At 70.3% G+C, this 54,972-nt stretch carries 57 protein-coding genes and 4 pseudogenes (2 of these 61 only partly in view); 28 read left to right on the plus strand and 33 right to left on the minus strand.

The window, feature by feature from the left end; all coding sequences use genetic code 11:
• The 3 genes from OG858_RS03160 to OG858_RS03170 form a co-directional block, all read left to right on the plus strand.
• Positions 1-318, plus strand: partial view of a helix-turn-helix domain-containing protein gene (locus OG858_RS03160; RefSeq protein WP_086746488.1) — the 3' end only. Its footprint begins 519 nt before the window's first position; only the last 318 of its 837 coding nucleotides appear in the window; its start codon lies off the left edge, out of view; the stop codon is at positions 316-318.
• Positions 319-402: 84 nt separating this feature from the next.
• The gene (locus OG858_RS03165; protein ID WP_327743053.1) at positions 403-870 is read left to right on the plus strand and encodes a cupin domain-containing protein; all 468 of its coding nucleotides are present in this window, start codon (positions 403-405) and stop codon (positions 868-870) included.
• Positions 867-1,586, plus strand: a complete 720-nt coding sequence (locus OG858_RS03170) for an SGNH/GDSL hydrolase family protein (protein ID WP_086746487.1) — start codon at positions 867-869, stop codon at positions 1,584-1,586. Before OG858_RS03165 ends, OG858_RS03170 begins: the two co-directional genes overlap by 4 nt.
• 304 nt (positions 1,587-1,890) lie before the next feature.
• Here OG858_RS03170 and OG858_RS03175 read toward each other — a convergent pair whose 3' ends face one another.
• Complete coding sequence (locus tag OG858_RS03175; RefSeq protein ID WP_327743054.1) at positions 1,891-2,400, minus strand: hypothetical protein; 510 nt, start codon at positions 2,398-2,400, stop codon at positions 1,891-1,893.
• Between the two features lie 43 nt (positions 2,401-2,443).
• Positions 2,444-2,620, minus strand: coding sequence for a hypothetical protein (locus OG858_RS03180; protein WP_319316366.1), 177 nt, complete (start codon positions 2,618-2,620; stop codon positions 2,444-2,446).
• Positions 2,621-2,638: 18 nt separating this feature from the next.
• Here OG858_RS03180 and OG858_RS03185 point away from each other — a divergent pair, with 18 nt between their 5' ends.
• Complete coding sequence (locus OG858_RS03185; protein ID WP_179200775.1) at positions 2,639-2,986, plus strand: aquaporin; 348 nt, start codon at positions 2,639-2,641, stop codon at positions 2,984-2,986.
• A gap of 341 nt (positions 2,987-3,327) precedes the next feature.
• On the opposite strand, the gene OG858_RS03190 is transcribed toward OG858_RS03185, so the two are convergent.
• Complete coding sequence (locus OG858_RS03190; RefSeq protein ID WP_086746484.1) at positions 3,328-3,756, minus strand: winged helix-turn-helix transcriptional regulator; 429 nt, start codon at positions 3,754-3,756, stop codon at positions 3,328-3,330.
• Between the two features lie 108 nt (positions 3,757-3,864).
• Between OG858_RS03190 and OG858_RS03195 the strand changes: the two genes are divergently transcribed.
• The 5 genes and pseudogenes from OG858_RS03195 (at position 3,865) to OG858_RS03215 (ending at position 7,822) form a co-directional block, all read left to right on the plus strand.
• Positions 3,865-4,596 (plus strand): DsbA family oxidoreductase, encoded by a 732-nt coding sequence (locus OG858_RS03195; RefSeq protein WP_086746483.1) that lies wholly within the window; start codon positions 3,865-3,867, stop codon positions 4,594-4,596.
• Positions 4,597-4,661: 65 nt separating this feature from the next.
• Positions 4,662-5,306, plus strand: a complete 645-nt coding sequence (locus OG858_RS03200) for an FMN-dependent NADH-azoreductase (protein ID WP_319265393.1) — start codon at positions 4,662-4,664, stop codon at positions 5,304-5,306.
• A gap of 97 nt (positions 5,307-5,403) precedes the next feature.
• Entirely contained in the window at positions 5,404-5,961 is a 558-nt protein-coding gene (locus OG858_RS03205; protein WP_319265395.1) for a nitroreductase/quinone reductase family protein, read from the plus strand.
• Between the two features lie 37 nt (positions 5,962-5,998).
• On the plus strand, positions 5,999-6,637 hold the full coding sequence (locus OG858_RS03210; RefSeq protein WP_328545157.1) for an NAD(P)-dependent oxidoreductase: 639 nt from the start codon (positions 5,999-6,001) through the stop codon (positions 6,635-6,637).
• A 314-nt stretch (positions 6,638-6,951) separates the two neighbouring features.
• Positions 6,952-7,822 (plus strand): annotated as a pseudogene (locus OG858_RS03215) (IS5 family transposase).
• 8 nt (positions 7,823-7,830) lie between these two features.
• Here OG858_RS03215 and OG858_RS03220 read toward each other — a convergent pair.
• Positions 7,831-8,364 carry a hypothetical protein gene (locus OG858_RS03220; protein WP_143677083.1) on the minus strand — a complete coding sequence of 178 codons (534 nt, stop codon included), beginning with the start codon at positions 8,362-8,364 and terminating at the stop codon, positions 7,831-7,833.
• Positions 8,365-8,507: 143 nt separating this feature from the next.
• Here OG858_RS03220 and OG858_RS03225 point away from each other — a divergent pair.
• A pseudogene (locus OG858_RS03225) lies at positions 8,508-8,852 on the plus strand (response regulator transcription factor); the annotation flags it as partial.
• Here OG858_RS03225 and OG858_RS03230 read toward each other — a convergent pair.
• The gene (locus OG858_RS03230; protein ID WP_086746478.1) at positions 8,822-9,502 is read right to left on the minus strand and encodes a DedA family protein; all 681 of its coding nucleotides are present in this window, start codon (positions 9,500-9,502) and stop codon (positions 8,822-8,824) included. The pseudogene OG858_RS03225 and the gene OG858_RS03230 sit on opposite strands and share 31 nt — an antisense overlap.
• A complete protein-coding gene (locus tag OG858_RS03235; protein WP_086746477.1) occupies positions 9,499-10,224 on the minus strand; it encodes a class I SAM-dependent methyltransferase in 726 nt (241 codons plus the stop codon). The genes OG858_RS03230 and OG858_RS03235 overlap by 4 nt, the downstream gene beginning before the upstream one ends.
• A 123-nt stretch (positions 10,225-10,347) precedes the next feature.
• Here OG858_RS03235 and OG858_RS03240 point away from each other — a divergent pair, with 123 nt between their 5' ends.
• Together OG858_RS03240 and OG858_RS03245 are read left to right on the plus strand one after the other, a co-directional pair.
• Entirely contained in the window at positions 10,348-11,502 is a 1,155-nt protein-coding gene (locus OG858_RS03240; protein WP_330346584.1) for a sensor histidine kinase, read from the plus strand.
• Positions 11,499-12,152: a response regulator gene (locus OG858_RS03245; protein WP_086746476.1), complete on the plus strand. Its 654-nt coding sequence runs from the start codon at positions 11,499-11,501 to the stop codon at positions 12,150-12,152. The genes OG858_RS03240 and OG858_RS03245 overlap by 4 nt, the downstream gene beginning before the upstream one ends.
• Before the next feature lie 104 nt (positions 12,153-12,256).
• Here OG858_RS03245 and OG858_RS03250 read toward each other — a convergent pair.
• Positions 12,257-12,439: pseudogene (locus OG858_RS03250) on the minus strand (helix-turn-helix domain-containing protein); the annotation flags it as partial.
• Positions 12,440-12,538: 99 nt separating this feature from the next.
• Here OG858_RS03250 and OG858_RS03255 point away from each other — a divergent pair.
• Complete coding sequence (locus OG858_RS03255) at positions 12,539-12,667, plus strand: hypothetical protein (RefSeq protein WP_328545375.1); 129 nt, start codon at positions 12,539-12,541, stop codon at positions 12,665-12,667.
• Positions 12,668-12,862: 195 nt separating this feature from the next.
• On the opposite strand, the gene OG858_RS03260 is transcribed toward OG858_RS03255, so the two are convergent.
• Positions 12,863-13,363: a PaaI family thioesterase gene (locus OG858_RS03260; RefSeq protein WP_086746475.1), complete on the minus strand. Its 501-nt coding sequence runs from the start codon at positions 13,361-13,363 to the stop codon at positions 12,863-12,865.
• Positions 13,364-13,458: 95 nt separating this feature from the next.
• On the opposite strand from OG858_RS03260, the gene OG858_RS03265 reads away from it, so the two are divergent.
• Positions 13,459-13,926: a winged helix-turn-helix transcriptional regulator gene (locus tag OG858_RS03265; protein WP_328545155.1), complete on the plus strand. Its 468-nt coding sequence runs from the start codon at positions 13,459-13,461 to the stop codon at positions 13,924-13,926.
• Positions 13,927-14,056: 130 nt separating this feature from the next.
• Positions 14,057-14,407 (plus strand): annotated as a pseudogene (locus tag OG858_RS03270) (TetR/AcrR family transcriptional regulator); the annotation flags it as partial.
• 121 nt (positions 14,408-14,528) lie between these two features.
• On the opposite strand, the gene OG858_RS03275 reads toward OG858_RS03270, so the two are convergent.
• Together OG858_RS03275 and OG858_RS03280 are read right to left on the minus strand one after the other, a co-directional pair.
• Positions 14,529-15,623, minus strand: a complete 1,095-nt coding sequence (locus OG858_RS03275) for a tartrate dehydrogenase (RefSeq protein WP_319266206.1) — start codon at positions 15,621-15,623, stop codon at positions 14,529-14,531.
• A gap of 398 nt (positions 15,624-16,021) precedes the next feature.
• Complete coding sequence (locus tag OG858_RS03280; RefSeq protein ID WP_319266208.1) at positions 16,022-16,768, minus strand: phosphotransferase family protein; 747 nt, start codon at positions 16,766-16,768, stop codon at positions 16,022-16,024.
• Between the two features lie 409 nt (positions 16,769-17,177).
• Between OG858_RS03280 and OG858_RS03285 the strand changes: the two genes are divergently transcribed.
• Positions 17,178-17,327 carry a substrate-binding domain-containing protein gene (locus OG858_RS03285; protein ID WP_327723255.1) on the plus strand — a complete coding sequence of 50 codons (150 nt, stop codon included), beginning with the start codon at positions 17,178-17,180 and terminating at the stop codon, positions 17,325-17,327.
• Positions 17,328-17,559: 232 nt separating this feature from the next.
• On the opposite strand, the gene OG858_RS03290 is transcribed toward OG858_RS03285, so the two are convergent.
• Positions 17,560-18,495: a LysR family transcriptional regulator gene (locus OG858_RS03290; RefSeq protein WP_086750398.1), complete on the minus strand. Its 936-nt coding sequence runs from the start codon at positions 18,493-18,495 to the stop codon at positions 17,560-17,562.
• Positions 18,496-18,628: 133 nt separating this feature from the next.
• On the opposite strand from OG858_RS03290, the gene OG858_RS03295 reads away from it, so the two are divergent.
• The 7 genes from OG858_RS03295 (at position 18,629) to OG858_RS03325 (ending at position 26,634) form a co-directional block, all read left to right on the plus strand.
• A complete protein-coding gene (locus OG858_RS03295; protein WP_408059373.1) occupies positions 18,629-19,633 on the plus strand; it encodes a fumarylacetoacetate hydrolase family protein in 1,005 nt (334 codons plus the stop codon).
• Complete coding sequence (locus tag OG858_RS03300; RefSeq protein ID WP_328545154.1) at positions 19,630-20,601, plus strand: cyclase family protein; 972 nt, start codon at positions 19,630-19,632, stop codon at positions 20,599-20,601. Before OG858_RS03295 ends, OG858_RS03300 begins: the two co-directional genes overlap by 4 nt.
• 113 nt (positions 20,602-20,714) lie before the next feature.
• Positions 20,715-21,854, plus strand: a complete 1,140-nt coding sequence (locus OG858_RS03305) for an FAD-dependent oxidoreductase (RefSeq protein WP_086750401.1) — start codon at positions 20,715-20,717, stop codon at positions 21,852-21,854.
• Positions 21,855-21,877: 23 nt separating this feature from the next.
• Positions 21,878-22,888: an amidohydrolase family protein gene (locus OG858_RS03310; RefSeq protein ID WP_086750410.1), complete on the plus strand. Its 1,011-nt coding sequence runs from the start codon at positions 21,878-21,880 to the stop codon at positions 22,886-22,888.
• A gap of 31 nt (positions 22,889-22,919) precedes the next feature.
• Positions 22,920-23,858 carry a VOC family protein gene (locus tag OG858_RS03315; RefSeq protein WP_086750402.1) on the plus strand — a complete coding sequence of 313 codons (939 nt, stop codon included), beginning with the start codon at positions 22,920-22,922 and terminating at the stop codon, positions 23,856-23,858.
• A 93-nt stretch (positions 23,859-23,951) separates the two neighbouring features.
• Positions 23,952-24,917 carry a fumarylacetoacetate hydrolase family protein gene (locus OG858_RS03320; RefSeq protein WP_086750403.1) on the plus strand — a complete coding sequence of 322 codons (966 nt, stop codon included), beginning with the start codon at positions 23,952-23,954 and terminating at the stop codon, positions 24,915-24,917.
• Positions 24,918-25,368: 451 nt separating this feature from the next.
• On the plus strand, positions 25,369-26,634 hold the full coding sequence (locus OG858_RS03325) for an FAD-dependent oxidoreductase (protein ID WP_319316385.1): 1,266 nt from the start codon (positions 25,369-25,371) through the stop codon (positions 26,632-26,634).
• A gap of 123 nt (positions 26,635-26,757) precedes the next feature.
• Here the strand turns inward: OG858_RS03325 and OG858_RS03330 are convergent, their stop codons facing one another.
• The 3 genes from OG858_RS03330 to OG858_RS03340 all read right to left on the minus strand — a co-directional run bounded on the left by OG858_RS03330 (position 26,758) and on the right by OG858_RS03340 (position 28,670).
• Positions 26,758-26,985 (minus strand): helix-turn-helix domain-containing protein, encoded by a 228-nt coding sequence (locus tag OG858_RS03330; RefSeq protein ID WP_327723256.1) that lies wholly within the window; start codon positions 26,983-26,985, stop codon positions 26,758-26,760.
• Between the two features lie 24 nt (positions 26,986-27,009).
• A complete protein-coding gene (locus OG858_RS03335) occupies positions 27,010-28,188 on the minus strand; it encodes an acyl-CoA dehydrogenase family protein (RefSeq protein ID WP_086749300.1) in 1,179 nt (392 codons plus the stop codon).
• Positions 28,189-28,292: 104 nt separating this feature from the next.
• The gene (locus tag OG858_RS03340; protein ID WP_086749302.1) at positions 28,293-28,670 is read right to left on the minus strand and encodes a ferredoxin; all 378 of its coding nucleotides are present in this window, start codon (positions 28,668-28,670) and stop codon (positions 28,293-28,295) included.
• 184 nt (positions 28,671-28,854) lie between these two features.
• On the opposite strand from OG858_RS03340, the gene OG858_RS03345 reads away from it, so the two are divergent.
• A complete protein-coding gene (locus OG858_RS03345; RefSeq protein ID WP_086749301.1) occupies positions 28,855-29,217 on the plus strand; it encodes a DUF6479 family protein in 363 nt (120 codons plus the stop codon).
• Positions 29,218-29,310: 93 nt separating this feature from the next.
• On the opposite strand, the gene OG858_RS03350 is transcribed toward OG858_RS03345, so the two are convergent.
• The 8 genes from OG858_RS03350 to OG858_RS03385 all read right to left on the minus strand — a co-directional run bounded on the left by OG858_RS03350 (position 29,311) and on the right by OG858_RS03385 (position 39,211).
• Positions 29,311-30,501 (minus strand): 4-hydroxybenzoate 3-monooxygenase, encoded by a 1,191-nt coding sequence (locus OG858_RS03350; protein WP_328545153.1) that lies wholly within the window; start codon positions 30,499-30,501, stop codon positions 29,311-29,313.
• 189 nt (positions 30,502-30,690) lie between these two features.
• Positions 30,691-31,881 (minus strand): type III PLP-dependent enzyme, encoded by a 1,191-nt coding sequence (locus OG858_RS03355; protein ID WP_406201564.1) that lies wholly within the window; start codon positions 31,879-31,881, stop codon positions 30,691-30,693.
• A 68-nt stretch (positions 31,882-31,949) separates the two neighbouring features.
• On the minus strand, positions 31,950-33,680 hold the full coding sequence (locus OG858_RS03360; protein WP_328545152.1) for an IucA/IucC family protein: 1,731 nt from the start codon (positions 33,678-33,680) through the stop codon (positions 31,950-31,952).
• Entirely contained in the window at positions 33,681-34,874 is a 1,194-nt protein-coding gene (locus tag OG858_RS03365) for an MFS transporter (RefSeq protein ID WP_328545151.1), read from the minus strand. It lies immediately after the preceding gene.
• On the minus strand, positions 34,871-36,637 hold the full coding sequence (locus tag OG858_RS03370) for an IucA/IucC family protein (RefSeq protein WP_319266334.1): 1,767 nt from the start codon (positions 36,635-36,637) through the stop codon (positions 34,871-34,873). Before OG858_RS03370 ends, OG858_RS03365 begins: the two co-directional genes overlap by 4 nt.
• Before the next feature lie 35 nt (positions 36,638-36,672).
• On the minus strand, positions 36,673-37,863 hold the full coding sequence (locus OG858_RS03375; RefSeq protein WP_327743063.1) for an ATP-grasp domain-containing protein: 1,191 nt from the start codon (positions 37,861-37,863) through the stop codon (positions 36,673-36,675).
• A 20-nt stretch (positions 37,864-37,883) separates the two neighbouring features.
• Entirely contained in the window at positions 37,884-38,222 is a 339-nt protein-coding gene (locus OG858_RS03380; protein WP_319068257.1) for an iron chelate uptake ABC transporter family permease subunit, read from the minus strand.
• On the minus strand, positions 38,219-39,211 hold the full coding sequence (locus OG858_RS03385) for a FecCD family ABC transporter permease (RefSeq protein WP_327745736.1): 993 nt from the start codon (positions 39,209-39,211) through the stop codon (positions 38,219-38,221). Before OG858_RS03385 ends, OG858_RS03380 begins: the two co-directional genes overlap by 4 nt.
• A gap of 246 nt (positions 39,212-39,457) precedes the next feature.
• On the opposite strand from OG858_RS03385, the gene OG858_RS03390 reads away from it, so the two are divergent.
• Both OG858_RS03390 and OG858_RS03395 read left to right on the plus strand, forming a co-directional pair.
• The gene (locus tag OG858_RS03390; protein ID WP_086751037.1) at positions 39,458-40,345 is read left to right on the plus strand and encodes a (2Fe-2S)-binding protein; all 888 of its coding nucleotides are present in this window, start codon (positions 39,458-39,460) and stop codon (positions 40,343-40,345) included.
• 472 nt (positions 40,346-40,817) lie between these two features.
• The gene (locus tag OG858_RS03395; protein ID WP_086751038.1) at positions 40,818-42,923 is read left to right on the plus strand and encodes a family 43 glycosylhydrolase; all 2,106 of its coding nucleotides are present in this window, start codon (positions 40,818-40,820) and stop codon (positions 42,921-42,923) included.
• On the opposite strand, the gene OG858_RS03400 is transcribed toward OG858_RS03395, so the two are convergent.
• The 3 genes from OG858_RS03400 to OG858_RS03410 are packed head-to-tail and all read right to left on the minus strand — an operon-like array spanning position 42,910 to position 44,537.
• Positions 42,910-43,845 carry an endonuclease/exonuclease/phosphatase family protein gene (locus tag OG858_RS03400; protein ID WP_086751039.1) on the minus strand — a complete coding sequence of 312 codons (936 nt, stop codon included), beginning with the start codon at positions 43,843-43,845 and terminating at the stop codon, positions 42,910-42,912. The genes OG858_RS03395 and OG858_RS03400 overlap by 14 nt on opposite strands.
• Complete coding sequence (locus OG858_RS03405) at positions 43,842-44,159, minus strand: hypothetical protein (protein WP_327743064.1); 318 nt, start codon at positions 44,157-44,159, stop codon at positions 43,842-43,844. The genes OG858_RS03400 and OG858_RS03405 overlap by 4 nt, the downstream gene beginning before the upstream one ends.
• 18 nt (positions 44,160-44,177) lie before the next feature.
• Positions 44,178-44,537, minus strand: a complete 360-nt coding sequence (locus OG858_RS03410; RefSeq protein WP_037691983.1) for an ArsR/SmtB family transcription factor — start codon at positions 44,535-44,537, stop codon at positions 44,178-44,180.
• A 213-nt stretch (positions 44,538-44,750) separates the two neighbouring features.
• Between OG858_RS03410 and OG858_RS03415 the strand changes: the two genes are divergently transcribed.
• The gene (locus tag OG858_RS03415; RefSeq protein WP_327745737.1) at positions 44,751-46,124 is read left to right on the plus strand and encodes an MFS transporter; all 1,374 of its coding nucleotides are present in this window, start codon (positions 44,751-44,753) and stop codon (positions 46,122-46,124) included.
• A 200-nt stretch (positions 46,125-46,324) separates the two neighbouring features.
• Here OG858_RS03415 and urtE read toward each other — a convergent pair whose 3' ends face one another.
• The 5 genes from urtE to urtA all read right to left on the minus strand — a co-directional run bounded on the left by urtE (position 46,325) and on the right by urtA (position 51,346).
• A complete protein-coding gene (gene urtE, locus OG858_RS03420; RefSeq protein WP_319068252.1) occupies positions 46,325-47,017 on the minus strand; it encodes an urea ABC transporter ATP-binding subunit UrtE in 693 nt (230 codons plus the stop codon).
• 5 nt (positions 47,018-47,022) lie between these two features.
• Entirely contained in the window at positions 47,023-47,838 is an 816-nt protein-coding gene (urtD, locus tag OG858_RS03425) for an urea ABC transporter ATP-binding protein UrtD (RefSeq protein WP_086749868.1), read from the minus strand.
• Positions 47,835-48,989 (minus strand): urea ABC transporter permease subunit UrtC, encoded by a 1,155-nt coding sequence (gene urtC / locus OG858_RS03430; RefSeq protein WP_328545150.1) that lies wholly within the window; start codon positions 48,987-48,989, stop codon positions 47,835-47,837. The genes urtD and urtC overlap by 4 nt, the downstream gene beginning before the upstream one ends.
• Positions 48,986-49,870, minus strand: a complete 885-nt coding sequence (gene urtB / locus OG858_RS03435; RefSeq protein WP_319315651.1) for an urea ABC transporter permease subunit UrtB — start codon at positions 49,868-49,870, stop codon at positions 48,986-48,988. Before urtB ends, urtC begins: the two co-directional genes overlap by 4 nt.
• 222 nt (positions 49,871-50,092) lie before the next feature.
• Positions 50,093-51,346, minus strand: a complete 1,254-nt coding sequence (gene urtA / locus OG858_RS03440) for an urea ABC transporter substrate-binding protein (protein WP_086751412.1) — start codon at positions 51,344-51,346, stop codon at positions 50,093-50,095.
• 237 nt (positions 51,347-51,583) lie between these two features.
• Here urtA and OG858_RS03445 point away from each other — a divergent pair, with 237 nt between their 5' ends.
• A complete protein-coding gene (locus OG858_RS03445; protein WP_086751414.1) occupies positions 51,584-52,075 on the plus strand; it encodes a MarR family winged helix-turn-helix transcriptional regulator in 492 nt (163 codons plus the stop codon).
• On the opposite strand, the gene OG858_RS03450 is transcribed toward OG858_RS03445, so the two are convergent.
• The 3 genes from OG858_RS03450 to OG858_RS03460 all read right to left on the minus strand — a co-directional run.
• A complete protein-coding gene (locus OG858_RS03450; protein WP_086751416.1) occupies positions 52,032-53,150 on the minus strand; it encodes a substrate-binding domain-containing protein in 1,119 nt (372 codons plus the stop codon). The genes OG858_RS03445 and OG858_RS03450 overlap by 44 nt on opposite strands.
• A 157-nt stretch (positions 53,151-53,307) precedes the next feature.
• Entirely contained in the window at positions 53,308-54,384 is a 1,077-nt protein-coding gene (nicT, locus tag OG858_RS03455; RefSeq protein ID WP_086751430.1) for a Nickel transporter NicT, read from the minus strand.
• 250 nt (positions 54,385-54,634) lie between these two features.
• A protein-coding gene (locus tag OG858_RS03460) for a DUF1775 domain-containing protein (protein WP_086751418.1) crosses the window boundary here: on the minus strand, positions 54,635-54,972 show its end. 403 nt of this gene lie beyond the right edge of the window; the window shows 338 of its 741 coding nt (coding positions 404-741); its start codon lies off the right edge, out of view — the gene reads right to left on this strand; the stop codon is at positions 54,635-54,637.

The following is a 54,972-nucleotide window of genomic DNA, read 5'->3' on the forward strand; positions in this document are numbered from 1 at the left end:
GAGGCCTGGCGCCGCCTCTTGGCCGCGCGGGGCCGCGTCCAGGTTGGGGCGGTCGCCGCAGAACTGGGCTGGAGCCGTCGGTACCTCACCGAGCGGTTTCGCGGTGAGGTGGGCCTGTCACCGAAGACCTTCGCCCGGGTTCTGCGCTTCGAGCACGCGCATGAACTGGCCACCACGCACGGCCCGCTTCCGTGGGCCGATGTGGCGACCATGTCCGGCTACGCCGACCAGGCCCATCTCGTCCGGGACTGGAGCGAGTTCACGGGCCGATCGCCGACAGCCTGGCGTCGCGGCGAAGTCCTGCTCGGGACCGGGTAGTCGCCGACCGCGCCGCCCATCGCGTCGGCTTCTGTTCCCTTTCCTTCAAGACCACCCGATTGCCGTCCTGTGACGATCGTCGGCATGAGACTCGTCAACCACGAACCCAACGCCATCGACCTGCGGACCACCCCCGTGCACCTCGGGCTGGGATCGAGAGCGAAACCCGTCGAGGGCTTCGCCTGGGACCCGGAGGTGCTCCATGCCTACAGCGCCGCGGTCGCGGCGGACGGCGCCGAGGGCCGGATGGTGACGATCTTCGACGGCGACGGCCCCGGCGACCATTGGGAGCGCCACCCCGCCGGCGACGAACTGGTCGTCTGCCTCAGCGGGTCGGTGACGGTCACCCGCGATGTGGACGGAGTGCCCGACCGGGTTGTGCTCGGGCCGGGCGAGGCCACCGTCAACCCGGCCGGGACATGGCACGCGGTCGACATGGCGGGGCCGGCGTCCATCCTGACCATCACCGCTGGCCTCGGCACCGACCACCGTCCCCGGACCGAAGCCCGCCCGACCGAGCACACCGGCACGTCCGGCCCGCGAACACCGTGACGACCCGTGTCGCGTGCCTCGGCGACAGCCTCACCCGCGCGCAGCTCAGCGTCGACTACCTGGACCTTCTCGAACGACGCCGCCCTCCCGGCGACGTACGGCTCGCCCGCTTCGGCGTCAACGGCGACTTCGCCCACAACCTCTCACGGCGTCTCGATGCTGTCGTCGCGGACCCACCCGACGTGATCACCGTACTGATCGGGACCAACGACGCCCGAGCGAGCCTCGCCGGCTACCCCATCGAGCGGGCCATGAAGCGCAAACAACTCCCCGAGCGCCCGTCGGCCGGCTGGTTCCAGCAGTGCCTGGGAGCCGTCGTCGAACGGCTGCGAACGGAGACCGACGCGACGATCGCTCTGCTGTCCCTCCCGGTCCTCGGCCAACAACTCGACGGAGCTGCGGCACGGGCATCACAGGCGTACAGCCGCATGATCGCCGAGGTCGCCACCACCAACAAGGCGACCTACCTCCCGCTCCACGAACGCCAGACCGAGGAACTACGCCAGGCGGACCCGCCGCCGATCCCCTACCGGGACCCGACGCCCGCGGCGAGCGTCAGCGTCCTCGTCCGGCACGCCGTGCTGCGCCGCAGCCTCGACACGATCTCGCGGCGCCGAGGTCTCGTGCTCACGACCGACCACATCCACCAGAACAGCCGCGGCGCCGCCCTTGTCGCCGAGGTCATCGACACCTGGCTCCCGACCCGGAGCGCGTAGCCGGTTCCGGCGGCGGCCCCTTTCCTGCGTATTCGGTTCCCACCCCTACCGGGGCAGGCAACGACAACCGGACCATCTCTCTCGGCTACCACGACAAAACCACCACCCGCCGGCTCAACGAGACCGGCGGGACCTGGAGCCGAAACGCCGTTGGGGATCACACACGGTCACCGGCAGATTGGGTTCCACGGGGAACTGGCAACAGTTGATTACGAGAGTCCGCCAGTATCACACCCGGGGATCCCCGTGGGTTCAAGGAAACCGAAGCTCCTTCAGCCTGAACCCACGGGTCCACCGGTCTGCTTCAGGTCGGTAGATCCGTGGGTTCGGTTGGAACACGAGGGTGCTGTGCAAGCCGAAGAGCTTCGGCCGTGACTTCGGCGTCCACCTGTGCCTGTGTTCTGTCGCCGCATTCAAGGATGTCGTAGTCGTCGTCCAGGTTGGCGAGTCGCTCTGCCAGAGGCAGCTCGTGCCCGAAGCGCTGGTGGATCCTGAAAGCCAGCTCGCGTGGCGTCAGTTCGCCGGCCAGCATCCGGGCGGCAAGTGCGCGCGCGGCGGCTTCCTGTCCGGCAACGCTGCCCGCTGAGTGGAAGGTGAGGCCCAGTTCATCGAGTGCCGGGGGAAGGAGGTCGGGGACGTCGTAGTCCGCCTCCGCGCGTGTGCACGCGGCCAAGATCCGCAGGGCAGGACTGTCGAGGCCGGCGACGAGTGCATCACAGGCAGCAGTGACGACGTCGGTTGCGCGGATCTCGCCCATGCTCCAGAGAACGGCGCGGTCCTGAAGCTCGCGGGCTGCTGGTTCGGTCGACGACATCCGTCCATGATCTCGTCAGTCGGTTGAGCAGGTCGAGTGGGTTTCACTGCGATGCCTGCTCGGCGGGTTCTCCCAGAAGCGCGCGTGCTGAGTCCGCGTAGCGGATGGCGGTCTTCTCGTCGATGCCGAAGACCAGTGCGAGGTGGAGCGGGTCGGCGCCGTGGGTGAGGGGCTCTTCGAGTTGCCGGGCGAGTCGTCCGGCAGGTCTCCCATGCTTCACATCAGGGAGCGGCGATCGGTGAAGGCACATGTGGAGCTCACGGATCGGGGGAGGCGACGGACCACCGTCGCCGACGTGGCGCACCGGTGGGGCTTCTCCGGCCAGGCCGTCCTCGCCGAGTTCGGTTGCCCGGTCGCCGTCACCCTGCTGATCGGGTTCCTCCTCGCCTACCCCGCACGGGCCCGCCGGCTCCCCCTCACCCTCGCCCCGGCCACGGCACTGATCGTCGGCGTTCTCGGTCCGCACAGCGGCGGCGCGACCAACCCTGCCCGCCAGCTCGGTCCCGCACTCCTGTCCGGGGAATCCGGCTACCTGGCTGTCTACCTGATCGCCCCCACGTACGAGGTGGTCGTCACCCGTCCCTGATGACCGCATGAAAGCGGGAGCCCGGGCACACGGAGGTGGCTTCGTGTGCCCGGGCTCCCGGCGTCGCAGGCATCTCCAGGGTTGAGGAGATCGCGCAAAACCGTACCGGCCACCAGCCGCTGCCAGGCTCGCACCTGTGTCCGCGGAGATGGCCCTGCTCGTGGTCGCGCAACGTCGGCCTGCTCGGTGTCCGAGTACTGCGGCGCTCTGCAGAGGCCCGGTCCGCCCAGATCTGGGCAACAGCCTCAGGGGGCGCCTGGCACGGAGCTGCACACCACGACCGCGCCGACAGTCCTCTTCCGAGCCTCCGGGGCCCGCTTGATCATCGGCGGTCTGCCCAATCAGCGCGCGTCAGCCGTAGCAAAGCGCTCCCGGTGTTGGCGGATCTCGTCATGGTGATCGGCGGCCCAGCCGATCAGGGAACCCACGATGCCGATCAAGCTGGCACCGAGGGGAGTGAGGGCGTACTCCACGCGCGGTGGTACCTCGGCGTAAGCGGTCCTGGTGACCAGGCCGTCCTGGTGGAGCTGGGCCAGGGTGCGGGAGAGCATGCGCTGGGAGATGCCGGGGATGCCGCTCTGCAGGTCCTTGTAACGCATCACGCCACCGCCCCGCAGGCTGATGATCACCATCAGCGTCCACTTGTCCCCGATCCTCTCGAGGACCTGGCGGATGAAGTCGGCGTGTTCGACCGGGACGGCGCTGCAGGGGACCGGGAGCGCCAGGGTGTCCGGAGCGGCGGCGTTCTTCTGAGCTGCTACGGCCTCCATTACGGACACCTTCCTTCGGTTGCGGACACGAGTGTTCCTTTTGTACAGCCTTCCATACTGGCGCATGATGGCGCTACATACCAAGCGTAAGTATTGGAGGTGAGCGCCATGAAGGTGGAAATCTGGGCCGAGGTCACGTGCCCGTGGTGCGGTCTGGGCAGTCACCGTCTGGACAAGGCCGTCGAGCAGTTCGAACACCGTGACGAGGTCGAGCTGATCCACCGCTCGTTCCCTCTCTCCGACGATCTGCCGGGCGAGGGAGTGATGAGCGTGCGCCAGGCCCTCAAGCGGGTCCACGGCGTGGCGGACGACCGTTTGGAAGTGGGCCCCCGCAGGATCGAGGCGCTGGCCGCGAAGGAGGGGCTGGTTCCGTACCACGTACTCGAGAACGTGGTCGGCAATACCTGGCGGGCGCATGAGTTCCTCGCCCATGCCTCCGCTCAGGGCAAGAACCGTGCGGCGTGGGACCGGGTCTTCCGCGCCTACTACGGCGAGCAGCGGTCGGTCTTCACCGTCGATGCCCTCGTCGACCTGGCCCCCGGTCTCGGGCTGGACCCGGTCGAGACCCGGCGGGTGCTGAATGACGGCCGCTTCGGGCAGCAGGTGCAGGACGAGGCACACCAGGCACGGCGCCTCGGTGCCACCGGGGCGCCTTTCCTCGTCATCGACGGCCGGTACGCCGTCCCTGGCGCCCAGGGCACCGACAGGCTCCTGCGCGCGCTGCGGCAAGCGTGGGACGAGGCCCACCCACCGATTGTCCCGATCCCGGTGGCGGACGCCGAGGGGGTGTGCGGGCCGGACGGGTGTGCGGTGCCCGCCGCCCATCCGGCCCGCACCTGATCCACGATCAACCCCCGTTCCCCTCCCTTCCCCGCATTTCCCATTCGACATACATAGAGGTCACCATGTCCTACCTGCTGCACATCGACTCGTCCTCCATAGGGACCGCTTCGGTCTCCCGCCAGGTCGCCCAGTCCTTCCGGGACACCTGGACGGGTGAGGTCGTCCACCGGGACCTTGCCGCTTCCCCCGTGCCGCACCTGAGCGCGGCGGGTGTCTCGGCCCGCTTCACCGACCCCGCCCGGCGCACCCCGGAGCAGACCGCGGCGGCGGCCGTCCAGGACGAACTCATCGAGGAGTTCGTCGGGGCGGGCGCGTACCTGTTCACCGTGCCGCTGTACAACCGCTCGATGCCCTCGGTGTTCAAGGCGTGGCTGGACCAGATCATCGTCGACGGCCGCACCATCAACTACGGCGGCCAAGGCACCGCAGCCGGCCGCCCGGCCGTGCTGATCTCCGCCCGCGGCGGCGGCTACGGCCCCGGCACCCCCAACGAGGGCAAGGATTTCCTCGTCCCGTCCCTGGAGTCCGTCCTGGGCGACCCCGCCGTCCTCGGCCTCGACGTCACCACGCTCACCCCCGAGCTGACCATGGCCCCCGTCGCCCCGACGCTCGCCCACCTCCTCTCGCTGCACGAGGCGTCCCTGGCGGACGCGCACGAGCAGGCCCGCGTGCGGGCCGAGAAGATCGGCCGGCAACTCGCCGCCTGAGCCGATCCGGCACGCGCCGTCGCGGTGGGGCCCCTCACGGACCCACCGCTCCGCCCAGCCGTTCCACACCACCAGGCATCCCTCTCAGGAGCCCTTCATGGGTCAAGCCGAGACCACCCGACGCAAGCGGCCCCCGGTCGCGTTGTTCCATGCGGCCGACCGCCTGGTCCGCCCGCTGCTCGCCTCGCGCCTGCACGGCATCCTCAGCAGATTTCTGATGCTGCTGACCTACACCGGCCGCAAGTCCGGACGCCGCATCACCATCCCCGTCGGCTACTTCGACTGGGAGCCCGGCACCGTCCTGGCCACGTCCTCGCAGAGCACCTGGATCCCCAATCTGCGCTCCGGCCCCACCGTGCACCTGCGTATTCGCGGGCGGGAGCACGAGGCGGTGCCCACCGTGATCGAGGACCGCACCGCGATCACCGAACTGCTCGCCGAGTTCGCCGACCGCAAGACGCCGCGCGAGGCGAAGATGCTCGGCCTGCCCGGCGACCGCAAACCCACACCCGAAGAGCTGTACGCGGCCGGCGGACGAGGGCGCTTCGTCCTCTTCCGGCTCCAGAGCCGAACGGCAGGGCCACCCCTGATGGACCACGGTGCCGCAGGCCGTTGCCTTCGACGCCGTGCTGCCGCTCGTGACCGCTCATCGTGAGCGGGCTTCTGAACCCGACCCTGTTTGGAGCACCTTGATGCGTGTCACCGTCTTCGGCGCCAGCGGCGCCATCGGCCAACTTCTCGTCCACCAACTCCTGGACGCCGGACACCAGGTCACCGCCTACGTCCGCACCCCCGCCAAACTCACCCTCGTCGACGAGAACCTGATCGTGACCACCGGCCGGCTCTCCGACACCACAGCGGTCCGCAAGGCGGTGGCAGACACGGACGCGGTGATCAGCGCACTCGGCCCGTCGCTGAAGCGGTCCGAGAAGGGCACCGCCGTCACGGACGGCACCCGCACCATCGTCGCGGCCATGCGGGCCGAGGACGTCACGCGGTTCATCGGTCTGGCCACACCCTCTCTGGCCGATCCGCACGACAAACCGCACTGGAAGCCCAAGGTCCTGCCTGTCATGGCCAAGCTCGCCTTCCCCAACGCCCTGGCCGAGTTGAAGGGCATGACCGAGGCGGTCACCTCCACCCCGCTCGACTACACCATCGCCCGGATCACCAACCCGGTCGACAAGCCCGCCACCGGCCGTATCAAGTCCGGTTTCCTGGGCCACGACAAGGTCGGCTCGGCGATGACCCGCGCGGACATCGCCGCATTCCTCGTCTCGCAGCTGACCGACCCCCGCTACCGCCGGGCCATGCCCGTCATCAGCAACTGAGGAGAACCCAGCCAGGAGCCTCACCTCAGGTCTGTCCGCCAGTCGTCGGTGATCGCCACCCGCGCGGGCTCCCGCATCGGCCGCGTCACCGCCCTGCGCTTCGCCACCCAGGACGCGCGCGCCTCGTCCTCGCCGACACCAACGCCGACGGAGCCAAAGCCGTGGCCGACGGGATCACGTCGGCCGGTGGCACCACCCTCACCGTGATCGGAGACCTCAGCGACCAACTCGTCGTCGCCCAGGTCGCACCACCGCCGGCGACGCCTTAGACACCGCTGGCTGGATGGCTCGTTGGGCCGTTCGTGGTGGACCTGGTGGAGCGGCTGGTGCCGGATGAGTTGTGGGTATTGTTCCGGCGGGTGGTGCCGCCAGGACCGGCGACAGCACCCCGCCGGATCATCAAGGACAGGGGCAACGAGTCATACCGGCCCTGGAGGCCACGAGCCCGAACCGGGCTCTACGAGGAAGGCAATGGGCGGCGTCGGGCGGGCGACCGGGAGACGCTGGCGGCGATCATTTTCGTGGCGACCTCCGGTTGCACTTGGCGGCAGTTGCCCCCTGTGTTCGGTCCGGCCTGGCCCACGGTCTATCGACGCTTTGCGCGATGGAGCCGGGCCCGGGTCTGGGCCCGGCTCCATCGCGTCATCCTCGACGAGCTCGGTGCCCGTGGTGAGCTGGACTGGTCGCGCTGCGCGATCGACTCGGTCAGCGTGCGGGCGACAAAAGAGGGCCCTTGACCGGACCGAATCCGACTGACCGCGGCAAGTTGGGATCGAAGATTCACCGATCATGGACCGGAACGGACTGCCGCTGTCTCTGGGCATCTCCGGTGCCAACATGCACGACAGCCTGGGTTTGGAGCCGCTCGTGCGCGGCATCCCAGCCGTCCGCTCCCGCCGTGGCCCTCGGCGTCGACGACCGGCGAAACTACACGCCGACAAGGCCTACGACTACAACCACCTGCGCCGATGGCTCCGCGAGCGCGGAATCTTCCACCGCATCGCCCACAAAGGCATCGAGTCCTCGCAACGGCTGGGTCGACACCGTTGAGTGGTCGAGAGAACCATGTCCCGGCTGTCAGGCTGCCGCCGGCCGCACCGCCGCTATGAACGCAAGGCCGAACACTTCCTCGCCTTCGTCGGTCTAGCCGCAATCCTCATCGGCTATCGAAGACTCACAGGCTGAGGCGTCGACTACCCGATGAGCTGTTCCGCCGCCTGGCGATACTGCTTCGAGCTGACTTCCGCCAGTTTCCACAGAACGGGCAGACCGTCCTTCCGAAGCCGGTCCTCCGCCTCCAGCTGGCAAGCCAGCTCAAAGCGGGCCATGCTGTCGAAGGAGCAGATACGGACGGCGGACGGCCAAGCTGCCGCCGCCTGCGAGGCGAAGTCCAGCGCCTGAGCTGCCCCGAAGTTCTGCTGCTTTGCCTTGGTCAGCCCCACCGTGCCGAACACCAGACGCGACCAGTCGTTAACGAAAACACGGCCCGCGAGCCCTGCCGGGTACCTGGCACCCAGGGACCAGCTCTCGGCAAACGCAGAACCAAGCAAGTCGTCGTCGAGTTCCTTGCCGTCAAGAAATGCCGTGATGCTCTCCACTCCCGCCATGATCGGGACGTAGTGATCAAGCAGGCCAGATCGCCCGGTCAGCACCTGCACGGCTCCGCCCAGGCGAATGGCTGCGGCGCAACACAGTGCTTCTCCCACAGCGTCAAACGTCTCGTCCACGATCCCCGGTCCCTTGTCCACCCCGATGGAGGGTGCCCCCAGGCACGACAGCCGCAATGGCACCATAGGAAACGACCTCTTAAGGCCGCGGCCGGTACGCCTGCAGCTTGGGTCTGTCAAACGAGCGGCTCTGGCCCGTGGTCGACGCCTTGTCCGACGAACTCGTCTCCGGCATCCGCGCGGTGGCCGCCGGCGACGCCGTCATCTCACCCGGTCCGACCCGCAAGCTCATCGACGCCTTCAGCAGCCGTCTGCCGGGCCACACGCCCGAACAGCAACGGCAGTCGGCGCGCCTCACCCACCGCGAACGCGAAGTACCCACCGCCGTCGCGACCGGCTGGAGCAACACCGAGATCGCCGCACGCCTCTCCCTCGCCGAGTCCACCGCCAAGTCACACGTGAGCAGCATCCTCACCAGGATCGGGGTCCGGGACCGGGTCCAGGCCGTGATCTTCGCCTACGACGCCGGCCGCGTCAGGCCCGCCTGAGCATGGCCGGAGGGCTTCGTGGCGGGCTCGGACGCCGTTTCCTGGGTCGGAGGAGACGGGCGGCGCCTTCTTCGCCACAGCAGCGAGCCCCCGATCGCCGTCAGAGCGACCAGGGCGAGGGCGGGGCCGCCCAGCGTGAGAACGCGCTGGAGAGAGGTCGCGGCGGCGTATCCGACACCCGCCTCCGCTGTGGCCCACACACAGGCGGCGACGACGCTGTAAGGAGCGATGCGCCTGTAGGGCAGGCGGGTGGCGCCCGCGGAGTGCGGGGCGAGGGTGCGCACCACCGGCAGGAAGCGGGCCGCGAAGACCGCCCGGCCGCCGTGGCGCGTCATCAGCGTCTCGGCCCTGCCCCACGCGGCATCCGGAACGCGACGGCCCATGTGGCCGCCGCGCAGCCGGTCTCCGAGGTACCTGCCGGTGCGATGGGCGAGGAAGTCACCCGCCACCACGGCACCGGCTGCGGCTGCGATGACGAGGAGAAGGTTGACGTGGCCGGTGCGGGCCAGCGCGCCGGCGGTCAGGAGCAGGGTCAGCGTCGGGACGAAAGCACCGATCAGAAGGATCGACTCGGCCAGGACCGCAGCGGCCACCACCGTGTACGCCGCGGCCGGCGAGAGGTGGCCGAGGATGTCGGAGAGCGCGTTCACCGACTCGCCCCGTCCGGCCGCGGCGCGAGTTGGTCCGCGGAGACGAAGGGTCGTTGCAGATGCCAGACGTAGGCGGGGGGAAGGTTGGCCCATACCGTCCAGCGGCCCGTGGCGTAGGTGCGCTGGTAGCCGGCCATGATCTCGTCCACGGCGGCGTGGCGGCGGGCTTCGGCTCGCGATGCCGTCAGGGCGCGGGCCCTGCGGGTGCCGAGGTAGGCGAAGTAGGTCAGTGTGCCACCGGGGTGGAGGAGCTCCAGGTAGCGGGCCATGATGCGCTCGACCTGCGCAGGCGTGAAGTTGGTCAGGGGCAGCCCGGAGACGATGACGTCGTACCGTTGGTCGGTGTCGAGCTGCTCCACGTACGTCTGATGCACGTTCACCTGCGTAGACGCGCCTGTCAGGTGCGGGTGCGTGGTGACGAGACGGCGCAGTCGCGCGGCGAAACGCGGGTTGGCCTCGACGATGTCCAGGCGGCTGCCTCGGGACAGCTGCGGTATCAGGGCCCGGGTGACCGGGCCGGTGCCGGCACCGGCTTCCAGGACTGCCAGCGGGTGGGGCGCCTGAGCCCGTACGGGGTCGGTGAGCACGCGGGCCAGGGCCTTGCCGCTGGGGGCTATGGCACCCGTGGTGCGCAGATCACGGGCCGCCTCGATCAGGAACATCCAGCCTTCGGCATTGCGCTGCGCCAGGACACGGTCGTGGGAAGTGGTCCAGTCGTTCATGGAATTGACGCTAGAAAGCCGCGCCCGGCATGGGATCCGCCGTTCTACGACGGCGTCCCCCTACGAAAGTAGGGGATGGGTATCGCCGATCGTCAGACGGAATCGCGCACCGGTCTGCCTAGCATGGGCCAGGTGAGCAGCAGAGAAGGCTCCAGGTGGGCGGCCTACGGGCGTGGGGCAGTCGTGGCGTTGTGCGTGCTGGCCGCCGCGCTGAACGACATAGCGTTCGAAGGGGGCTACCTGGCCCCCGTCATCATCACAGCCCTGGTGTGCGGAACGGCCCTGCTCGTGCCCCGGCTGCGATGGCCGGTCGCGCCGTTGTTGGTCACCGTGGCCACGGCATGGTGGGGACGGCCGCTGCTGCCCATGCTGGCCATCGCCCTGTTCGACCTGGCTGTGGACCGCCGGGCGCGGGCGGCCGTGGGCTGCGCAGTCGCCGCGCTGGGCGCCAGCCTGCTCAGCTACCAAGCCACCTCCCTGTGGACGGCGCAGTCCTACGCGGCCACGCTGGTCCTGCCGGTGCTGGCCGTGCTCGTCGGGCTGTGGCTGGGCAGCCGGCGCCGCCTGGTCCAGGCGCTGGCAGCCGACGTCGAGCACCTACGCGTCGAGTCCCAGCTGCGCGAGGAAGCGGCCCGCATCGCGGAACGGTCCCGCATCGCCGCCGAGATGCACGACGTCCTGGCCCACCGCCTGAGCCTCATCGCCCTGCACACCGGTGTGCTGGCCACGAAGAGCGACACACTGCCCGCACCGATCGCCGAACGCCTCGGCCTGCTGCGCACGACATCCGTCGAAGCCCTCACCGATCTGCGCGATGTTCTCGGTGTACTGCGCGACTCCGACGCCTCGCCGACCAGCGCCGCCCTCACGCCGGTGATGAGGGAAGTGGGGGAACTGGCCGACGATGCCCGCGCCGCCGGCCAGCACATCGAGCTGACCACCGACGGCCCTCCCGAGCAGGCTCCCACCACTCACCGCCTGGCCGTGTACCGCATCGTCCAGGAGGCACTGACCAATGCCCGCAAGCACGCCGACGGCGCTCCGGTGACCGTACGCATCGGCTACGGGCCACCCGCCACTCTCGTCGAGGTCACCAACCCCCCTGGCACTCCCCGCACGGACACCGTCGGCAGCGGCTACGGACTCGTCGGCCTGCGCGAACGTGTCGCCGCCCTCGGCGGGCACCTGGACTCCGGGCCGGCCGGCGCGGGCGCCTGGCGGCTGGCCGCACGCATCCCCCACCCCGCCGGCATCGAACAGAACGGCACCCGCACATGATCCGCACCATGATCGTCGACGACGACGCCCTGGTCCGCCTCGGCCTGGCCGACCTCCTCGACGGCGACCCCGGCATCGAGGTCGTCGCCCAGGCCCCCGACGGCCTGAAGGCCATCGAACAGGCCACCGCCCACCGCATCGACGTCGCCCTCGTCGACGTACGCATGCCCCGCATGGACGGCATCACCGCCACCGCCCGCCTGCGAGCCCTTCCCCACCCGCCGAAGGTGATCATCCTCACCACCTTCGACCTCGACGAGTACGTCTACAACGCCCTCGCCGCCGGAGCCGACGGCTTCCTGCTGAAGGACACCGACCCCGCCGAAATACTGCGCGCCGTCCACCTGGTGGCCGCCGGCTCGGCCATGCTCCACCCCACCGCGGCCCGCCGTCTCATCGACCGCTACCACGCCGCCAACCAGCCCGAAGCAACCGCCGCCAAGGCCCGGCTGGACCGGCTCACCCCCCGCGAACGCGAGGTGCTCACCCTGCTCGCGCACGGCGACACCAACGCCGACATCGCCACTCGCCTCGCCATGCGCGAGAGCACCGTCAAGGCCCATGTCAGCCGCATCCTGACCGCGCTGGAAGTCACCAACCGCGTCCAGGCCGCCCTCGTGGCCCGCGACGCCGGCCTCGCCTCATCATGACTGCCTTGTCGGGCCGATACCGTCGAGCCGATCCCCGGCGGAAGCCTTGTTACAGCCTTGAATGTCCTTGCCTGTGCTCACAGTCGGCGTCTGAGGACCCGGACCTATGCCCGCCATGTCGTGGCAGTGCGGTTGTGGGTGTGTCGAGTGCGTAGCCGGGTAGCGTCCTGGCCCGGCGGGAGGCCGTAGGTGCTGCGGTACTCGCGGTTGAACTGGGTGGCGCTCACGTATCCGACCGCCTGAGCGATCTGGGCCGCGGTGGCGTGGCCGGCGAGTAGGCGCCGCCGTGGCCCACCACACTGATCCTCAACCGGGGCCGTGCCGACATCCCCACCCGCGCCAAGGACATCGAAGACGGCCTGGCCGATGTCATCACCGTCGGCTCGATGACCCTCGCCGACCCCGACCTCGTCGAGCGCGTACGCTCCGGCCCACCCCTCAACACTCCTGACATCAACACCTTCTACGGCGGCGGCGCGACCGGCTGCACCGACCACCCCACCCACGCCGCCTGACGAAGGGCAGCCCGGCACCCGAGGGAACCGCCGCCCTTGAGCGCCTCGACACAGCTGCGGCGCACGACGGCCCGGCGACCCGAGGAGTCAGGGGCCGCCACCGACGTGCGCCGCAGCAGTTTCACTTCGCCCCCGGCGTTCCACCGAGGGCGAAGGAGTCCGGCATCACTTCACAGGCACCGGTCGCCGCCGGGGTCACCCCTGGGAGGGCGGCACCGGGAAGAGCATGCAGCTGCTGGTGGCGTGGGCGAGCAGGCGGTCCTTCACGTCGACCAACTGCGCCTGGGCGAGGGCGGTTTGACGGCCCTTGCTGACCACCGTGCCGATGGCGCGTACCGTACCCGTCTCCACCGTGATCCGCCGCAGGAACTTCACCGTCAGGTCGAGCGAGGTGTACGCCATGCCCTGCGGGAGGGTGGACTGGACGGCACAACCCGCCGCCGAGTCGAGCAGGGTGGCGAAGATGCCGCCGTGCACGCTGCCGATCGGGTTGTAGTGCTCCTCACCCGGCGTGAGGGAGAAGACCGCCCTGCCGGGCTCCACCTCGTCCAGGGTGAAGTCGATGGAGTAGTTGATGGGCGGCCCCGGCAGTCGCCCCGCCTTCAGCTCGCGCAGGAAGTCGATGCCGGCCATGCGTCCGGCGGCCTCCGCAAGAATCGCGGGATCTTCCCATTGATACGTACGCATCCGTCCCACGAACCGAGCACCTTCCCATCTGACTTTTACAAGTGAAGCTAGCTTCCACCTCACCTGACTGTCAATGACGAAGCCAGGGACCTTACGATGGCGGTATGGAGTGGATTGAGGCGAGCACGGACAACTGCCCCGTCCAGCGCACACTCGACGTGGTCGGAGAGAAATGGACGCTGCTGATCCTGCGTGACGCCGTCAACGGAGTCCGCCGCTTCGACGACTTCCACCGCCACATCGGCCTCTCGGAAGCCGTCCTCAGCGACCGGCTCCGGAAACTGACCGCGGCCGGCGTCATGAAGACCGTCCCCTACCAGGAGCCCGGCAGCCGCCCCCGCAACGAGTACCGCCTGACCCGTAAGGGCTGGGACCTGTGGCCCGTCCTGATGGCACTGACCCAGTGGGGCGAGGCCTACGCCCTCAGCTCCGAGGGGCCGGTACTGGACATCCGGCACACCGACTGCGACGCCCCGGTCCGCGTCGTCGTCGAATGCTCCGCGGAACACTCCGCCCTCACCCCCGCGGAAGTCACCGCCCGACCGGGACCAGGGGCCCGCCTCCGATCGTGAGTCATCGCCCACCGGTCCGCACGACCACTGATCAGCAGCGGAATTAGCACACCGATCATCATATTACATACGTCAGGTCATGAATTGGGCCGGCTACGAGTCGGCCCGACGGAGCGAATGGAGGGAGCTCGTGGTGCGTTACGCCAAGGAGCACAAGCAGGTGACGCGGCAGCGCATCATCGAGAGGGCCGGCCACCGGTGAGAGGGCCGGCCACCGGTTCAAGCCGGACGGCATGGACGGCTCGGGCATCTCCACACTGATGTCGGGTGCAGGGCTCACCAACGGTGCCTTCTACGCCCACTTCGCGTCCAAGGACGACCTCGTCGCCCATGTCGTGGCCGACGAACTGCGCACGCGGGTCGCGAGGTACGGCACCCTCCGGCCCGGCCGCGCGGACTCGAGGACCTCATTCGCGAGTATCTGTCGCCTGCCCATCGGGACCGCCCCGGCCTCGGATGCCCTTCCGCCGCCCTGATCGACATGGAACCACTCTTCGAACAGTGCATCGGCGAACTGACCGTCCCCCTCGGCCTGCCCCGGAAGCCCTGACAAGGCGGGACCGTTTCGCGTGATGGTGAAGCGGCCCCGCGGGATGTGACTGTCAGCCGTTGAGAGCGTCGATGAGGGCCTTGGTGACATCCTCCGTCGAGGCGGTGCCGCCGACGTCGCGGGTGAGGATGCCCGCGGCGGTCGTGGCCTCGATCGCCCTGTTCAGGCGGGCCGCCTGGTCGGGCAGGCCGAAGTGCTCCAGCATCAGCGCGGCGCTGCCGACCGCGCCGATGGGGTTGGCCAGGCCCTGCCCGGCGATGTCCGGGGCGGAGCCGTGGACCGGCTCGAACATGCTCGGGAAGCGGCGCTCGGGGCTGAGGTTGGCGCTGGCCGCCAGGCCCAGGCTGCCGGCCAGGGCGCTGCCGAGGTCGGACAGGATGTCGGCGTTGAGGTTGGAAGCGACGACGACCGAGAGATCCTCGGGGCGCAGGACGAACTTTGCGGACATCGCGTCCACGAGCACGCTCTCGGTCTCGACGTTCGGGTAGTCGGCGGCGACGCGCTTGAAGACGTCGTCCCACAGGACCATGCCGTACTGCTGGGCGTTGCTCTCGGTGACGGAGGAGACCTTCTTTCGCGCCCTGGTGCACGCCAGATCGAAGGCGAACCGCATGATCCGCTCGCAGCCCACCTCGGTGAACAGGGCGGACTGGACGGCGACTTCACCGCCCTGTCCGCGAGCGGAGAGGTTGCGGCCGCCGAGACCCGCGTACTCGCCCTCGCTGTTCTCGCGGACGACGACCCAGTCCAGCTCGGTGTCGTCGGCCTTGCGCAGGGGGCTCTGTACGCCGGGCAGGAAGTGCACGGGCCGGACGTTGGCCCACTGGTCGAAGTTCTGGCAGATCCTCAGGCGCAAGCCCCACAGGCTGACGTGGTCGGGGACGGTCGGCCAGCCGACCGCGCCGAAGTAGATCGCGTCGAAGTCCTTGAGCTGCTCCAGGCCGTCGTCGTCCATCATGTTGCCGGTGCGCTCGTAGTACTCACAGCCCCAGGGGAACTCCTCCCAGCCGAAGGCGAAGGGCTCGGCGGAGTCCCGGGAGTTCTCGGCCAGGGCGTCCAGGACGGCCCGCCCGGCGGCGACGACCTCCTTGCCCACCCCGTCGGCGGGGATGGCGGCGATACGGAACGTGCGGGGTGCGGCTGTCATGGGTGCCTCCGGCTCGCGTCGTGCGGTCGGATTCGAGTCAACACACCGACCTCGCGGTGCGTCCAAGACCTGCTTTCGATACGACGTATAGGCGTGGCCGATCGGTCCTGCGTCACGCAGTACGGGCCCGCCGCTCCGCCAGCGCCCCGGTGAGAGCGAGGAACGCCCGCGCGGCCGGTGTGAGGTGCGCGGGCAGACTGACCATCGCCACGTGGAGGCACCGGGGTGGGCGTCGCGGTCCTGCCCTCCGCCTGGGCTCGGCTGGCCCGCCGATGCGGTGCCGTGGTCGCCCCCATCGAGCCGACCGCGTCGACGTGCGGTGGTCCACGACCGTCACGATCTCCGTTCCGGTGCCGCCCGCGGTGATGTCGTCCACGATGCTGCGCATCAGGCTGGCCTCACATCCGGGATCTCAGCACGTCGACCTCACAGCCCGACGCGAACGGGTCGAAGCCGTGCTCGATCAGCCAGCGAACTGCCAGCAGGCTTCGCAGCGACCACCACGCGTGGATCACGTCGAGGTCGACGTCGGTGCCATAGCCGGCGATGACGTCGTCGAGGTGCTCCTCGTGTCCGAGCGTGAAGGTGGCGAGGTCGTACAGGGCATCCCCCTGGCCCGCCTCGGACCAGTCGATGATGCCCGTGACCTCGTCGCCGTCGACGAAGACGTGCGCGATCTGCAGGTCGCCGTGCGTGAACGCCGCAGTCCACGGCCGCAGCGCGGCCTCGGCGACCTGGCGGTTGCGGGTGACCAGGTCGGCGGGCAGGAGGCCGTTCGTCACGAGCGACTCGCACTCGTCGTCGAGTTGTGCCGCCAGCGCGACGATGCTCCGGCCGGCCCCGCCGGGCCGGGGCGGCAGCGGCGCGTCGTGCAGCTTCCGGATGGTGGCGCCCGCCGCGGCCCACGCCGCCGGCGACCCGGTCGACGGCCCGCCGAGGCGCCCAAGCGTCGTCCCCGGGAGTGCGGCGATCGCGAGCACGTGCGGCTTGTGCCACAGGACCTCCGGGGTCGGGACCGGCGCGAGGGACATCGCCTCGACCTCGACGTCGATGCGCGCCTGATCGGCGTCCACCTTCAGGAACACGTCGCCGACGCGCAGAGTCGCGCGCTCGGAATGGGCGACGACGACTTCGACCTCATCCATGGGCGACCAGTATCCCGGGGATGATCGCCGACGTCGCCAGGTTTATCGCGTGCGATAACGCGGCTGACCGCGTCCCGCTACCCGGCGGCCTCGTGCACGACACCGACCTCTGACCAGGTCAAGCCCACCACTTTTGTCAGGAGTCCTAAGTATCTCCGGAGCATCACGTTGACCTGCACTTTTGCCAACCAGCTCCAGCAGTACGGGGAGGTGTCTGCCGAGCACTTGGCGCATCGGGTACAGATTCGTAGATCTTCCTGCCCTGCACCGCAAGAAGGCCCCCTCCCTCCTCAGGCTGCCTGCACGGCGTGCTGCGTGCCCTCCACGAGGCGGGCCGTGACGTGCCGGGCGCGACGCCAGCCCGGTCGGCTACGACGACATCCCCGAGGCCGCATACGCATGGCCTCCGTTGACCACGGTGCGGTATGACTTCGGCGAGGCCGCGCGTCGCGCGCTGGAACTCCTTGTCGCCCAGATCGAGGGCGGGCCGAGAACAGGAACCCTGGTCGCGCTGGAGCCCGAACTGGTTGTACGGGGCAGCAGCGGCCCTCCTACCTGACTGCGGAGTCGGAACCAGCGGATCTTCCGGGACTACCTGCCCGCCCATCCCGGGGACGCGAACCGGTACACGCAGCTCGAGCAGGCGATCGTCGCCGCTGGTACGGGACCGGCCGGTGAACCCTTCCAGCCAGAGCAGCAGCGACTACTCGAACCGGCTCCAAGCGGCGGACGCCCGTTCGGCGTTGGCCGCGGCCTGGCGGTGTCCCTTGCCTGTGCGGCATGCCCCACCCTCATTTCGGCGGACGGGAGATCATGGGCCGACCGGCCTCCATCATCTCGGCGACCCGGGTCGTCGTCTCCCGCAGCCACATGTGCGCCGCGTCGTGCATGTGGACCGGATGCCACCACAAGGCCTGCTGGAGCGGCACGGCGTCATAGGGCGGTTCCATGATGCGGACGGGTGCCATTCCGTCCAGCTCGTCGGCGAGACGCCTCTGAAAGAGAGCTACCCGACGGGTGCCTGCGACCAGGAGTGGCATCAGCTGGAAACTGTCGACGGAGACCGCCACGCGCGGCTCGATGCCGAGCATGGCGATCTGGCGGGCGGCGGGGGCGTCGTAGGCTCGTTGGTACGTCACCCACGGCAGCCGGGCCAGGTCGTCGAGGGTGAGCTGCTCGCCGACCTCCGGGTTGTCGTCCGCGACCAGGAAGACCCAGCTGTCCTGGTAGAGCTCGACCGTGGGGAAGCCGCGAATGATGCCGTGGGGCAGCAGCAGCCCGTCCACGCTGCTGAGCAGCGACCCGGTGCTGTCGATGAATTCGTTCGGTACCTGTTTGAACCTTAGCCGTATGCCTGGTGCCTCGGCTTGGACGGTGCGGGCGAGTTCGATGCCGAATACAGCAACCGCATAGTCCGAGGCGATCAGCGTGAACTCGCGTTCCTCGCGGGAGGGGTTGAATTCGGCCTGACTGGCGAAGACGCGCTCCAGCAGGTCGCATGCAGTGGTGGTTCGGTCGAGGAGGGCCTGCCCGAGGGCGGTCAGTTCGTACCCTCCGCCCACCCGGGCGAGCAGGTCGTCGTCGAAGTGGCGACGCAGCCGGGCCAGGGCCGCGCTCATCGCGGGTTGACTGAGCCCGATGCGCTGGCCGGCCCTGGTGACGTTGCGCTCCTGCAGGAGTGCGCGCAGGGCAACGACGAGGTTGAGGTCCAGGCTGGCCAAGTTCACGAAGCATCCCAATTCCGGAGCCGGGCCCCGTCCGTCGGTATTCACCGGCTGGATTCTCATATACAGGAAATCGATTTCCCTGATTGCAATCTACGGGCCAGATTAGTGGCACCGCAATCGGGAGGACATCTCCGTGAAATCCGCAGCCACGTCGGCACTCTTCACCCCCTTCTCCGGACCGTTCGCCATCGGCACCCTTTCGGCACCGGCCGAGGCCAGGTTCCCGGGCCTCGTGACGCCGGACGGCCGAGCGCTCGACCTGCGTACGACACTGGACGAACCCGCGTTGACCACGCTCACGCTTCTGGAGCGCTGGGACGAGGAGTTGCCCCGCCTGCACACCCTCGCCGGGGACCCGGCGCGCGACTGGCGGCCGCTGGCGGACCTGGTGGTGCACGCGCCCGTCGAGCCCCGGCAGATCTTCCAGTCCGGCGCCAACTACCGGCAGCACGTGATCGACCTGGCGGTCGCACACCGCGCCCCGGACGACCCGCGCACCGTCGAGGAGTCCCGCGCCGAGGTCGCGGCGGTCATGGACAAGCGGGCTGCCGAGGACCTCCCGTACGTCTTCGTCGGCCTGCCGACCACGATCAGCGGTCCCTACGACGACGTGGTACTACCCGACTGGGCCGAGAAGCCCGACTGGGAACTGGAGCTGGTCGCGGTGATCTCCCGCCCCGCCTACCGGGTCACCGTGGAGGATGCGCTGGAGTACGTCGCGGGCTACACCATCGCCAACGACCTGACCGACCGCGCGACCGTCTTCCGCCGGGACATGCCCCCGATCGGCACCGACTGGCTGCGCAGCAAGAACGCCCCCGGCTTCACCCCACTCGGCCCGTGGATCGTCCCGGCCGACTCCATCGCCGACCCGTCCGACCTTCAGGTCACCCTGAGACTCAACGGCGAGACCATGCAGGACGAGTCCACCAAGGACATGGTCTTCGGCGTCGCACGGCTGGTCTCGTACATCTCCCAGAGCGCCCAACTCCTGCCCGGCGACCTGGTTCTGACCGGCAGCCCGGCCGGAAACGGCATCCACTGGGGCCGGCTGCTGCGCGACGGAGACGTGATGGACGGCTCGGTCACCGGGCTCGGCGCCCAGCGCACCCGCTGTGTCGCGGAGGAGGACCGATGAGCGCCGACCGTATCGACCGTACGGATCCCGAGACGGCGATCGACGAGGCCGCCAAGGCGTACTCGAACTGGGGCCGCTGGGGCGAGGACGACGTGCTCGGCACGCTCAACTTCCTCGACGAGGCCAAGCGCCGCGAGGGCGCGGCCCTGATCCGCGACGGCGTCAGCTTCTCCTTGTCCCAGGCCTTCGACATGGACGGCCCGCAGAAAGGCTGGCGGCGGCGTACCAATCCGGTGCACACCATGCTCGCCACCGGCACCGACGCAGCCCTGGGCGGCCAGGGCTTTCCGCACGGTTTCGGTGGCGCCGACGACGTGATCGCCATGCCCTTGCAGTGCTCCACCCAATGGGACGGCCTCGGGCACATCTTCGATCACGGCAAGGCGTGGAACGGCCGCCCGGCGGAGAAGGTTGTCACCTCCGAAGGCGACCTGGTCACCGGCATCGAGCACATGGCACCGCACGTCGCCGGGCGGGGCGTCCTCCTTGACGTGGGTCTGGTCGTCGGCCAGGACGGCGAACTGCCCGACGGCTTCGCCATCACCGAGGAGCACCTGACCGAAACCGCAGCCTCGCACGGTGTGAGCGTCGGTCGTGGCGACCTGGTCCTCGTGCGCACCGGGCGGCTGACCCGCGCCCGCCACGAAGGCTGGGGCGACTACGCGGGCGGGCCGGCGCCGGGGCTGAGCTTCAGCACGGCCGGCTGGCTTCACCGGAGCGAGATCGCCGGGATCGCCACCGACACCTGGGGCTTCGAGGTGCGGCCCAACGAGTTCGACCACGCCTTCCAGCCGCTGCACCAGGTCGCCATCCCCCACATCGGTCTGCTCATCGGTGAGATGTGGGACCTCGACGCCCTCGCCGCACATAGCGCCGCCGACGGCCGGTACGAGTTCTGGCTCACCGCCGCGCCGCTGCCCATCACCGGATCCGTCGGCTCACCGGTGAATCCCATCGCCGTCAAGTAGCGCCTGGACTGCCGGGCGGGCCGCGCCCGGACGGCCACGCCACTCTCACCCGCCCGGCCTGCAAGCCCTCCTCTGCCGCTCGAAGTCGCGCGGCACCATCTCAGGGAGAACCCATGAACGACCCCCGTCCCCGCACCGTCCTCGTCATAGGCGGCGGCGCGTCCGGCAACGCCGTGACCGTGCTGCTGCGGCGGGCGGGCATCGCCGTGGAACTGATCGAGGCCAAACCCGACTGGAACGTGCTCGGCTCCGGCATCACCCTCCAGGGCAACGCGCTGCGCGTGCTGCGCGAAGTGGGCGTATGGGACAAGGTCCGGGAGAGCGGCTACGCCGTCGCCGCCGTCGGCCTGGCCGCGCCCGACGGGACCGTGTTCCATGTCCAGCAGGACATCCGCACCGGTGGGGACGACCTGCCCCCGATCTTCGGCATGCAGCGGCCCCGGCTCCAGGAGATTCTGTGTGAGGCCGTTCTCGAGAGCGGCGCGACGATACGCCTTGGCATCACCGCCGAGGAACTGGTCCAGGACGCATTCGGCGTCACCGCCCGGTTCAGCGACGGCACCGAGGGCCGCTACGGCCTTGTCATCGCCGCCGACGGCGTCGGCTCGCACACGCGCGCGATGATCGGCATCAGCGACAAACCCGAACCGACCGGCATGGCCATCTGGCGCGTCCCCGCGCCCCGCCCCGAGGGCGTGGAGCGCATGGACCTGTCCTACGGCGGACCGTGCTACATCGCCGGTTACTGCCCCACCAGCAAGAACACCATCTACGCCTACCTCGTCGAGGCCAACCGCGACCGCGCCTGCATCGACCCGGCCTCGTACGCGGACGAGATGCGTCGGCTGGCCGGGCCCTACGGGGGTGCGTGGCCGGAGATCGCCGCGAGCATCACCGACCCCGCCAAGGTCAATTACACCTGGTTCGACCGGCTGCTCGTCGAGGGCTCCTGGCACCGCGGCCGGGTCGTCCTGATCGGTGACGCGGCCCACGTCTGTCCCCCCACGCTCGCGCAGGGCGCGGCCATGTCGCTGGAGGACGCCTCCGTACTGGCCGAGATGCTGAGCGAGGAGCAGGACTGGAGTTCCCTCGACGCCCTGCTGACCGGCTTCTACGAACGCCGGATCGACCGTGTCCGCATGGTGGTCGAAGCGTCCGTGCAACTCGGTCAGTGGCAGCTGGACGGCGTCCGTGACGCCGACGCACCCGGTCTGATGGGCCGCACGATGTCCGTCCTCAAGGAGACCCCGTGAACCCCGTGAACCCCGTGAACTCCATGAGTTCCCAGGACAGCGCGCCCACGATCGACGTCCACGCGCACGTCCTGCTCCCTCAGGTCGAGGACGCCGTTGCCCGACACCCCGGGCTGGCCGCCGCCCGCGATCTCGACGCCCGCCGCAACGGCCCCGAAGCCATTGCCGTCAGCGGTCCGATGTTCCGGGACCGCTTCCCGAAACTGACCGACGTCAAGGCCCGGCTCGCCGCGATGGACGCCTCCGGGATCGACGTCCAGCTGGTCTCGCCGTCTCCGTCGCACTACCACTACTGGGCCGACGAGGACCTGGCCCGTACGGTGTGGGAACTGGCCAACGAGGGCACCGCCGCGCATGTCGCCCAGGACCCGGAACGGTTGCACGGCCTCGGCCTCGTCCCGCTCCAGCACCCGGGCCTCGCCGTCGAAGCCCTCGAACACGCCCTCGACCTGGGGCTGCGCGGTGTCGAGATCTCCAGTCACGCGCCGGGACGCGAACTGTCGGACCCCGCGTACGAACCGTTCTGGACACGGGCCGAGGAAACCGGCGCGATCCTCTTCCTGCATCCCTTCGGCTGCACGCTCGACGAGCGCCTCAACCGGTGGTACCTGTCCAACACCGTCGGCCAACCGACCGAGAACGCCGTCGCCCTGTCCCATCTGATCTTCTCCGGAGTCCTGGACCGGCACCCGGGGTTGCGCGTCGTCGCCGCCCACGGCGGCGGCTATCTGCCCACGCACATCGGCCGCTCCGACCACGCCTGGCTCGCCCGCACCGACACCCGTGGCTGCGCGCACCCGCCCAGCAGCTACCTCAAGCAGCTGCACTTCGACTCTCTTGTCCACGACCCGGACGTCCTGCGCGAGCTGATCCGGGTGGCCGGCCCGGACCGGGTACTTCTCGGCTCCGACTTCCCCTTCGACATGGGCACCGACGACCCGCTCGGCGCTCTGCGCGACGTCACGGACCTGCCTGCCCCCCACTTCCACGCCGTGCGCGGCGGCAACGCTGCAGCGCTGCTCCGCCTTGTCTGAACCATCTGAACCGCAGAGGAGAACCCCCACCATGAGCACACGTCTGCTCACCCACCTGCGCCACGTCGACCTCGCCGTGCCGGACTACGACAAGCAGCTCGACTTCTACGCCGGCGTCTGGGGCCTGACCAAGGTCGCCGAGGACTCCGGCATCTCCTTCCTGGCCGCCGAGGGCTCCCCCGAGCAGTACGTCGTCCGGCTCCGCAAGGCCGAGGAGAAGCGCCTCGACCTCATCTCCTACGGCGCGGCGAACCCCACCGACGTGGACACACTCGCCGAGCAACTCCTCGCGGGTGGAGTGCGGTTGATCTCCCGGCCGGGCAAGGTCGACACCCCCGGCGGCGGCTACGGCTTCCGCTTCTTCGACATCGACGGCCGCACCATCGAGGTCTCGGCCGACGTCGAGGCGCGCCGGCACCGTCGTGTCGAGGAGAAGGAGTCCATTCCTGTCCGTCTCTCGCACGTCGTCCTGAACTCCCCCGACATCAACGCCACCCGCGCCTGGTACGAGCAGCACCTCGACTTCCGGCTGTCCGACACGATGACCTTGCCGCACATGGGCGAGGTCATGCACTTCATGCGGATCAGCAACCAGCACCACTCCATGGCCATCGCCAGCGGTCCGCACACCTCCCTGCAGCATCTCTCCTTCGAGATGCGCGGCATCGACGAGTACATGCGCGGCTCCGGCCGCGTGATGCGCTCCGGCGCCCGCAAGATCTGGGGCCCCGGGCGGCACATGGCGGGCGACAACACCTTCACGTACTTCCTCGACCCGCACGGCAACACCGTGGAGTACACCACCGAGCTCGAAAAACTGGACGAGGACACCTGGCACCCGCACATCTACGACCTGACGAAGCCCGAGAACGCCGACCAGTGGGGCACGTCCAACGCAATGAACGAGATGGTCGCCAAGGAAATGCTCAACGACGTCGACCGCGGCGTCTTCGTCGCTCCGCCGGTCTGATCCCTTGACCCCGGGGGCTCGGCGCACTCCCCCGCCCTGCCACGCCGCCGCGCCCCCGGCCTGTGTCAACCCTCCCAGCTCCCTAGGACTGCCATGCGTTTCGCCACCTACGAACAGCACGGCCGCAGCCGTCTCGCCACCGTCGAGGACGACGGCACCCTTTACCCCTGCCCCGGCACGGGGACGCTTCTCGACCTGATCCAGGCCGGTCCCGATCCACTGCGCGAGGCGGGCAACGCAAGCCTGGACGTGCCGCGCGGCCCGCACGTCTCCCAGGTGCGACTGCTGCCGCCGCTCCAACCGCCGTCCGTACGCGACTTCGTCACGTTCGAGGAGCACGTCGAGGGCGTACGGCGCAGCATCGACGGACTCCCGGGCGCCCCGGACGCCTGGTACGACGCGCCCACCTTCTACTTCACCAACCCCTATGCGGTCATGGGCGCTCACGACGACGTCCCCGTGCCGCCCGGCAGCCAGGCACTGGACTTCGAACTCGAAGTCGCCGCCGTCATCGGCCGCGAGGGCCGCGACCTCACCCCCGAGCAGGCCCGCAACCACATCATCGGCTACACCGTCTACAACGACTGGTCCGCCCGCGACCTCCAGTCCCGCGAGATGCAGGTCGGCCTCGGTCCCTGCAAGGGCAAGGACACAGCCACCACCCTCGGCCCCTACCTCGTCACCGCGGACGAACTGGAGCCCTACCGCGACAGCGACGGATTCCTACGCCTGGCGCTGACCGCCGAGATCAACGGCGAGGTCGTCGGCAAGGACCTGCTGTCCAACATGAGCTGGACCTTCGAGGAGATGACCGCATACGCCTCCAGGGGCACCTACGTACGCCCGGGCGATGTACTCGGCTCCGGCACCTGCGGCAACGGCGGCTGCCTCGCCGAACTCTGGGGCGTACGCGGCCGCCAGGACCCGCCGCCGCTCAAGCCCGGCGACATCGTCACCCTCACCGTCGAGGGCATCGGCAGCGTCTCCAACACCGTGGTACCCGGTGCCGAACCGGTGGCCGTCCCCCGCGCCCGTAGGCGCCCGCGAACGCGCCCGTGAACCACGCGGCGCAGAGCAAGGCCGGCCGACAAGGTCGTCGTCACCGGGGCCGCACGCGGGCAGGGCAGGGCACGGTCGAGGCGCCCGCCCGGGACTGCACCGACCAGTTCAGTTCGCCGACTTCACCGACGCCAAAGGCATCGACCGGAATCGGCCGGCCCTTTCAACCGTGATGCACCTCGGATTCTGCCGCGACCATCCCTGTCCACAGAGACACACTCAAAGTGACCGGCAGCGCGCGGCCCGCCGCCCCGGCGGCCGGCACGAACTGATCAGGGCGACATACAAGTCTACCGAGGGCTCAAACCGAGGCTGGGACAGCCAGGACCCGTTCGACGAGCACGGGCCACGCGCACACCCAGGACCTCCTGCCCGAGCACCGAGCCTGTATGGGAGAGGCCCGCCCTCACCATCTACCAGGTCAACGACGATCAAGACTGAGGAACCCACCATGAAGAAGCTTCCCGTCAAGCGCGGCCGTGTCGCCGTCATCGGCGCAGGGCCCGGTGGCATGGCCGCCACACTCTCCGTCCACCAGGCCGGCCATGAGGTCGTGCTGTTCGAGCGCTACCCGCACGCCAGACCCGCCGGCAACATCCTCAACCTGTGGCCGCCCCCCATCAAGGCACTCGGGCTGCTCGGAGTGAACACCGAGGACCTGGGTGCGCCCTGTACGTCCGAGTTCCGCAACGCCCGCGGCCGCCGCCGGGTCCGCGCGGCCCTTCCGGAGCAGGTTGTCCGCGACTACGGCGGCGGCTTCATCGGTCTGCTGCGCCCCGAGCTGTACGAGCGGCTGCTCGATGCGCTTCCCGAGGGAGTCCTGCGGGTCAACCACACGGTCGAGCGCGTCGAGCAGGACGAGACCGGTGTTCGACTGCACCTCGGGGACGGACGAGTCCACGAGGCGGACCTAGTGATCGGCGCGGACGGCATCGATTCCCTGGTCCGGCGCACTCTGTGGGGCGACAGCACCAAGCGCGAGCACAACCTGCACATCTTCGGCGGCTACACCTTCGACGAGAGCGTCGAGACCGAACCCGGGATGTGCGTCCTCTCCCACACCCGCACTGTGCAGGGCAGCTGGACCGCCATCCGCCACAAGGGACGTGACGGCCACCAGTGGTGGATGCTCGAAGCGTTCGACGCGAGCCGGGAATTCACCGGGGACCTGCACTCGACCGCGACCAGCCTCGGCCAGGCCTTCGCCCGTCCGCTCCCCCAACTGATCACCGCGACCGACCCCGCTCACGTTCAGCGCTGGGTGATCCGCGACCGAAAGCCGCTGAAGCAGTGGTCCAAGGGCCGTGCCACTCTCGTCGGCGACGCCGCTCATCCCACGTCCCCGTACGCCGGGTACGGCGCAGGTATGGCCACCGAGGACGGCTATTTCATCGGCCGCCGCCTGGCAGGGGTGGACCTGAGCGACTACGCCGCTGTCCGCCAGGCACTCGACGCCTTCGAGGCCCCCCGCAAGCCGCACACCGCCCGACAGTCCCAGCACGCCTACGCCCTCGGGCAGGTCTTCCATCACGCGCCTCGCGCTCTGCAACCGCTCCGAGACGCGATCCTGGACCACACCCCACTGATGCAGAAGGTGGTCGGTGACTCCACCCCCATGTCGATCCTCACTCAGCTCGGTGAGATCGACCGGGCCGAAGCCCGCTTCACCGCGCTCCTCGGCCTCGGCCTCGGCGAGACACACGACACCGCTTCCTGAACCGCGTGGCTGGGGCCGCGCCCGCGCCCGGCGGGGCCGGCGCCGCCCCAGAACAGCAGCCCGCCCGACGCACGCCCCGGCACAGACGCCCTGCGTTCATCAAGAAGTCGAGAACAACCTCTCCTACGCTCCGCGACCGTCGGTCAACGCATCGCTGGGGTCGCTCGGAGGTGGCCGAGCGCGGACTGGGGTTCGCCGCCGACAACTCGGCCACAGCCGGGTCACGGGTACACCGAGCACCACGCCGATCGAGAACAGCGTGTCCACCATGGGATTGCCCGCGCCCTGCTCCAGATTCGAGAGCGCCTGCTTCGCCAGCCCCGCCTGTCCGGCCAACTCCGCCAGGGACAAGCCCCGTTGCTCTCCGAGATGGAGTCAACGCCGCACCCGGGGCATCCCCAGGCCGATCCACGAGATGATCTCGCGCTGGATCTCGTTGTTGCCGCCGCCGAAGGTGAAGATGACGGCCGAGCGGTAGCCGCGTTCGAGTTCGCCGTGGAGGACCGCGCCCGCCGAGCCCTCCTTGAGGGCGCCGGCGGTGGCGACGATCTCCATGAGCCAGGCGTAGGCGTCGCGGCGGGCCTCGGAGCCGTAGACCTTGACGGCGGAGGCGTCCTGCGGGGTGAGGGTGCCCTCCTGGAGGGCGCTGACCATGCGCCAGTTGAGGAGCTTGAGGGCGTCGAGTCTGGTGTGGGTCTGGGCGAGGCGGCGGCGGACCCAGGGCAGGTCGATGACGCGGCGGCCGTCGGCGAGCTTGGTCTCCATGGCCCAGCGCTGGACGTTGTGCAGGGAGCGGATGGCCATGGTGCCGTGGGCGGCGAGGGTGACGCGTTCATGGTTGAGCTGGTTGGTGATCAGGCGCCAGCCCTTGTTCTCCTCGCCGACGCGGCGGGAGACGGGGACGCGGATGTTCTCGTAGTAGCTGGCGGTGGTGTCGTGCGAGGCGAGGGTGTTGATGAGGGTGCAGGAGTAGCCGGGTTCCGTGGTCGGCACGAGGAGCATGGTGATGCCCTTGTGGGGCGGGGCGTCGGGGTCCGTGCGGACCGCGAGCCATACCCAGTCGGCCGTGTCACCGTTGGTCGTCCAGATCTTCTGCCCGTTGACGACGTACTCGTCGCCTTCCCTGACCGCGCGGGTCTTCAGCGAGGCCAGGTCCGTGCCGGCGTCGGGTTCGCTGTAGCCGATGGCGAAGTCGAGTTCACCGGAGAGGACGCGCGGCAGGAAGTACGACTTCTGCTCCTCGGTGCCGAACTGCATGATCGTCGGGCCGACGGTGTTGAGCGCCATCAGCGGCAGCGGGACGCCGGCCTGGGCTGCCTCGTCGAAGAAGATGAACTGTTCGATGGCGGTCAGGCCGCGTCCGCCGTACTCCTTGGGCCAGCCGACCCCGAGCCAGCCGTCGGTTCCGAGGCGGCGGATGGTCTCACGGTAGAAGCGCTTCTGCGCCGCCGGGTCGGCGTGGCGGGTGTAGGAGCCCTCCGGGACCAACTGGGCGAAGTAGGCGCGCAGTTCGGTGCGCAACCGCTGCTGCTCGGGCGTGTTTTCGAGGTGCACGGCGCCTCCAGGCTCCCCAAGGCCGACCTGACGGCGCACACGCTAGAACGTGTTCCAGTAATTGGGAACAGGCGGGAGCGGCAGCCTTTCCCGGCACCCGGTGATCAGCGGAGGGTGGCGAGGAAGTCCGTGCAGGCCCGGGCGCACTCGCGGCAAGCCTCGGCGTCGTTCTCGGCGCCGGGGGAATCGTCGAAGACGCGCGCACATTCCAGGGCCACGGTCCGGCACCACTCCACCTGGAGGCGGATGCCGGCCTCGTCCAGGTTGGCCTCCTCCGAGAGCGCCCTACAGGTGGCGTCGCACACCTCTGCGCACATGATGCCCTTGCGCCGCATCTTTTCCTGGTCTTCGGGCCCGTCCGGATCGGCGAGGCCCGCCCGCAGCGCGCATGCCCGCGCACATTCCGTACACGCCTGCGCACAGGCGAAGCGGTCCTCAAGGAATCGGATGAGTTCCTGCTGGGATGTAGTCGTCGAGGTCACCACAGCCGGGTAGCCGGAGCCGATCCGGCCAAACACGGCGGACGGAATCCGCGCAGTACCCGGTTCGACGGGTCCCGCCGCCCGGCTCAACGGGTTCCGTTTTCGGGACACAGGACAGGGCACCCGGGCACGAGCCGTTCGAAGCGGGCCGATTCACTCGACCTATTGGGGGTATTCATCCCTTATGAACATGGAATGGACTGATATAGCCGCAGAACGTAGTGTGCTGGGTGGTATCGCACCGTTCCTGGCGGGTGTCGTGCTCGTGGCCATGCTGATCGGCGCCGTCTGGCTCGGTGCCCGCGTACGCGCCCGTGAGCCGCGCCGACCGCGCCCCGACGAGCAGCCCCGGATCCCCGAGGGCGGCCCTGTCCATGAGGAGCAGCTGAACCGCGAACCCGACGAGATCCCCAGGAGCGACCGCCGGCTGACACCGTACGAGGTGCACGGCAACCAGGGGACCCGGCCGAGCCCGGACAAGAAGCGGCCGCGCTGGAGCGGGAAGAGCAGCGGCGGCTTCGGCAGCGGCGGCCTGGGCGCGCACTGACACCCGCACCAGACCCGAGACAAGACCCGAGGGGACTGTCGACCGATCGGTTCGACAGTCCCCTCGGCGTTCGGTGTTCGGCGGTCAACCCGGTCAGGAATCGGTCTCCAGCGACAGCCCCGTGTAGTTCTCGGCGAGTTCGGCCGCCGCGTGGCGTGAGGTGGCGACACGGTCGAGCTGGGAGAGCTGGAGCCGGGTCTCGAACGGGGACTGGTCCGGGTCCACGTGGAGGGTCGTGGTCATGAAGTAGGAGAAGTGCTCGGCCCGCCAGACCCGGCGCAGACAGGTGTCGGAGTAGGCGTCGAGCAGCTCGGTCGAGCCGCTCTCCTTGAGCCGGGCGAAGGCGCGGGCCAGCACGATGACGTCGGTGGCGGCCAGATTGAGCCCCTTGGCACCGGTCGGCGGCACGATGTGGGCGGCGTCACCGGCCAGGAGGACCCGTCCGTAGCGCATCGGCTCGGTGACATGGCTGCGCATCGGCAGGACGGCCTTGGAGGTGACGGGCCCACGCTTGAGGCGCCAGCCGGGGTTCGCGGTCAGCGCGAACCGGGCGTCCAGCTCGTCCCAGATCCGCTCGTCGGACCAGTCGGCCGGGTCGGTGCCGTTCGGGACCTGGAGGTAGAGGCGGCTCACGGACGGCGAGCGCATGCTCGCCAGCGCGAAGCCGCGCTCGGAGTGGGCGTAGATCAGCTCGTCGTAGACGGGCGGGGCGTCGGCGAGGATGCCCAGCCAGGAGTAGGGGTACGTCCGCTCGTACGTCGTCCGCACACCGTCCGGGACGGCGTCGCGGGCCACGCCGTGGAAGCCGTCGCAGCCGACCACGTAGTCGCAGGTCAGGGTCTGCTCGCGGCCCTCGTGGGTGTACCGGATGAACGGGCGGTCGCTGTCGGCGCCCTCCACCGCGTGCACCTCGGCCTCGAACAGCAGCGGCCCGCCGTCGGTGAGCTGGAGGGCGATGAGGTCTTTGACGACCTCGGTCTGGGCGTAGACCCACACCCGGCGGCCACCGGTCAGCCCGGGGAAGTCGACGCGGTGGGCGCGGCCGTCGAAGCGCAGTTCGATGCCGTCGTGAGGCATGCCCTCTGCGTTTAGACGGGCGCCGGCGCCCGCGGAGCGCAGCACGTCGACGGTGGCCTGCTCCAGGATTCCGGCGCGCTGACGCTGCTCGACGTAAGCGCGGTCCTTGCGTTCCAGAACCACACTGTCGATTCCCGCGTTGTGCAGCAGACGGGCCAGCAGCAGCCCCGCCGGGCCGCCGCCGATGATGCCGACAGTGGTGTGCATTGAGTACTCCTCGTCGTTGAGGACGAGCCGCGTCCCGTCCCCGGACCCAGACCGTTGTTCGCCAGGTGAACTTCACTTCACAATCTTGTACGCCTGAGTGTGCTCCCGGCCTGCCCGCCTGTCAACGGTCACACTCCCCCAGAGGGGTCGGGCGGGCGGTCGGGTTCCGTCCAGGGGCGAACGGAAGGGTCAGTCGAGGAAGTGGAACCCCGGGTGGGGATGCATCAGGAAGTCGTGGTGCGAGATGTTCCAGGCGTACGCGCCCGCGAGGGCGAAGACCACCCGGTCCCCCGCCCGCAGCCCCGGCGCGTGGACGTCGCGGGCCAGGAGGTCCTTCGGCGTGCACAGCTGTCCGCTGAGGCTGACGCGCTCCCCCTCGGCCGCCGGGCGCGGCCACGGGTGCGGCCACTCCTCCACTGCCAGCACCGAGCACGGCTGGTCGTGCCCCTTGGTCGCCGGGGTGCGCAGATGGTGGGTGCCGCCCCGGACGACGGCGAACTCCTCGCCGTGGCTGCGCTTCACGTCCAGCACCTCGGTGGCGTACCAGCCGCAGTAGGCCGTGAGCGCCCGGCCGGGTTCGATACGCAGCGTCAGTTCCGGATGGGCGTCGGCGAGTCGGGCGAGGCCCTCGCCGTAGGCCTTCCAGTCGAAGCGTCTCTCGGGGTGCGCGTAGTCGACGGCCATGCCGCCGCCGACGTTCACCTCGGCGAGACGTACGCCCAGTCCCGTCGCCCACCGCACGATCGAGCGGGCGACGGAGAGCTGTTCGGGTGCGTCGAGTCCGCTCGCCAGATGTGCGTGGACTCCGAGCAGTTCGAGGTGGGGATAGGTGCCGTCCGTGAAGGGGCGGAGCACGTCCGGCGCCTGCGCGTGGTCCAGGCCGAACGGGGTGGGCCGTCCACCCATGGCGAGCGAGCTGCCCGCCAGCGCATCGTCGGCCACCGCGAGGTTGAAGCGGAGCAGTACCCCGACCGGCGTGGCCCGTGGCACCCGGCGCGCCAGCTCGGCGAGCATGCGCAGGTCGTGCTCGCTCTCGACGTGGAAGCGCTCGACGCCCTGTTCCAGGGCGGTCCGGATCTCGTCCGGGGTCTTGCCGGGGCCGCCGAAGGCCAGCGGACGACCGGGGACGGCCCGGGCGACGTGGGCGAGTTCGCCGCCGGAGGACACCTCGTAGCCGTCGACGTAGGGGCCGAGGGCGGCCAGGATCTGCGGCTCGGGGTTGGCCTTGGCCGCGTAGTACAACTCGACCTGTTCGGGGAGGGCGGCCCGTACGTGTGTGGCGTGTTCGCGCAGAGCCGTCAGGTCGTACACGTACGCGGGGAGCCGGGTGGGCGGCAGGGACATGACCCGGTCGCGTACGGCGGGGGTGGGAAGGGTCATCGACGGCTCCTGGTTCATCAAGTGCTCCCGGCTCATCAAGTGCTCCTGGTTCATCCAGTGCTCCTGGCTCATCGAGGGCTCCGGCGCAGGACGTCCTCGGCGAGGGGTGAGGGCAGGCGGACGTAGCCGGCCTCGCGGTCGGCCTTGCGTTCCCAGCGGGTGAGCAGGTTGGTCTTGGCGGGCAGCGGCACCCCGGCGAGGAGGGCGGCGAGGCGGGGCGGGCAGCCTTCCTCGTCGGCGTACGCCCGGATGGTCGCGCGGACCGCCGCCCACAGGTCGGCCTCGCTCGCCGGGTGCAGGTCGGCGAGGGCGGCGAGCAGCTCGGCGACGTGGTTGACGAGCAGGCAGTACACAACGCGGTCCCAGCCCCGCCGGGCTTCGTACGACAACGGGCCGGCGACCTGGGGCGGGAGGGCGGCGAGGGTGTCGGCGTGGTGGTCGGGGACGAGCTTGGTGCCCTCCAGGTCGCGGAAGAGGACCTGGGCGGGCATGCCGTCGGAGTCGACGCAGATGAGGACGTTCTGGAGGTGGGGTTCCAGGACGAGGCCATGGTCGAAGTAGGCGCAGAGGACGGGCGGAAGGAGCAGGCGCAGGTAGGCCTTCCACCAGTTCAGGGCGGCCTCGGGGCCCGTGCCGGCGAGGAGGCGGGAGATGTGGGCGGCGCTGGTCGGGTACTCGTCGGCGACGGCGGCCGCGAGGAGCGGGGTCGTGCCGGGCAGCAGCCGCCGCGAGAGGCCCTCGCGGACGATCACACCGAAGCCTTCGAGGAGGGCGCGGTCGGGCCTGCCGTCGGGGCCGGGGACGGCGAGACTGCGGTAGGCGGGTTCACGCAGTATGGCGCTGCCGGGGAAGCGGGTCTCCAGGTCGGTGAGGGCCGGGGCGAGGACGCGGGTGAGGGCGACGGCGCCGGAGAGTTCGTAACTGGCGTTCTTGCGAAGGCAGTTGGTGATGCGGACGTTGAGGCTGAACTTCAGGAAGGCGTCGCCGTCGAAAAGGGTACGGACGGAGGCGGTGGCCGCGTACTCCCGGCCGCCGGGGCCCAGGTCGAGGATGTCGCCGCGGCCGAGGGCCTCACGCAGCAGCCGGTGTTCCCGGAGCATCTCGTACTGCCAGGGGTGGGCGGGCAGCAGCCGGTAGCCCTCGGGGACGTCCCCGCGTTCCCAGTCAAGCACGGCGGTGGCTCCCGCCTCGGCGCTCTCCTCGGCGATCAGGTGGTCGCGGACGGCGAGGTAGCGCAGCGGGAAGGTGGCACCGGCCTCGGGGGCGTACGACTGCCAGGCGTGCGCGTCGCCCGTGCGGGCCTTGGGGGTGGGGTGGAAGCGGTGGCCGAACAGCAGGGACTGCTCGGAGTCGAGGTAGTCCGGGAGCCCGTGCGAAGCGTGTGCGCCGGTCTCGCCGGTCTCGCGGGCGGTCAGCGTGGTGGCGAGGGTGCGGTGGCTGGAGTCGATCTGGTGCAGGAACTCGTCGTTGCGGACGCCGGTGCGCAGGGACAGCTCGTCGTGCGTGTACTCGGCGAGGCGGCGCCAGTCGAGTGCGCTCCAGCCGGTGTTCGACTGCTCCAGCACCGGGCCGGTGAAGCGGTGGGCGCCCAGCAGGGACGTACGGCGCAGGGCGACGCGAAGGAGGACGCCGCGGCGGGGCAGGCGCAGCAGGAGGTGGCCGTCGATGACGGCGGTCTGGTGTTCGGGGCCGGACACCTCGCGCAGCAGGCAGTTGAGAAGGGTGTGGGCCACCGCGTCGTCGGCGGTCGGCAGAGTGGACAGGTGGGTGGTACCGAGCGAGTCGGTGAGCGGGGGCATTCAGTGGCTCCAGCGGGTACGCGGATGTGGGGGCAACAGGGTCGCGAAGACGGTGAGGGCGGCTATGCCGCCACCTATCAGCACCGGTGCGGTGGGGCCGAACCGGGCGCTTCCCATGGCGGCGGTGACGCCCGCGGCGACGGCGCCGGCCTTGGAGAAGAACTCCAGCGAGCCGAACATCTCGCCGGAGGCACGACCCCGGGCGCAGTCGGCGGCCAGAACCGACAGGCCGACCATGCCGAGGGTGAGGCCCGCGCCGAGCAGCAGCCGTACGGCGACGAGGGTGGGCAGGGTGTCGGCGACGCCGTGGCCGGCCAGGCCGAGGGCGATCAGCGCGAAGCCGATGGCCAGGCCGAGCCGGGGACGGGTGTGCAGCACTCGGTGCACCGCCATGGCCGTGATCAGGTAACAGAGGTGCGGCAGGGCGAAGAGCAGACCGGAGAGGGCGGCGGAGGCCCCGGGGAGGCGTTCCTCGACGAGGGAGATCAGGTAGGGGAAGGAGACGACCGTGGAGAACACGAAGGCGAACTCCAGCGCGTAGAGCCTGCGCAGCGCGGCCTTGGGGGCGGGGGCGGCGGTCTGCGTCCGCTCCTGTTCCGGCTCTCCGGTCTCGGCCGGTTCGGGCAGGGCGGCGAGCAGCAGGGCGGCGGCGAGCGGGAGCAGCGCGAGGAGGGCGTACTGGCGGTGCGGGGACATCCACGGTGACAGCGCGCCGACGACGATCGGCGCGAGGACGAGCGCGGCCCGCGCGCTGCCCTGCATGAGGGTCAGCGCCTTCGACAGGTGCGGCCCCTCCAGAGCGGCGCCCAGATAGCCGTTGGAGGCCGCGAAGGTGCCGCCCAGGACGCCCTGGAGCACCAGCGCCACCGTGAACATGGTGAGCGAGTCGGCCCAGCCGGCGAGGACGAAGGAGACGGCGAGGCCCGATTGGGCCCGCAGCAGCAGCCGTTTTCGCCCGAAGCGGTCGGCGAGCCGCCCCCACAGGGGTGCCGCGAGCGCACTGAAAACGGTGGGCACTACGTACAGCACACCGGCCCAGCGGGCCGTGCGGTCGCCGAGTTCGGGCAGTATCTCCGTGAAGTACGGCGGCAGCCCCAGCGCGGCGAACGACGCCACGAAGTAGCAGGCGGCCACGGCGTGCACCTGCCGACGGCCGAACGTGGGGCGGGCCATGGCAAGCGTCTCGGTGGTCATGCCGAACCACCCTCCCGGAGGAGGTAGTTGGGCCCGGTCGTGTAGTGCTTGTTGATGTCGGCGGCGCCCGACCGCTCCTTGCTCAGCAGGGTTCCGGCGCTCACCATCGCCTTCACCGGCAGCTCGGGCGCGTGCAGGACCCGCTCGCGCAGGGCGGCCGCCGCGTCGCCGCCGAGCCGGTCGACTGCCTCGGTGAGCCGGTCCCGTACGAGGGTCAGCAGCTCCGCCAGGGGGGCGCGGCCGTGCCGGGCGAGGCCGAACGCGTAGGCGCCGGCGCACAGATGGACGGTGATGGTGGTGAAGACGTCGACCACCGCGCGGTCGTCTGTGGTGAAGGTGCGGGCATCGTCGAAGCCCCAGGTGCCACCGTCCTCACCGAACTCGGCGGCCAGCCGGGCGCTGTTGACGCGCGGGCCGTCGTTGTCCTTCAGCAGCAGTCGCAGCTCGCCGGGCCCGGGGCCGAAGACCAAGGAGACGTTCTGCTGGTGCGACTCCAGGGCGATGCCGTATCCGAAGAGCGTGGTCTGCCAGTCGAACAGCAGGGTGAGGACGGCGTCGAGCAGGGCGGTCGGGTCGCCGCCGTGGAAGCGGTCGGCGAGGTGGTCGACGACCAGTCGTCCGCCGGGCGCCCGGGCGAGCAGTGCGGCCATGGGAACGACCACGGAGTCGTCGAGGTCCGTCGGGTAGCGGCGGCAGAGCACGGCGAGCAGTTCGTGACCGGCGTGCGCGTACACCGTCTCGTCGGCGTGCAGCACCCGGCCCCGGAAGCGGGGCTCGCGGTCGATCACAGCCGCCAGCAGCCGCTGCCCGGCGGCGCCGTCGACGAGGGTGCCGGGCTTGATGGAGCGTCTGTTGCGCAGGCCCAACGTGGCGATGGCCAGGGGGAGTTTGAGGTGCAGGGAGGGGGCTGCGGCCGGAGCGACCGTGCGCATCGACAGCGTGGGCACGACGGAGAGGTACGCCCGGTCGGCGAGCACGGCCCGGTCAGTGAGCCCCGCCTCGCGCAGCGCCGCGTCGAGCGGCGCGCCGACGGTCAACGGGTGCACGGGCAGGACGACATGGGTGCGGTCGAGGTCCGCGAGGCCGAGTCCGGAGGGGATGGGCCAGCCGTCCGGCAGCTCCCCGGTCAGGGTGACGGACTCGCGGGGCAGGGCGAGCCACTGGAGCGCGAAGCTCGGGTGGAACTCCGGTGCGTAGCGTCGCAGTTGGTCCTCGTCGAGGCCGGAGCGGCCGCGTGCGGTGGGGTAGACCGGATGGTCGAGGCGTGCGGCGAGGGTCTCGTACGCGAGGCCGCCGCGCAGGCCGGTCCAGTCGGCGAGGTCGGTGCCGTACAGGTCGGTGAGCCCGTCGGCGATCTCCTCCCCCGTCGCCTCGTGCAGCCGCATCGTGGCGAGGGTCTGTCGGCACTCCTCGGCGAAGGCGTCGAAACCGTCGTGGTCGACGGGCTCGGCGAGGTCGCGCAGTGCGGCGAGGACGGTGGAGCAGGTGGCGAGGTGCGTACCGTCCGACTCCCGTGCGAGCAGCGGCAGCCGGGCGGTGTACGTGTGCTGGAAGCCCTCCTCGGTGACGGGGAGGAGGAGGGCGTCGTCGCCTTCGGTGGGAGGAAGCCGGAGCCAGGGGCCGTCGGGGCGGTGGACGAGGGTGCTGCGGGAGCGCAGGCCGACGACGTCCTCGCGGAGCAGGGCGCCGAGCACGCGGGTGAGGAGTACGGCTTCGACGGTGTCGGTGGGCGCGACGGCGGTGGTCACGGCAGCGTTGGTCACGGTGGCGTCGTCGGAAGCGACGGAAGCGACGGCGGTCACGGCTGGATCTCCCAGCGCCGGGCGGCGAGGAAGTCGGCCACGACCCGGTCGACGGTCTCCTGGCCGGTGCCCGTGGCGCGGAGCACGCCGAGGTAGTCGCGATTGGTCCGGTACAGCTCGTGGCGTTCGCCCGGCCGACGGAGCGGACGGTACGTCAGATGCACTCCGTCGACATGGAGTTCGGTAGCGGCGGGGGCGGCGACGAGGGTGCCCGCCCTCTCGGCGCAGGGGTACTCCAGGCGGGCCGCGCCGTCGCGCCGGATGTCCAGTTCTGCGGGCAACGGCTCGCCGAGGTGGGTGCGGAGGATGTGCTCGAAGAGTGGGAGGTCGAGGAGCTGGGCGAGCAGCAGGTCGCACTGGTCGCCGATGGCACGGTAGTTGACCTCGATGATGCGTGCCCTGCCCTCGTGCACGACGAACTCGGTGTGGCAGGACCCGAATCCGACGCCCAGCGCGTCGAGTTGGGCGAGGATCCGCGCGACGACCGGCTCGGGGTGGGCGGGGACGAAGGTCAGCCGCTCCTCGATGAAGTACGGCGGCGGGGACAGCTCGGTGTGGAAGCCGCCGAGGACGTGCCGGACGTGGCCGTCGCCGAGGGTCTCCAGGGTGTACAGCTCTCCGGGCAGGTACTCCTCGACGACGAGGGTGACGCCCGGACGCCGGGTCAGGATCTCCTTGCCGCGGGCCACGAGATCCTCGGCAGTGTCGACGAGCACGACGTCCTCGCTGGCGACGCCCTCGCGGGGCTTGACGACACACGGGTACGGGGCGTCGGCGACGAGGGAGCCGGTGAGGTCGGACGGGTCGCTGATCTCTGCGGACCAAACGGTGTCCACTCCGGCTGCGGCCAGATGGCGGCGCATCTCGCCCTTGTCCTTGGCGCGCAGGGTGGCCCGCCAGTCCTTGCCGGGGAGCCCGAAGTAGTGGGCGGCGAGGGCGGCCTGGGTCTGGAGGTGGTCGCTGTTGGTGAAGACCGCGTCGGGGCGGTGGTGGGTGGAGATCCGGGTGACGACGGCGCGATAGTCCCGTACGTCGCACTGCAGAACCTCGGTCTCGGGGTACGTGCCGAGGTTGGCGTCGGGCTGGTCGGTGAGGATCGTGACGTCCAGACCGAGCCGGGCGGCGGCGGGCAGGAAGCCCTCGGTGACGGAGTCGGTGGGGTTGAGGGCGAGCAGGTACAGACGCATGGGGTGGGGCACGGCTTCCGTTAGCGGGTGGGGGGCGGCGGGACCGGGGAGGCGAGGGGGTTGCGGAACAGCCGCTGCAGGACACAGCCCGCCACGCCCGGACCGGCACCGGCCACGATGGCGGCGACGGCACGCGGCGCCCGGAACTGCTGCACCACCAGTACGTCGCCCGGAGCGCCGAGCCCGGCCAGCGCATGGAGCGCGGTGGGGGCGGGCATGTCCATCTCCCCGGTGGAAACCGAGATGGTGAGCAGCGCGAGAAGCGCGAGGAGGCCGGTCGCGCCGTACGCGAGGAGACGGGCACGGCCCAGGGCGCGGCGCGTGTCCGGTCGTACGGCCGCCTTGGAGGTCGGCGTCATCGGGCGACCTTCCGGGCGAGCAGGGCGAGCAGCGGGGCGCCGAGGAAGGCGGTCACGATGCCGACCTCCAGTTCCGCGGGGCGGATGACCAGGCGGCCGAGGATGTCGGCCGTCAGCAGGAGCAGGGGGCCGACGATCAGGCAGCCGGGAACCAGGAGGCGGTGGTCGCCGCCGAGCAGCGGGCTGACGAGGTGGGGTGCGGCGAGTCCGACGAAGGCGACGGGCTCGGCGACGGCGACCGCCGATCCGGCGAGCAGGACGACCGCGATGCCACCGGCGAGCCGGATACGGGTGACCGGCACGCCGAGCACCTGGGCCGAGTCGTCGCCCAGGGCGAGGGCGTTGAGGGCGGGCGCGACGGCGTCGGCGAGCAGCAGGACGAGCACGAGGGTCGGCAACACCGGGCAGACTGTCTCGAGTTGGCGTCCGGCGATGGAGCCCGCCGGCCAGAAGCGTGCCTCGTCGAGGGTGCGCAGGCTGGCCAGCATGACCGCCGACGTCCAGGACAGCAGCACGAGTTGGAGCACGGTGCCGCCGAGGGCGAGCCGTACGGGGTCGATGTCACCGGCACGGCGGGCCAGCGCCTGGGCGAGGACGGCGGCACCGGCGGCACCGGTGAATGCGAACCACACGTACTCGACGGGGTCGGTGAGCTTCAGCGCGAAGATGGCGACGACGACCGCGAAGCCCGCACCCGCGTTGATTCCCAGGGTGGTTGGCGACGCGAGCGGATTGCGGGTGATTCCCTGTGTCACGGCACCCGCGACTCCGAGCGCGGCACCGACCGCGAGGCCGATGACCGTGCGCGGCAGCCGAAGCCCCGTCACCACCAGTGCGTCCCGGCTCTCCGTGGGGCCGGAGAGAGCGTCGAGCACCGTGGGCAGGGGCACGGAGCGTGCTCCGAGGGCGAGGCTCAGCGCGGCGCAGAGCGCCAGCGCGCCGATTCCGCCGAGGAACAGGGGCAGGTGCCTCAGGGCACGCGGGGGCACCCCGGTCGGCGCAACCCGCTCGGTCACAGTCACGAAACGTGAGCTTAGGTTAGGCATGCTTTAGCCTTCAACAGCTATGGATTCACCGTGATCCACACCGCCCTTGGTCAACCCGCAAGAAACTTCGCTGGCCAACGACACACATGACTACTTCACACCCCACCTGGCCACCGGCACGCGATCTTGCAGCTAAGGTAAGCCTTACCTCCTCCGACTGCCAAACCCCTTCACGCTCTGGAGTTACCGATGACCGTGGCCCACCTGGAAACCGCCCAGGCCGATACCGCCACGCATGTCCCGGAACTCCTCTCCGCCGCCTACCACCGCCTGGACGCGGTGTGCGAGGCGCTGTCCGTACGCGTGGCGGAACCCGGCCGGCCCACCGACCGGCAGCCGTCCGGTCCCACGCACTCACCCCGAGTCGCCCTGCGGACGGTCGGCTTGATGGACGGCCAGGAGAGCGTGGAGGCCTTCGTCGAGGCGGAGGCCGCCCGCATCCAGACCCGCTACGACCACTCCGCACCCCGGCATGTCGCCGCCTCCCGCGCCCTGCACGACTACGCCTGGTCGGTCGGCCTGCTGATGAGCGGTGTCTGGTGTCTGGAGCGGCGGGTGCCCCGCATCTCCCCCGCCGACATACGGGTGGATCTGGCGACGGGCGCGTTCGAGATCCGGCCCGGCTCCGACCTCGTCTGCCTGCCGGACGACCCGGCGGCGGGGCTGCCCGGCGCGCGGGCCGTCGCCCACCAGGAGTCCCTGCGAGCCGAGTTGAGGGCCGCCGTCGCGGACCACATGGGCCCGGTACTGGACGCCATCGGCCCGTACGCCCGCCGGGGCTCGCGCGCGCTGTGGGGTCTGGTCTCCGACGACCTGGTCTCGGGCCTCTGGTACCTGGGCCGCATGCGGGGCGACGAGGCCGCCGGCGTCCGGGCCGCCTCCGCGGTCCTCCCCACCGCCCACGCACCCTTCCCCGGCGGCGCCGACTTCCGTTCCCTCCGTACGGGTGATGGTCGCGAGCACCCCACCCGCACCCGTATGGGCTGCTGCCTCTACTACACGATCCGCCCGGCCGAGGCCTGTTCCACCTGCCCTCGCACCTGCGACGCGGAACGGCTGCGCCGACTGGAGGGCTGACCGCGCGGCCGCGGTCGGTGCGCCCTGCTCCACGAGGTCGGGGTTCCAGGGCAGGACCCGGAAGTCGCCGGTACCGCCCTCGACCTTCCCCAAAGGGCACACACGGATCCCGCATGCACCCTGAGGCTTACGCCGGGTATGCACCCCTAGCCGCGTCCCACCCGGGGCGTGGGTCGATGCGGACACCGGGCATCCGAAGACCGCCACCGAGCGCAGCACCTCTCCGTGGCGCGTCCCGGACGGCGTTTCCCCTGGCCGTGGCCGTGGCCGTGATCACCTCGGCTGGTGTGGCGGGCCCGGGCGGTCCGCTGCTCGCCCGAGGCGACCGCGACCTGCGCGAAGGCCCCGCCGTCGAAACTTTCGATGCAGCTCCGGAGCCCCGTGCCGATTGACGGCGCTCGTCGCAGATAGCAACACTCTTCGACGGGTTTCCAACAGGAAACGCCAAAAGGTCGCAGCACTGGAGGTCGGCTTGCGAGAGTACGCCGGATACGTCTTCGTCTACTTCACCGGCGAGGGCAGCCCGGACGGCGAGCAGGTCAGGTTCGCGCTCAGCCGAGGCGACGACCCGTTGCGCTGGCGTGAACTCAACGGCGGCGCCCCGGTGCTCACTTCGGACCTCGGCACACGGGGACTGCGCGATCCGTTCCTGGTCCGCGCACCGGAGGGCGACCGCTTCCACCTGATCGCCACCGACCTCAGGATGCACGGCGAGCGTGACGGCGACTGGGAGCAGGTGCAGCGCACCGGCAGCACCTCGCTGATGGTCTGGGAGAGCACCGACCTGGTGCACTGGACCGACCGCCGCCTCGTGCGCGTCGCCCCCGACACCGTCGGCAACGTCTGGGCGCCCGAGGCCTGCTACGACCCCGACCTCGGCGCGTACGTCGTCTTCTGGGCGTCGAAGGTGTACGCCGAGGACGACCCGGGCCACACCGTCGAGACCCACAACAGGATGCTGTACGCGACCACCCGCGACTTCCGCGTCTTCAGTGAACCCCGGCTCTGGAACGACCCCGGCCACTCGGTCATCGACTCGACCGTCGTCCGCCACGACGGCGTCTACTACCGGTTCACCAAGGACGAGCGCGGCAACTCCCCCGCCGCGCCCGGCGGCAAGTTCATCACGGCCGAGAAGTCGGCCGGGCTGCGAGACGCTTCGTACGCCTTCGTCGCCGACCGGATCGGTCAGGGGGTCGTCGAGCAGGGCGAGGGGCCGATCGTCTTCCGGTCGAACACCGACGACCACAAGTGGTACCTGTTCATCGACGAGTTCAGCGAGCGCGGCTATGTCCCCTTCGAGACCACCGACCTCGGCTCCGGCACGTGGACACCCTGCGAGTCCTTCGCGCTGCCGCCCGGCGCCCGGCACGGTTCGGTGCTGCCGGTGACGCGGGCCGAGTACGAGCGCCTCCTCGCCGCGTACGCGCCGAAGGCATCGGTCGTCGACGCCACCGTCCCCGGAGGCCCGAAGGCGTACGCGATCGTGGACGACACGGCCTCGAAGGTCGTCCTGCCCTTGCATCCGGGCACCGAACTCGACGGCCTGGCACCGGAGTTCGATGTGTCGGCGGACGCCCGCATCGACCCGCCCTCCGGCACCCCGCGCGACTTCCGCACCCCGCGGCCGTACACGGTCATGACGGCAGACGGGACCGTACGCACCTGGACCGTCGAGGCCGTGCACATGCGCAGCCCGCTGCTTCCGGGGCTGCATGCCGACCCCAACATTCAGGAGTTCGACGGCCGTTACTACATCTATCCGACGACGGACGGCTTCGAGGGCTGGGGCGGGACACGGTTCGAGGTGTACTCCTCCGACGACCTGGTCACCTGGGAGGGCCACGGAGTCGTTCTCGACCTGGAGTCCGACGTGAGCTGGGCGGACCGCTACGCCTGGGCGCCGGCCGCCGGCGAGCGCGAGGGGTCGTACTACTTCTACTTCTGCGCGGACCAGCAGATCGGGGTGGCCGTCGCGGACAGCCCGACCGGCCCCTTCCGGGACGCCCTGGACCGGCCGCTCATCGGGCGCGACGACTTCGCGGGCCAGATGATCGACCCCGCCGTCTTCAAGGACGACGACGGCACGGCCTATCTCTACTGGGGCAACTGCGAGGCGTACGGCGTACCGCTCAACGAGGACATGGTGTCCTTCGACCCGGCGCAGGTACGGCGGTTCACCCCGGACGACTTCCGCGAGGGCGCCTTCGTCATCAAGCGGCGGGGCGTCTACTACTTCATGTGGTCGGAGGACGACACCCGCAGCGAGGACTACCGCGTCGCCTATGCGACCGGGCCCTCGCCGCTCGGTCCGTGGACGAAGAAGGGCGTCATCCTGCGGAAGCGTCCGGAATACGGAATCCTCGCCACGGGCCACCACACGGTCGTGAACGTCCCCGGCACCGACGACTGGTTCATCTGCTACCACCGGTTCGCGATTCCCGGCCCCGGCACTCCGCGTGGCGACGGCATGCGCCGTGAATCCACCCTGGACCGGCTGGTGTTCGCGCCGGACGGCTCGATCGAGGAGGTCGTGCCGACGCTGGAGTCCATCGGGCCGGCGGTCAGTCCAGGGTGACGCGGGCGGCGACCGGAAGATGGTCGCTGCCGGTCGCGGGCAGGGTGCGGATGTCGGCGACGGCCGCCGAGCGGGCCATGACCTGGTCGATCCGGGTCAGCGCAAGCCCGGCCGGATAGCTGAAGGCGAAACCCCGTTCCGCCACGTTCATCCGTGTGGTCAGGGGCGCCAGCCCCCGGTCGTCGACCGTGCCGTTGAGGTCGCCCAGCAGGATCACCGGGTTCCGTTTCTCGGCGGCGACGGCCCTGCCCAACAGGACGGCGCTCTCGTCACGCCACTGCGAGGCGAGTCCGCCCGCCCCGACACGGACCGAGGGCAGGTGCGCGACGTACGCCACCACCTCGGCGCGCGGCGTACGCACCACCGCCCGCAGCCCTCGGCTCCACTCCTCCTCGATCCCCTCGGGTTTGATGTCCACCAGCCGGGTGGCGGTGAGCGGATGCCTCGACCAGAGTCCGACGGTGCCCCGGACCGCGTGGTACGGGTAGTCCGGGGCGAGGGTCCTCTCGTAGGCAGGCAGCGCCGTGGGCACCAGTTCCTCCAGCGCGATGAGATCGGGCCCGGCGTCGGCCAGGGCGCGGGCCGTTCCCACCGGGTCGGCGTTCTCGTCGCTGACGTTGTGCTGCACCACCACCAGGTCGCGCGCGCCGGGGTTCTCACCGGGCAGCAGCAGCCCACCGAAGCCGTACGTCCAGGCAGCCACCGGCAGCAGGAGAGCCAGCAGCGCGACCGCCGAGCGGTGCAGCAGCCCCAGGCCGAGCAGTGCCACCGCCACCAGACCGAGCCAGGGCAGGAACGTCTCCACCAGACTGCCCACGCGGCCCACGGAGTTGGGAACCGCACGGGGGAAGAGCAGCAGCCCGGCCGTCGGCACCGCCACCGCAGCGGCCACCCGGCCCGGACCGGGACGGTCCGGCCTCACGCGGTCGCCTTCGTCGTCGCCGGGGTATCGCGCGCGTACCGGGCGAAGGCACGCGCCCGGCGGATGGGCGAGACGCTCGCGGCGTGGGCGGTCACGACTCCGGCCTCCTCCAACGGGTCGCCGATCGTGAGGAGGACGCTCCTTGGCCCGCCGCCGCACCGGCAGTTGCGCTCCGAGCCGGCCCTCCAGGCCGGCGATCCGGTGGAGATGCGCGCCTGGGACGCGGGGCGCCGCACGGAGGCCGCGCTCACGGAGGCCGTGTTCGGCACGGCCACGAAGTACTCCAGCTGTCCGAGCGAGAAGTGATCGGTCATGGGCCGTCCCAGCCGTCCTCAGTCGTGCGGTGCCTGTCCGCTGACCCGGTGGTCCGCGTGGCTCAGCGCCTCCACGACCAGGCGCCGCAGATGCCCGTCGGCGAGGCTGTAGTGGATGTGGCGCCCTTCCCGGCGAGTGTCCACGAGCCCGGCGAGCCGCAGCTTCGCCAGATGCTGGCTGACCGCCGTACGGGACGCCTCGCAGCGGTCGGCCAGTGAGCCGACGTCCGACTCGCCCTGCGCGAGCAGCCACAGCAGATGCAGCCGGGTGGCGTCGGAGAGCATCGCGAACACTCCGGTCGCCTCGGCGAGCCGCGCGCTGTCGGGGGCGCGCAGATGCGCACCGGACGCAGGTGACACGGCATGGCGTTCAGGCATGCGCCCAGCGTAGGCGCTCCGCTGGGGGCGTGGGGGCGTGCGCTGTCTGCGGCTTCGTCGTGGCTGGTCGCTCCCACGCGGCGGAGCCGCATTCGCCACCGCGATGTCACCGCTCCACGCCCCTTCGGGGAACCATCATGTGCGCAGGTGCGCACATGATGGTTACACTTGGCTGCAGCGACACTCAACGCCACGCCGAGGGGAGCCGTTCCCATGCTCGTCGTCCTGCGTCACCGCGCCTATCGGCGGCTGTTCGCCGCCCAGGTCGTGGCCCTGGTGGGCACGGGACTCGCGACCGTCGCCCTCGGGCTGCTGGCCTACGACCTCGCGGGCTCCGACGCCGGTTCCGTCCTCGGTACGGCCCTCGCGATCAAGATGGTGGCGTACGTGGTGATCGCCCCGGCTGTCGGCGCGGTCGCCGACCGGCTGCCGCGCCGGGCGCTGATGGGGACGGCGGACCTGGTGCGCGCCGGGATCGCCGTGTCCCTGCCGTTCGTCGGCGAGGTCTGGCAGGTGTACGTCCTGGTCTTCCTCCTCCAGTCCGCCTCGGCCGCGTTCACGCCCACGTTCCAGGCCGTCATCCCCGACGTGCTGCCCGAGGAGCGCGACTACACACGGGCGCTGTCGATGTCACGGCTCGCGTACGACCTGGAGAGCCTCTTCTCCCCCGCGCTCGCGGCCGCCCTGCTGTCCGTCATCACCTACGACCGGCTGTTCACCGGCACCGTCCTCGGATTTCTCGCCTCGGCCGCGCTGGTGGTCTCGACCGCCCTGCCCGAGCGGGCCGCCGTCACCGTCCCGCGCACGGGCGGCGCGTACACCAGGGCCACGGCCGGTATCCGCTTCTTCCTCGCCGTCCCCTGGCTGCGGGCCCTGCTCGCCCTGAACCTCGCCGTCGCGGCGGCCGGTGCGATGGTGACGGTCAACTCCGTCGTCTACGTCCGCGAGGTGCTGGGCCTGTCGGCGGGCGCCCTACCGCTGGCGCTTGGGGCGTACGGGGCCGGGTCGATGGCCGTGGCCCTGGTGCTGCCGCGTCTGCTGGACAAGGTGCCGGACCGGGCGGTGATGCTGCCGGGCGCGCTGTCGCTGACCGTCGTCTTCGCCGGGCTCGGAGGTGTCACGGCCGCGCAGGGCGGGGGTTGGCGGCTGCCCGCGTTGCTGGTCCTCTGGGCCGCGTTCGGTGCCGCGTCCTCGGCGGTGCTCACCCCGGCCGGACGGCTCGTCCGCCGCTCGGTGGCGCCCGGGGAGCGTACCGCCGCCTTCGCCGCGCAGTTCTCCCTCTCGCACGGCTGCTGGCTGCTGACGTACCCGCTGGCCGGGTGGCTGGGAGCGGCGGCGGGGCTCGACTGGGCGGTGCTCGCGCTGGGTTCGATCGCCCTGGGTGCGGCGTGTCTGGCCGTACGGCTGTGGCCGGCGCGGTCGACGGCCGACGCGCACACGGCCCCCGCGCCGGCGTCCCACGTGCCGGCGTCCCACGTGCACGCGGACCTTCCCCTCGGCCACCCTCATCTGGCGGGCGCCCTGCGCGTGCCGGCGGGCTGGCGGCACAGCCACGGGCACCTCACGGACGGGCTGCACGCGCGGTAGCGCGGCGCGAGTCCGGCGTGTACGCCGCAGACGCCTGTGGTGCGGACGGCGTACACGCATCACGATCGGCTTCCTCTCAGAGGGCGCGACGGACTCGGTGCGCGCCGGGGACGGCCAGGGCGTGTGTCGTGCGGTGATGTGCACCCCGCCCGCCGGCAGTGCAGTCGGCACACGCATCGAGCGACGCCGACGGTGGACCGTCAGACACTGAGCGCCGCCCGGACGGTCTGCTCGGCCCCCGTACCCCCCTCTCCCGAGGAGGTGACCCGGCCCGCCTCCAGCACGTAGTACCGCTGCGCTGCCCGCATGGCGAAGCCCACGTGCTGTTCGACGAGGAGGACGCAGAGCCCGCCCCGGCGGGTCAGGGCGAGGATCGTCTCCTCGATCTCGGCGACCACGGAGGGCTGGATGCCCTCGGTCGGCTCGTCGAGCAGGAGGAGTCTGGGGCGGGTGATCAGGGCGCGGGCGAGAGCGAGCTGCTGACGCTGGCCGCCGGAGAGGAGACCTGCCCGGCGGCCGGACAGCTCCCGCAGGACGGGGAACAGGTCCAGGGCTTCCGAGACCGCCTCCTTTCCGTCCGGGCGGCCGTCGGCGACCAGTTGCAGGTTCTCGGCGGTGGTGAGGTGCGGGAAGGACTGCTGGCCCTGGGGGACGTACGCCATGCCCCTGGCCACCCGCTGGTGCGGGGCGAGGTGGGTGATGTCCTCGCCGTCCAGCAGGACGGTCCCGTTCTTCGGCTTGACGAGCCCCATGGCGGCGCGCAGGAGGGTGCTCTTGCCGGCGCCGTTGTGGCCCAGGACGGCTGCGACACCGTCGCGCGGGACGGACACGGTCACACCGTGCAGCACGGTCGTGCGGTCGTAGCCTGCCTGGACGGAGTTGATCTCCAGCATGGGTGTCACGCCTCCTCGGTGACGGGGACGGGAGCGGCGACCTGTTCGGCGGCGGTCACGGACGCGGGCACCGGCTCGGACTCGGGCTCGGACGCGCGGCCGAGGTAGACCTCCTGGACCTTGGCGTCGGCCTGCACCTCGGTGACGGAGCCCTCGCTGAGGACCCGGCCGGCGTGCAGGACGGTGACGCTGCGGGCGAAGGAGCGCATGAAGTCCATGTCGTGCTCGATGACCACCACCGTGTGGTCCTCACCGACCCGCTGCAACAACTCGCCCGTGGCCTCGCGTTCGTCGTGGCTCATACCGGCGACCGGCTCGTCGAGCAGCAGCAGCTTCACGTCCTGGACGAGCAGCATGCCGATCTCCAGCCACTGCTTCTGGCCGTGCGCGAGCACACCCGCCGGACGGTCGCGCAGCGCCGTCAGACCGGTCGTCTCCAGGGCCCTGGTCACCTCCTCGGGGACGCCCTTGCGGCGCCGGAGCATCGTCAGGGGGCCGCGGCCGGCGCCCGCCGCGATGTCGAGGTTCTGCAGGACGGTCAGCTGCTCGAAGACCGTGGCCGTCTGGAACGTACGGCCGATGCCTCTGCGGGCGATCCGGTGCACCGGCTTGCCGATGAGTTCCTCGCCGCCGAAGCGGACCGATCCGGTGGACTTCACCAGTCCGGTGACGGCGTCGACGAGCGTGGTCTTGCCGGCACCGTTCGGGCCGATGAGGAAGCGCAGGTCGCCGGGGCGGATGTCGAGGTCCACACCGTCGACGGCCTTGAAGCCGTCGAAGGTCACCCGCAGGTCGCGGACCGTCAGTCCCTCGCCGCTCATGCCGTTCCTCCTGTCGGGGCCGAGGCCGGGGCCGTGATGGTGGTGGTCGTGTTGGGGTTACGGCGCCGGCGCGCCACGCTCGCCAGGGAGGCCAGGCCGCCGGGCAGGAAGCCGACCGCCAGCACGAACAGCAGACCCTGGAGGTAGGTCCACGCGGCGGGGAAGGCGTCGGAGAGGGTGCTCTGCGCCCAGGCCACCGCGATCGCGCCGAGCACTGCACCCACCAGGGAGGCCCGGCCGCCCACCGCCGCGCCGATGACGAAACCGATGGACGGGACGACGCCGATCAGCGCCGGGGAGATGATGCCGACCGCCGGGACGAACAGGGCTCCCGCGAGGCCCGCCATGCCGGCCGCCACGACGTACGCGACGAGCTTGACGTTGGCGGGGTCGTAGCCGAGGAAGCGGACGCGTTCCTCGGAGTCCCGTACGGCGACGAGGAGTTCGCCGTAGCGGCTGACGAACAGCTGGCGGGCGGCGGCCATCAGCAGCAGGAGCACGGCGGCGATGACGAAATACACCATCCGCTGGTTGACGGGATCGTCGAGGTCGTACCCGAAGAAGCCCTGCATGTCGGTGAGACCGTTGGTGCCGCCGGTGGTGGCCTGCTGGCCGACGAGCCAGATGGCGAGGGCGGCGGCCAGTGCCTGGCTGAGGATCGCGAAGTACGCGCCCTTCACCCGTCGGCGGAAGACGAAGAAACCGAGCAGCGCGGCGACCGCCATGGGCAGCAGCACGGTCATGGCGAGGGCGAAGGCCGGGTCGGCGAACGGCCGCCACCACCAGGGCAGGGTGTCGCCGGTGCCGTAGAGCTGCATGAAGTCGGGCAGCGTCTGGCCGGTGTCGGCGGCGTCGGCGAGCTTGAGGTGCATGGCCATGGCGTAGCCGCCGAGGCCGAAGAAGACGCCCTGGCCGAGGACGAGCAGCCCGCCGCGGCCCCAGGCGAGGCTCACACCGACCGCCACGATCGCGTAGCACAGGTACTTGGCCAGGAGGTTGAGCCTGAAGTCGGAGAGCGCGAGCGGGGCGACCCCGATGAGCAGGACGGCGCCGAGGAGGAAGGCGCCGGGGACACGGAAGCGGACCAGGAGGGAGGGCGACGGCGGCGCGACGGGAGCCGTCTTCTCGGGGGAGGGCGTGGTCGTCTTCATGCCAGGCTCCGGGTACGCAGTGTGTACAGGCCCTGGGGTCGCCACTGCAGGAAGGCGACGATCGCCACGAGCACGACGACCTTGGCGACGCTGACCGTCGTCGAGTACTCCAGTACGGACTGCAGGACGCCGAGTGCGAAGGCGGTGATGACGGCGCCCTTGAGCTGGGCGACGCCGCCGACGACCACGACCAGGAAGGCGTCGACGATGTAGTTGGTGCCCATCGTCGGACCGATCGGGCCGACCAGGGTGAGCGCGACACCGGCCACGCCCGCGAGGCCCGAGCCGATGAAGAACGTCGTACGGTCCACGCGCTCGGTCGCGATACCGGACACCTCGGCGAGGTCCCGGTTCTGCACGACGGCCCGGATACGGCGGCCCAGCGGGGTCGTCCGCAGGATCAGGGTGAGGCCGAGGACGCAGAGCAGGGCGAGACCGAGGATGAACAGCCGGTTGTTGGCGAAGGTGATGCCGCCGACCGAGATGTTGCCGGTGAGCAGGTCCGGGGCGCGGGTCTGGACGTTCGGGGCGCCGAAGATGTCCCGGGCCAGCTGCTGGAGCATCAGGGAGACGCCCCAGGTGACCAGCAGGGTGTCCAGGGGTCTGGTGTACAGACGCCGGACGAGGAGCCATTCGAGCAGCGCGCCCATCGTCCCGGCCACGAGGAAGGCCAGCGGCAGGGCGAGGAGCAGGGAGACACCGGCACCGCTGATGGACTTCTGCAGCACGTACGTGGTGTACGCGCCGGCCATGATGAACTCGCCGTGCGCCATGTTGATCACGCCCATCTGACCGAAGGTGAGGGTCAGGCCGAGGGCGATGAGCAGGAGGACGGCACCGATACTGATGCCGGTGAAGGCCTGGTTGAGGACGACCGTCATTGAGCGGCTCCGGGTCGGGGGAAGGGTTGTTCGGCGGGCGGGGGAAGGGCTGTTCGGCGGGCGCGGTCCGGTGGGGCTTCCTCCGCGGTTCCCCGCGCCCCTGGAATACAGGGGCTGCGCCCCGTGCTTTTCGGCCCGAAAGCCCGTCGTCTTCAGGCTCGCAGGGCCTGATCTTTCAGGGGCGCGGGGAATTGCTCGACCAGCGCCCACCCACCGTCGGACTCACGAAAGACCGGCGGCCCAGTCGTAACCCTTCAGATACGGGTCCGGCTTGATCGGCTTGCCGGAGTTCCACACCTCCTCGATCAGGCCGTCCGAGCCGATCCTGCCGATGCGGGCGGTCTTGTAGACGTGCTGGGTGGCTCCGTCGACGGTGACCTTGCCCTCGGGGGCGTCGAGTTCGATGCCGCCGGAGGCCTTCTTGACCTTCGGCACGTCGAAGGAGCCGGCCTTCTCGACCATCTCCTTCCAGAGATGGACGGAGATGTAGGCGGCCTCCATGGGGTCGCTGGTCGGCTTGTCCTTGCCGTAGGCCGCCTGATAGGCCGCGACGAACTTCGTGTTGGCGGCGCCCGGCGTGGTCTCGTAGTAGTTCCAGGCGGTCAACTGGCCTTCCAGGTACTGGGTACCGATGCTCTTGACCTCCTCCTCGGCGATCGACACCGACAGCACCGGCAGGCTCTTCGCGGCCAGCCCGGCGGACTTGTACTCCTTGAAGAAGGCCACGTTGCTGTCGCCGTTGAGGGTGTTGAACACGGCGTCCGCGCCGGCGTCCTTGACCTTGTTGACGATGGTGCTGAACTCGGTGGAGCCGAGCGGCGCGTAGTCCTCGCCGACCACCTTCATACCCTGGGCCTGCGCGTACGCCTTGATGATCTTGTTGGCGGTGCGCGGGAAGACGTAGTCGCTGCCCACCAGGTACAGCCGTGTCAGGCCCTGCTTCTTGAGGTAGTCGAGGGCGGGGACGATCTGCTGGTTGGTGGTGGCGCCGATGTAGAAGATGTACGGGGACTGTTCCAGGCCCTCGTACTGCACGGGGTAGAAGAGGAGCGACTTGTAGCGCTCGAAGACCGGCTTGACGGCCTTGCGGCTGGCGGAGGTCCAGCAGCCGAAGGTGGCGACCACCTTGTCGTCGGTGATCAGGGCCTCCGCCTTCTCGGCGAAGGTCGGCCAGTCGGAGGCGCCGTCCTGGCTGATGGGCTTCAGTTTCTTGCCCAGGACGCCACCGGCGGCGTTGATCTCCTTCACCGCGAGGAGCAGCGCGTTGTGGACGGTGACCTCGCTGATGGCCATCGTGCCCGAGAGCGAGTTCAGCAGACCCACCTTGACGGTGTCGCCGGAGGTGTCCGCCTGCGCTCCGGCGGCCGATGACGTGCCGCTGCCGGTCTTGGCTCCGCACGCGCTGAGGGCGACGGTCGTACCGAGCGCCGACGCGCCCGCGAGAAGACCGCGTCTGTTGATGCCGATCCCGGACATGCAATACCTCCTAGGTCGCTGAAGTGCGACCACAGCCTGCGAGGCCACTGTTTCCCTTGCGTTTCGGCGCAATTGAAGAACAGTTTCCTGAGGAAGTATTTTTTTGAGGCCCCGAAATATTTGTCACTTCTCGCGGAAAGGATGTACTCCTGGTTTTTCTGTCAGGAGCGGGATGGTCGAAGGTAAGCTCCGGACATCACCGTCGAGGGGGCGGCTGAAGGCGAGTTGGGGAGTGCGATGGCGAGGCGGCCCGAGGAACTGCTCCGTCTGTTGACCCGGGCCGAGCGTCTGTCCGTGCGCCGAGTGCAGTCCGTGCTCGACGAGTTCGACTGCTCCGTCGAGGCGTGGCGGGTCCTTGACCTGCTCTCCGACGGGCAGGGCCACAACATGACGGCCCTCGCCGAACACGCCTTTCTGCCGGCGCCGAGCCTGACCAAGCTGATCGACCAACTCGTCGACCGGAACCTGGTCTTCCGTCGCGTCGACCCCGCCGACCGGCGCCGCGTCCTCGCCCACCTCACCCCGCGCGGCAGCGAGCGATGGCAGCAGCTCGCCCGCGCGGTGCGCGCCCACTGGGCAGAATCGGAGCCGCTCACCGACGAGGACGGGAAGCGGCTGGAACTCCTGCTGGACCTGCTGGCCCGGACTCTGGAGAGCGGTGGGCCCGACGACGGTCGGGGCAGGGTCAACGCAGGTCGTGCGGAGCGCGCAGCTGGGCGAGGACGTTGAAGTCGCAGCCGTCCGCCCGCGCGAGGTAGATGCGCTGGCGCACATGCCGCCCGTCGAGGCCCAGCAGGCCGCGCGGCCCCTCGTAGGAGACGGTGTCGGCGGTCGCCCCGATCGCGGCCACGTCCAGGGCGCGCGCCCGCTCGACGAGCGCGGCGAGCAGCAGGACACCCTCGTAGCAGGACTCGCCGAGGCTGCCCGGAACGGGCGCCTCCAGACCGAAGCGGTCCGCGTACTGGCCGTGGAAGTCCAGGGTGTTCCGGTCGGCGAGCGAGGCGAAGAAACCTGCCGTGCTGTAGAGGTCGAGGGTGGCCTCGGGGCCGCTGCCCATCAGCATGTTCTCGTCCATCAGCGTGCTCAGCCGCAGGCACCGCCGGTCGAGCCCGGAGGCGGCGAAGGCCCGGTTGAAGCGGACCGCGTCGCTGCCGACCAGGAGCATCAGGACCCCGTCGGCGTCGGCCCGCTCGATGCGTCGCAGGACGTCCTCGAAGTCCTCGGTGCCGAGCGGCAGATACGCCTCGCCACTGACCCTGCCCCGGCACTCGCGGGCGTAGCCCCGGGCCGCCCGTGCCGTGCGGCGGGGCCACACGTAGTCGTTGCCGACGACGAACCAGCGGCGTACACCGCGTGACTCGGCCAGCAGCCGCATCGCGGGCAGCAGTTGCCAGGACGGCGTCTCACTCGTCATGAAGACGCCCTCGGTGCGTTCCCCACCCTCGTACAGGGCCGTGTACACGTACGGCACCCGGTGCGCGATGCGCGGGGCCAGGGCCCGCCGGACGGAGGAGATGTGCCAGCCGGTGACACCCTGCACCGCTCCCGAGGCGACCAGGGCCTCCACGTCCTCGGCGACCCGCCACGGCTCCGCGCCGCCGTCGACCTCGATCAGCCGCAGCTCCCTGCCCAGCACTCCCCCGGCCTTGTTGACCTCCTCGGCGGCCAGCCGCGCGCACGCCCCGCAGGTGGGGCCGAAGATCCCGGCGGGGCCCTGCATCGGGTAGACGAGGGCGACGTCGAGGGTCGAGTCGTCGGCCGTGAACCACTCGGGGGTGTGGAGGCGCGGCGGAGGCCGATTCATGGGCCTCATGATGGCGTCATCGCCATCGGCGCCCCAGGTGGCGCCACGGATCGAGACCGATTCGTAGGCCGGGGCCGATCCGCAGGCCTGAGCTGATCCGCAGGCCTGAGCCGATCGGCAGACCTGGGCCGATCGGCAGACCTGGGCCGAGGGCGGGTCACGGGGTCGCCGGGTCGCGGGTGGGCGTTCTGCCCGTCGTCCACTTCTCCTCGATCCGCCCGAACCGCCACACCAGCAGCGCGACCGCCCAGGTGACGAAGAACAGGCCGACGACGACATAGCCGATGATGTTGAGGTCGAGGCCGGCGACCCGGTCCCAGAACGTGCCGTGCAGATGCGCCTTCTCGGCGACGAGGCCGAGCAGTTCGACGGTGCCGATGACGAGGGCGACGGCCACCGAGAGGCCGGTGATCGTGAGGTTGTAGTAGACCTTGCGGACCGGCTTGGAGAACGCCCAGCCGTACGCGAAGTTCATGAACGAGCCGTCGATCGTGTCCAGGAGCGACATACCGGCCGCGAACAGGATCGGCAGGCACAGGATCGCGTACCAGGGCAGTCCGGAGGCCGCGCCCGAACCGGCCAGGACCAAGAGCGCGACCTCGGTCGCCGTGTCGAACCCCAGGCCGAAGAGCAGGCCCAGCGGGAACATCTGCCACGGCTTGGTGATCGACTTCATCAACCGTCCGAGGAGCCGGTTCATGAAGCCCCGGCTGTTCAGCCGCTCCTCCAGCGCGGCCTCGTCGAAGGAGCCCGAGCGCATCTCCCGGAACACCTTCCAGATGCCCACCATGATCACCAGGTTGATGATCGCGATGACGTAGAGGAACGTCCCGGAGACCGTGGTACCGATCCAGCCGGCGAGGTCGTGCAGCTGGGAGTCGCCGTTCCGCACCGGTCCGGCGAGCGCCTTGACGCCGAGGGTGAGCAGGAAGGTGAGGGCGAAGACGATCGACGAGTGCCCGAGGGAGAACCAGAAGCCGACCGACAGCGGGCGCTGCCCCTCGCCCATCAGTTTGCGGGTGGTGTTGTCGATGGCGGCGATGTGGTCGGCGTCGAAGGCGTGCCGCATCCCCAGGGTGTAGGCGGTGACGCCCATACCGATGCCGAAGGTCCTGCTGCCGACGCTGTAGTGCTCGGGGGCGACGATCACGACCAGCGTGAACCAGCCGATGAGATGCAGCGCCAGGATGAAGCCGGCCATACCGCCGAGGCTCGCCCACTCCGCGCGCGTCATCGAGGCGCGGATCCGGCGCCATGAGAAACCGCCCTTCTCGGCGGTGGCCGAGGAGGCGGTGTCGGTAACAGGGGCCATGGGGCGTGCGCCTAACTCGTCGTGCCGCGTGCATGTCGTCGAACCCCTTCACCCTTGTGCGGGGAGCAGGTAACTGCAAGGAGGTCGCAGTAAAGCCCGTGCCACGTTTCGGTCAGGTCAGGGTCTTTCGGTGGACGGCGCGGCCGCACGAGCCCCGGATCGGGCGGACTCGTCAGCCGGTCCCGTCCCGGCGGGACCGGAACCACCACAGACCGCCGCCGAGCGCGAGGAGGACGGCCGCGCCGATGCCGAGCGGTACGGCGGGGGAGACACCCTCGTCGCCGTCGGCGCTGTCCGCAGCGGGCTCCGCCGACGGCGCGGAGGTCTCGGCGCTCGTTTCGGGTGAGGGTGAGGGTGAGGCCGTCGTGGGTTCCTCCGACGGGGTGGGGCTCACGACTTCGGCGCCGGGGGCGGCGGCCTTCAGGTCCAGACGGGGTGCCGGGTGACCGTGGCCGTGCCCGTCCCCTTCGGACTCCTCCAACTCGATCCAGCGGTCCACCTTGCCGTCGC

The organism is Streptomyces europaeiscabiei, from assembly GCF_036346855.1.
GTDB lineage: Bacteria > Actinomycetota > Actinomycetes > Streptomycetales > Streptomycetaceae > Streptomyces > Streptomyces europaeiscabiei.

Excerpts from the sequence above, each read along its gene's own strand:
- OG858_RS03190 (WP_086746484.1), bottom strand. The coding sequence starts at position 3,756 with ATGGAGGCCGTAGCAGCTCAGAAGAACGCCGCCGCTCCGGACACCCTG.
- OG858_RS03375 (WP_327743063.1), bottom strand. The coding sequence starts at position 37,863 with ATGCGTCTGTACCTGCTCGCCCTCAACCCCACCGACTCCGTCACCGAG.
- OG858_RS03305 (WP_086750401.1), top strand. The coding sequence starts at position 20,715 with ATGAACGACCCCCGTCCCCGCACCGTCCTCGTCATAGGCGGCGGCGCG.
- OG858_RS03280 (WP_319266208.1), bottom strand. The coding sequence starts at position 16,768 with ATGGATGAGGTCGAAGTCGTCGTCGCCCATTCCGAGCGCGCGACTCTG.
- OG858_RS03165 (WP_327743053.1), top strand. The coding sequence starts at position 403 with ATGAGACTCGTCAACCACGAACCCAACGCCATCGACCTGCGGACCACC.
- OG858_RS03245 (WP_086746476.1), top strand. The coding sequence starts at position 11,499 with ATGATCCGCACCATGATCGTCGACGACGACGCCCTGGTCCGCCTCGGC.
- OG858_RS03325 (WP_319316385.1), top strand. The coding sequence starts at position 25,369 with ATGAAGAAGCTTCCCGTCAAGCGCGGCCGTGTCGCCGTCATCGGCGCA.
- OG858_RS03355 (WP_406201564.1), bottom strand. The coding sequence starts at position 31,881 with ATGACCCTTCCCACCCCCGCCGTACGCGACCGGGTCATGTCCCTGCCG.
- OG858_RS03240 (WP_330346584.1), top strand. The coding sequence starts at position 10,348 with ATGGGCCAGGTGAGCAGCAGAGAAGGCTCCAGGTGGGCGGCCTACGGG.
- OG858_RS03210 (WP_328545157.1), top strand. The coding sequence starts at position 5,999 with ATGCGTGTCACCGTCTTCGGCGCCAGCGGCGCCATCGGCCAACTTCTC.
- OG858_RS03315 (WP_086750402.1), top strand. The coding sequence starts at position 22,920 with ATGAGCACACGTCTGCTCACCCACCTGCGCCACGTCGACCTCGCCGTG.
- OG858_RS03365 (WP_328545151.1), bottom strand. The coding sequence starts at position 34,874 with ATGACCACCGAGACGCTTGCCATGGCCCGCCCCACGTTCGGCCGTCGG.
- OG858_RS03360 (WP_328545152.1), bottom strand. The coding sequence starts at position 33,680 with ATGCCCCCGCTCACCGACTCGCTCGGTACCACCCACCTGTCCACTCTG.
- urtD (WP_086749868.1), bottom strand. The coding sequence starts at position 47,838 with ATGAGCGGCGAGGGACTGACGGTCCGCGACCTGCGGGTGACCTTCGAC.
- OG858_RS03390 (WP_086751037.1), top strand. The coding sequence starts at position 39,458 with ATGACCGTGGCCCACCTGGAAACCGCCCAGGCCGATACCGCCACGCAT.
- OG858_RS03380 (WP_319068257.1), bottom strand. The coding sequence starts at position 38,222 with ATGACGCCGACCTCCAAGGCGGCCGTACGACCGGACACGCGCCGCGCC.
- OG858_RS03205 (WP_319265395.1), top strand. The coding sequence starts at position 5,404 with ATGGGTCAAGCCGAGACCACCCGACGCAAGCGGCCCCCGGTCGCGTTG.
- OG858_RS03175 (WP_327743054.1), bottom strand. The coding sequence starts at position 2,400 with ATGTCGTCGACCGAACCAGCAGCCCGCGAGCTTCAGGACCGCGCCGTT.
- OG858_RS03350 (WP_328545153.1), bottom strand. The coding sequence starts at position 30,501 with ATGCACACCACTGTCGGCATCATCGGCGGCGGCCCGGCGGGGCTGCTG.
- OG858_RS03320 (WP_086750403.1), top strand. The coding sequence starts at position 23,952 with ATGCGTTTCGCCACCTACGAACAGCACGGCCGCAGCCGTCTCGCCACC.
- OG858_RS03405 (WP_327743064.1), bottom strand. The coding sequence starts at position 44,159 with ATGACCGATCACTTCTCGCTCGGACAGCTGGAGTACTTCGTGGCCGTG.
- urtC (WP_328545150.1), bottom strand. The coding sequence starts at position 48,989 with ATGAAGACGACCACGCCCTCCCCCGAGAAGACGGCTCCCGTCGCGCCG.
- OG858_RS03410 (WP_037691983.1), bottom strand. The coding sequence starts at position 44,537 with ATGCCTGAACGCCATGCCGTGTCACCTGCGTCCGGTGCGCATCTGCGC.
- OG858_RS03195 (WP_086746483.1), top strand. The coding sequence starts at position 3,865 with ATGAAGGTGGAAATCTGGGCCGAGGTCACGTGCCCGTGGTGCGGTCTG.
- OG858_RS03450 (WP_086751416.1), bottom strand. The coding sequence starts at position 53,150 with ATGAATCGGCCTCCGCCGCGCCTCCACACCCCCGAGTGGTTCACGGCC.
- OG858_RS03415 (WP_327745737.1), top strand. The coding sequence starts at position 44,751 with ATGCTCGTCGTCCTGCGTCACCGCGCCTATCGGCGGCTGTTCGCCGCC.
- OG858_RS03445 (WP_086751414.1), top strand. The coding sequence starts at position 51,584 with ATGGCGAGGCGGCCCGAGGAACTGCTCCGTCTGTTGACCCGGGCCGAG.
- OG858_RS03255 (WP_328545375.1), top strand. The coding sequence starts at position 12,539 with ATGACCCTCGCCGACCCCGACCTCGTCGAGCGCGTACGCTCCGGCCCA.
- urtB (WP_319315651.1), bottom strand. The coding sequence starts at position 49,870 with ATGACGGTCGTCCTCAACCAGGCCTTCACCGGCATCAGTATCGGTGCC.
- OG858_RS03235 (WP_086746477.1), bottom strand. The coding sequence starts at position 10,224 with ATGAACGACTGGACCACTTCCCACGACCGTGTCCTGGCGCAGCGCAAT.
- nicT (WP_086751430.1), bottom strand. The coding sequence starts at position 54,384 with ATGACGCGCGCGGAGTGGGCGAGCCTCGGCGGTATGGCCGGCTTCATC.
- urtA (WP_086751412.1), bottom strand. The coding sequence starts at position 51,346 with ATGTCCGGGATCGGCATCAACAGACGCGGTCTTCTCGCGGGCGCGTCG.
- urtE (WP_319068252.1), bottom strand. The coding sequence starts at position 47,017 with ATGCTGGAGATCAACTCCGTCCAGGCAGGCTACGACCGCACGACCGTG.
- OG858_RS03265 (WP_328545155.1), top strand. The coding sequence starts at position 13,459 with ATGGAGTGGATTGAGGCGAGCACGGACAACTGCCCCGTCCAGCGCACA.
- OG858_RS03310 (WP_086750410.1), top strand. The coding sequence starts at position 21,878 with ATGAGTTCCCAGGACAGCGCGCCCACGATCGACGTCCACGCGCACGTC.
- OG858_RS03300 (WP_328545154.1), top strand. The coding sequence starts at position 19,630 with ATGAGCGCCGACCGTATCGACCGTACGGATCCCGAGACGGCGATCGAC.
- OG858_RS03275 (WP_319266206.1), bottom strand. The coding sequence starts at position 15,623 with ATGACAGCCGCACCCCGCACGTTCCGTATCGCCGCCATCCCCGCCGAC.
- OG858_RS03200 (WP_319265393.1), top strand. The coding sequence starts at position 4,662 with ATGTCCTACCTGCTGCACATCGACTCGTCCTCCATAGGGACCGCTTCG.
- OG858_RS03345 (WP_086749301.1), top strand. The coding sequence starts at position 28,855 with ATGAACATGGAATGGACTGATATAGCCGCAGAACGTAGTGTGCTGGGT.